This window comes from Collimonas sp. OK242 (assembly GCF_900107095.1).
Classification (GTDB): Bacteria; Pseudomonadota; Gammaproteobacteria; order Burkholderiales; family Burkholderiaceae_D; genus Collimonas.
Genome location: NZ_FNOR01000009.1, coordinates 113,117 through 170,150, shown reverse-complemented (window position 1 = coordinate 170,150; position 57,034 = coordinate 113,117). Strand labels below are relative to the sequence as shown.

Below are 57,034 nucleotides of genomic sequence, written 5' to 3'. Positions count from 1 at the left end.
ACGGCCATGTGCTGCGCGCGCTGGATCCGCTAAAAGGTTCTGCCGGCGATACCTTCATGGGCGTGCAGTATGGCTTGCATACCGGTCAGATACTGGGTTTGCCGGGCAAGATACTGGTCGCGTTCCTGGGTCTGCTGCCGCTCTTGTTCATGATTACCGGGATCGCCATCTGGCTGCAAAAGCGGAAATCGGAAACCTTGGCGCGCGCGCGTCGTTTGCACCTGGCTTCAATGGCTCAGTAGGATATCTTCCGAGGCGGCGGAACGGCTGCCCGGCACCGGCTGGTTGCTTTGTCCATGATAAGCAAATACCACCGATTCCTTGACCGCTTCGGTATTATTCCTGCCGGCTGCGTGGAACAGTCCGCTATGGAAAAAGACCACATCGCCTTGCTGCAATTCTACCGCTTTCCCTTGTGCAAACAAGGCCTGGTTTGCGGCGATTTCCGGCCGCAGGAAATCCAGCTGGTCCATCTGTTCGGGTTTGACGTCGAAGCGGTGCGAACCTGGAATGAAGCACAGGCCGCCATTATTCTGGTTCTCGCTATCGAGCGCCAGCCAGACCGAGATCAACTCGTTGCGCGGGAACGACCAGTAGCGAATATCGCGATGCCAGCCGGTGGCGGTGCCGAAATGCGGGTGCTTGGTCATCACGCAATTGTGATGCGATAAGGTCAGGCATACCGGCTCGCCCAGCAGCAGCTCCAGCATCGCCACCAGCTGCGGATTGCGAGCCCAGGCGCGATAGGCGTCGTGTCGCTGATAGGCATTGCGCAGGCGGCGTGCAGTGCGGCCGCCGACGCTATCGAGCGACTTTGGCGCGCCGGGGTAGCCGACTTCGGATTCGTATTCCAGCGGCGCCACCGCCTGCGCCAGATGGTCATTGGCGGTGGCGATCATCAGCTCGCAATCCGCGGCCGGCACCATGCGCGGCAAGATCAGATAACCGTCTGTTTGAAAGGCGGCGATTTGCGCTGCGGACAGCGCCGGAGTGGTGTTGGTCGACATGGTTATCTCGTTATATTATTTATTTTTCTGCAGCAAAGGCCCCAAATATTTGCCGGTGACGCTGGCCGCGTTTGCCGCCACCTGCTCCGGCGTCCCGGTAGCAATGATACGGCCGCCGCCGGCGCCGCCTTCGGGCCCGAGGTCAATCAGCCAGTCGGCGGTTTTGATGACATCCAGGTTATGTTCGATGATGACCACGGTATTGCCCTGGTTGCGCAGGCGGTGAATCACCTTCAGCAGCAGATCGATATCATGGAAATGCAAGCCGGTGGTCGGCTCATCCAGGATGTACAGGGTGCGGCCGGTGTCGCGTTTCGACAGTTCCAGCGACAGCTTGACCCGCTGCGCTTCGCCGCCGGACAAGGTGGTTGCGCTTTGGCCGAGCCGGATATAGCCGAGGCCCACATCCAGCAGTGTATGCAGTTTGCGCGCAATGACCGGCACCGGCTTGAAGAATTCGTAAGCTTCTTCCACCGTCATGCCCAGCACTTCGGTAATGTTCTTGCCCTTGTATTGCACTTCCAGCGTTTCGCGGTTGTAGCGCTTGCCGTGGCAGACGTCGCAAGGCACATACACGTCAGGCAGGAAATGCATTTCAACCTTGATCACGCCATCGCCCTGGCAAGCCTCGCAGCGGCCGCCCTTGACGTTGAACGAGAAGCGTCCGGCGTTGTAGCCGCGTTCCTTGGCCATCGGCACGGTGGAGAACAAATCGCGGATCGGTGTAAACAAGCCGGTATAGGTCGCCGGATTGGAGCGCGGCGTGCGTCCGATAGGCGCCTGGTCGACCGAGATCACCTTGTCGAAATGCTCCAGCCCGCCGATCGACTCATGCGCCGCCGGTTCGGCTTGCGAGCCGTACAGGTGACGCGCCGCGGCGTGATACAAGGTATCGTTGACCAGTGTCGATTTACCCGAACCGGACACGCCGGTAACGCAGGTCAGCAAGCCGACCGGCAAATTCATCGTGACGTTCTTCAGGTTGTTGCCGGTGGCGCCGGTGATGATGAACTGGCGATCAGGATCGGCCGGCACGCGCTGTTCCGGCACCGCGATCTTCAGCGTGCCGTTCAGGTATTTCGCCGTCAGCGATTTTTTGTTCTTGAGAATCTGATCCAGCGTACCTTCTGCAATCACCTCGCCGCCGTGCACGCCGGCGCCCAGTCCCATGTCGACCACATAGTCGGCGGTGCGGATCGCATCTTCATCGTGTTCCACCACCAGCACGCTATTGCCGATGTCGCGCAGATGGCGCAAGGTTTCGATCAGGCGATCGTTGTCGCGCTGATGCAAGCCGATCGACGGTTCATCCAGCACGTACATGACGCCAGTCAGGCCGGAACCGATTTGCGAAGCCAGCCGGATCCGTTGCGCTTCGCCGCCGGACAAGGTGTCGGCGCTGCGTTCCAGCGACAGGTAATCGAGGCCGACATTGTTGAGGAAGGTCAGGCGCGAAACGATTTCCTTGATGATGCGGTCAGCGATTTCTTTCTTGGCGCCTGTCAGTTTCAGCTTTTCGAAGAACGACAAAGTCTCGCGCAGCGGCGTCGCCGCGATTTCGTAAATGGCTCTTTCCTGTTTGCCGTTGCCAACCTTGACGAAACGCGCTTCGACGCGCAATCGCGCGCCGTGGCAGGACGGGCATTCTTTTTCGTTGATGAACTTGGCCAGTTCTTCTTTCACCGCCATCGAATCCGTCTCGCGATAACGGCGCTGCAGATTGTTGACCACCCCTTCAAACGTGTGTTCCTTGATCACGGTACGGCCGCGTTCATTGACATAGCTGAACGGAATGGTTTCCTTGCCGGAGCCGTACAACACAGCTTGCTGCGATTTTTCCGGCAGCTTTTCGAACGGCACATCGATGTCGAAATCGTAGTGCGCCGCGATATTGGTCAGCATCTGGAAATAAAACTGGTTGCGTCGGTCCCAACCCTTGACCGCGCCGCTGGCCAGCGACAGGTTAGGGAAGGCGACGATGCGCTTGGGATCGAAAAATTCGATATGGCCCAAGCCATCGCATTCCGGACAGGCGCCCATCGGATTATTGAAAGAGAACAGGCGCGGCTCCAGCTCCTGCAGCGAATAGCCGCAGATCGGGCAGGCAAACTTGTTGGAGTACACGTGCTCGGCGCCGCTGTCCATTTCCAGCGCAATCGCGCGACCTTCAGCCAGGCGCAGCGCGGTTTCAAAACTTTCCGCCAGCCGTTGCTTGGTGTCGGCCTTCACCTTCAAGCGATCGATCACCACATCGATAGTGTGCTTCTCGGTCTTCTTCAGCTTGGGCAAATCGTCGACTTCATAAATCTTGGCGGTGCCGGTGCCGCTCTGGATGCGGAAGCGCACAAAGCCCTGTGCCTGCATCTGTTCAAACAGATCGACATGTTCGCCCTTGCGATTCGCCACCACCGGCGCCAGGATCATCAGCTTGGTGTCTTCCGGCATCGCCAGCACCGCATCCACCATCTGCGACACCGACTGCGCCGCCAGCGGTTTCTCCGGATGATCCGGGCAATACGGCGTGCCGACGCGTGCATACAGCAGCCGCAGATAATCGTGGATCTCCGTCACTGTGCCAACGGTGGAGCGCGGATTATGCGAAGTGGCTTTCTGTTCAATCGAAATCGCCGGCGACAAACCTTCGATCAGATCGACATCCGGCTTCTCCATCAACTGCAGGAATTGCCTGGCGTAGGAGGACAGCGATTCGACGTAGCGCCGCTGGCCTTCCGCATACAGCGTGTCAAACGCCAGCGACGACTTGCCGGAGCCGGACAAGCCGGTGATCACGATCAGTTTGTTGCGCGGTAAATCCAGATTGATGTTCTTGAGGTTATGCGTACGCGCACCCCGGATGCGGATTTCTTCCCGTTTATTATCCATCTACAGCTTTCAGCGTAAGTTTAAGGCCGTGTTGGCTTGTTGGAAATGCAATTTTCACGTGTGAAGGGCTTGCGGCTGCCATCGGCGAGAATATCCAGCCGCTGCTGCAAATGCCATATCAAACGGATCAACCTAGCACTATATCAGGGTCGGGATTTTAGAGTTTGCTCCGGCGATCACGCGTGAATGGGGCGCGCTGGCGGAGTGAAGGGATGAGAGGGGAGCGAATGAATCTGGAACGCATGAATCCAAGCCTGATCCGATGGATAGATCGGATCAGGCTGGCGCAGCCATACTTCAGCAATTACCTTTTTTGGCTTGTCCTGGCGGGCAATGATAGCGGCCTCTGTCGTCGTCACGCCGGTCATCATCGCGACGCTCGTCACGATAATTTTCATGGCGGTCGCCGCCCTGGCGCCAGCCGCCGCGACGCAGTTCCCATCCGTTACTTCCTTGAAACCATTCCGGCCGGTCGTACAGATACCCGCTGCGCGCTCTTTCCCAATGTCCGCCAGCCCAAACATGGCGGCCGCCGTCCCAATTCCAGTATCCTGGCGCCCAGATGTAGCCAACCCGCGGCGGCGGCACAATTTCGTATCTTGGCGGAGGCGGCGGTGTTCCAATCGTGATGTTTACACCTATTTGCGCCATAGCCGAGGTTGGCATAAAGGCGGTGGCGCTGGCTGCTACAAGCGCTGCTGCGCAGAGTATGCGTTTCATATCTATTTCCCACAGTTATTTGGTGTTACAAACTATATCCGTTTTTATTTCGAAAACGATTAATGATGCAATAAATTACATCTAAATTGCACACGTTACAGCTGTTAAAAAATGTGAAATTTGTTGTTCGCGATACCCACAAAAAAGGCATTCATAGCAAGGCGTGCAAGCCTTGATAAGCAACATAGAAGCCAACCAGCAGGATCAGCGCGCCGGAAAAATATGGCGCTTTGCGTGCAAATTCACCGAATCCACTCCAGCGTTTGGACACGTGTTTTACGCTCAAGGCGGCTAAAGCACCGGACAGCACCATCGTCAATGCCAGGCCGATACTGAAACACAGAACCAATGTCGCCCCAAGGGCGATCTTTTTCAGTTGCAGGCACAACAGCAATACGGTGATCGAGGCAGGGCAGGGAATCAGGCCGCCGGTCAAGCCGAACATGATGATCTGCCCGGTTGTCACCTCACGATTGGCGAAGCGGTGGCGGATGTCGTTGGCGTGCGCTAACTCGTGCGGGTCTTGATAACCCGGCGCCGATACATCCAGCCTTTCATAATCCTTGATGACGTGGCGATCGTGGCCGGCGTGTTCTACGTACTCCACGTCATAGTCGTGGCCATGCTGTTCATGTCCCAGGCGCAGGCGCGCCACGAATTCGTGGGGTTCGGGAATCACTTGCTCCGATTCGACAAAGCCGTCGCGTTGTCCGAAGGTGAATGACTGCGTGCCGCCGTCAGCCCGCTCCGTCGTTATCCTCACCTGATCCGCACCCCAGGTGTGGCCATGCTTGTTGTCGCTGTACAGCCGGAAGCGCGGCGGGATGCCATCCTCGAATATTTCCAATCGCACTATGCCGTGACCGGTGTCGATCCGCTTGGTTTCATCGTGCTGATGGTTGTGATTGTGAGCGTGATCATGGCTGTGCCCGGCGAGCTGCTGGTGCCGCCAGGTCCGCCATATCATCCATGCTGCGACACCGATAATCAGTACCGCGGACGCCACTTGAAAGTACGGTTCGCTAGCCTCGGCATTCCATTGCCGGCCAAAGTATAATCCTATCAATGCGACGGCCCACACGACAGCGGTGTGGGAGATAGTCGCCGATAGTCCGAGCAGGATGGCTTGCGTCATCGTGCCGCGTATCGCGACGATGAAGGCCGCCATCATGGTCTTGGAGTGACCAGGTTCGAGGCCATGTAATGCGCCCAGCAAGATCGCGCTGGGAATGAACAGCCAGGCATTGGACGCGCCCTGCTGCAGCAGAGTTGCAAATTCAGTCATGGGACAGCCTTATATGTTTTTGTAGATTGCTTCGAGTCGGCGCAGGCATGCAAAAAACGGCAAGGGGCCGCTCACTGCGCAGTCACTGCATGCTCGCCGGACTCACTTGAAATAGCTGTTGACGACATCAATCAATTGCTCCCTGGCGTCGCCGTGCCCTTCATGGCTGTCCGGGTCTGCATCCACCAGGTGGGTGCGTATGTGATCTTCCAGAACAACCGCCAGCAAGCCGTTCATGGCGCCGCGACAGCTGGTAATTTGCTGGAGTACATCCATGCAACCCTTCTCATCTTCCAACGCGCGTTCGATGGCATCGACCTGGCCGCGAATGCGGCGCACCCGGTTCAAGAGTTTTTGCTTGTCTTTGATCGTATGTCCCATGACCGTCTCAGTAGATAATATAGGGGGGTATACTATATATGGGCAAAGAAACTGTAAACTACTTTGAGGAAAACTGACTGTTTGATGATGCTGGCGATGGCAAAAAGTCACTGAAAATAAAAAAACAGGCTGTGAAATTTCCAAGGGAAAGCGTCTGATGGCCGTTGGATGACAAACCGCGATGGAGCGCAAATAAATCAAGGCATTTCGCATCGGTCTCCGGCAAATTTTGGGTATGTCCAATATCCGTGCGGGTCACAGCCATTTCATTCCCTGATACTATGATGGGTTTCGATCTGCGCCGTCGTACAGCCTTAACGTTCCCATCCGGTTGCCCAATATGAATAATTCGTCCTCCTCTCCCGATAATGACGCAGGCAGCGGCATGAGCCGCGCCGAAGTCAAAGCCAGCGGCGCCCTGGCTTCGATCTTTGCATTGCGCATGCTCGGCCTGTTTTTGATTTTGCCGGTATTTGCGGTGCACGCTAAAACCCTGGCCGGCGGCGACAGCGCCACCCTGGTCGGACTCGCCATGGGGATTTACGGCCTGGCGCAATCGTTCGGACAAATTCCGTTCGGCGTGGCTTCCGATAAATACGGCCGCAAGAAGATCATCGTCATCGGACTGATCCTGTTTGCACTGGGCTCTTTCATTGCCGCCGCTGCCGACAATATCTACTGGGTCATCATCGGCCGCGCGATACAAGGTTCCGGCGCGATTTCGGCTGCGGTGACTGCTTTCATCGCCGATTCCACAAGGGAAGAACACCGCACCAAGGCCATGGCCATGGTTGGCGGTTCCATCGGTTTGACGTTTGCCTTGTCGCTGATCATTTCACCATTGCTGTATGAATGGGTCGGCATGGGCGGCATCTTTGCCATGACCGGTATCTTGTCGCTGGCGGCGATTGCGGTGGTGGTGTGGCTGGTGCCTTCGGCGCCGCTGATCAAGGCCAAGCGTGTGGCGTGGTCGGAAATCCTGCGTAACGGCGAACTGATGCGCTTGAACTATGGCGTGTTCGCCTTGCACATGACGCAAATGGCGATGTTCGTGGTGATGCCGGCGGCGCTGGTCAAATACGCCGGCCTGCCGCTCGAGTCGCACTGGAAAATCTATCTGCCGGTGGTGCTGGCTTCTTTTGTATTGATGCTGCCGCCGGTATTTGTCGGCGAGAAGCAAGGCAAGATGAAACAAGTGATGCTGGCCGCCGTGACTTTGTTGTTTATAGTGCAACTCGGATTGCTGTTGACATTCTCCATGGCAACTATTCATTGGCAATGGCTGGTCGTGTTGTTGCTAGGGTTCTTCATTGCTTTCAACGTGCTGGAAGCCAGCCAGCCGTCGCTGGTGTCGCGCATCGCGCCGCCGGCGGCCAAAGGCGCCGCGCTGGGCGTGTACAACACCATGCAAGCCCTGGGTTTGTTCTGCGGCGGCGCCCTAGGCGGATTGCTTAAACAGCACGTCGGCGCCCCCTCGGTTTTTATATTAGGAGGGGCAGCGGCCCTGTGCTGGCTTATAATCGCATCCAGCATGAAAAATTTGCCGCGCCGGGGCGCTTCATCGACCACGGCCGCGGCAGCGTAGTGCATGGCGCGCGGCAAGTTTCGTTAGGCAACCATTAAGCAACATCAGACAGCCAGCGCCAGGGTCCCGGGCACAACGCATCAGGCGTAATTTTCAACGCATTTTCAAGATATGAGCATTTAGGAGAGCATTACATGGCATCGGTCAATAAAGTCATTATCGTCGGCAATCTCGGCCGCGACCCGGAAACACGCTACATGCCGAACGGCGAAGCGGTCACCAACATCGCCGTTGCCACCACGGAAAGCTGGAAAGACAAGAATAGCGGCGAGAAAAAAGAATTAACCGAGTGGCACCGCATCACCTTCTATCGCAAGCTGGCGGAGATCGCCGGCCAGTACCTGAAAAAAGGTTCGCAGATCTACGTCGAAGGCCGTCTGCAAACGCGCAAATGGCAAGATAAGGATGGCGCCGAACGCTTCACCACCGAAATCATCGCGGACACCATGCAGATGCTCGGCAGCCGTCAAGGTGCGGGCGGCAGCGCGCCTATGGACGATGGCGGTGGCTACAACAGCGCGCCACCGGCTCGCCAGCAAAACACCAGCGCCCCGGCGGCCCCGGCCCGCCAGGCGCCGGCTTCACGGCCAGCGCCGAATTTCTCGGATATGGATGACGATATTCCGTTCTAGCACCCAGCTAGTTAATTCTGTAAACAAGACCCGCTAAGTCACTGATTTAGCGGGTTTTTTCATTGCCCTGTATTTCGCCTGGCACGGCGTAGCACAGGCTGCAGCCAAGTAACGCAATCAACCGTCAATCAATTCCGGACTCCATGCATGCACCGATTGCTGCTGCTCACCCAGGCCGGCAATGCCCAGGCGCATCCGGTCGCCAGGCTTGAGGTAGATCGGGCCGGGTTTCTGGGCAAGTCCCACGCCGGCCGGGGTGCCGGTGCTGATGATGTCTCCCGGGTAGAGCGTCATGAAGCGGCTGATATAGCTGACCAGATGGGCGACGCTGAACAGCATGTTGCGCGTGCTGCCGTTTTGAAAGCGGCGGCCGTTGATCTCCAGCCATAGGTCCAGGTTCTGCGGGTCGGGCACCTCGTCCGCTGTCACCAGCCAGGGTCCGATCGGACCGAAGGTGTCGCAGCCCTTGCCTTTATCCCACTGGCCGCCGCGTTCGAGCTGGTATTCACGCTCGGAGATGTCGTTGACCACGCAATACCCCGCCACATGCTTGAGCGCATCGGCTTCAGACACATAACGCGCCGTGGTACCGATGATCACGCCCAGTTCCACCTCCCAATCGCTTTTTAGCGATCCCTGCGGCAGCACCACCGGATCGTTGCAGCCGATTACGGCGCTGGTTGGCTTCATGAACAACACCGGCTCGGCCGGTGCGGTAAGACCGGATTCGGCCGCATGGTCGGCGTAGTTCAACCCGACGCAAATGAATTTGCCGATGCCGTTGTAGGGTGGGGCAATGCGGCCCGGGTTTGCAACGATCGGGAGGGGCCGGATATCCAGCGCTGCCAGGCGGGCAAGCTGGGCAGGCGACAATGTTTGCGCATTAATGTCTGATAGCTGGCCCGACAAATCGCGGAGCAGGTTGTCAGCATCGATCAGTGCCGGCTTTTCATGGCCTTTGGGGCCGTAGCGTATTAATTTCACTGGCTTTCCCTTTTTCTAAAATGTCGCGGCCGACTCAGCGCAGCGCGACACGCTGCATGGGCATGTGTCTTAAATCGACGGCATACCGCAAGGCAGGAACTGCCCGGCGCCAGCCGTGCCGGTGAAGGCCTGATTCTCACTGACCACTTTGCCGTGCGACAGCGTCAGCACCGGCCAGCCTTGCACCGTCTTGCCTTCGTACGGCGTGTAATCGACCTCGTGGTGCAGCATGGCGTTGTTGATCACCATTTGACGCTTGGCGTCCCACAATACGATGTCAGCATCCGCGCCGACCATGATCGACCCCTTGCGTGGATACAGTCCGTACATCTTGGCCGGATTGGTTGCAGTCAAGGCGACAAACTGATGCACGTCGAGCCGCCCTTCCATTACACCGCCGGAGAACAGCAGCGGCAGGCGGGTTTCCAGGCCGGGGATGCCGTTCGGAATATATTGGAATGGCTGTTCCTTGCCGCCCAGCTTCTTGCCTTCGGCGTCGTCATAACGGAACGGCGCATGATCGGACGAGAAGATGCTGAAGGCGCCGTTGGTCAAACCGTCCCATACTGCTTTTTGATTTTCATGGTCGCGTGGCGGCGGGCTGCAGACGCACTTGGCGCCGTGATAGCCTTCGCCGCCAAGATCATGTTCAGTGAGGAACAGATATTGCGGGCAGGTCTCGGCATAGATGCGCAAGCCGCGGCCATGCGCCCAGCGGATCTGTTCGATTGCTTCGCGTCCCGATACGTGCACGATCAGGATCGGCACATCGACCAGTTCCGAGAACGTGATGGCGCGGTGCGTAGCTTCCCGCTCCACCGCCATCGGCCGGGACACGGCGTGATACTTCGGCGCGCTGTGGCCGGCATCGCTCAGGCGGTCGGTCAGCCAGCCGATGCAATCGGAATTCTCAGCATGGATCATCACCAGCGCCTTATGCTCGCGTGCCACCGACAGCACTTCCAGTATTTCGCGGTCGTTGAGTTTCAGATCGTCGTACGTCATGTAGATCTTGAACGAGGTATAACCCTGCCGGATCAGGTCCGGCAGTTCTTCCTGCAATACCTTCGGAGTCGGATCGGCTACGATCAGGTGAAAGGCGTAATCGATTGCCGCCTTGCCGGCTGCGCGCCGATGATAATCCTCGACCGCGGCATACAGCGAACCGCCTTTGCTTTGCGCCGCAAACGGAATCACCGTGGTGGTTCCGCCGCAGGCAGCGGACCGGGTTCCGGTAAAGAAATCATCCGCCATGCGCATGCCGTCCGGCATTGGCTGATCCAGGTGGCAATGGGCATCCACGCCCCCCGGCAAGACCAATAATCCGGTTGCATCAATTTCTTCAGCGCCGGCCGGTAAATTCTTGCCGAGTGCCTCGATCTTGCCGTCGCGAATGCCGATATCGCATTGAAATCGGTCAGACGCGGTCGCCACATCGGCATTGCGAATGACCAGGTCGAACGCTGTTGTCATGATGGTTTTCTCCGCTAATCTAAAGTTACTTACACAACTTCTTGGAACAAACGGCCCCAGCCGGTCAGCTTGGTGGTGTCGTAACCGGCGATACGCAACGACTTCCAGACCACGGTGGAAATGGTGTCGTAGATCGGTAGGCCGGTTTCCGCTTCCAGTTCCGGCACCAGATGCGCTGCTTTCAGATTGGTGCAGAAGGTCGAAATCGCTTTCGGGTCCTTGCGGGCAACCTCACGCACCATGCTGCGAATCTGCTCTTCAGTGACTTCCGAGAAGGAAAAATTCACATGCAGGTTCAGGTGACGTTCCGCGATGCAGTTGAAACCAGAACGGCCATAATTCTCGATGATCTTTTCCATCACATTGTCGAGATAAGGCGTCACCAGGCCGAAATCCCTGGCATTGGTTTTTTCCAGGATTTCATTTAGCGCCAGCACCGAGGTAGTGGCCGGAATGCCGGTCGCTTCAGTAATGCGCTGGCATAAGCGTTCGTCGGCTTCGAAGCCGAGCCAGCCGGACGAGGTGCCGTTCCAGCCGATGACGTCGACCTTGGCGTCGGCCAGCAGCTTGGCGGCCTCGATGATCTTGCTGTCGTCGAATTGTCCCAGCGCCTGGTCGCGCAGCGATATTTCAGTCACGGTGAAACGGGAGAAATGGGCGGAAACGCCAGGCAGTCCGCTGACCATGGCGCTGGTGATCGGTTCCAGCGAAGTATTGGAAGATGGGGTCAGCATGCCCAAGAGAGTGCGCTTTGTCATTTGTGTTGCTCCGTAAATAATAAATTAAAGATAGTGATTTTGATTTGATGCTCCGCATCGGACGGAAATCAGATCGGGATTTTTTTCTCGTAATCGATGCTGGTCGAGCAGATGAACAGGCCGACGCCAGCCGCTGCAAAGAACATCAGCGCCAGGAAATAGGAGCCGGTGATCTGGACAATGGTGCCGACGATAATCGGTACGCAGATGCCGCCGATATTGCCGCCCAGGTTCATCAGGCCGCCGAGGAAGCCCACCTTGTCGCGGGTGCCGAGGATGGATGGAATGCACCAGTAGAGGCCGCACCAGCGGATGAAAAACAAGGTAACGGATAACATCACCACGACGGTTGTCGCGTCTTTGATGTAAGCCACCGAGAAGATCGAGAGCGTGGCAATCACGGCGGCAATGCCAAACAGCGTGCGCATCACTTTATTTGGTGAGCCGCCGGCCGTTTTCCATTTGTCGGCAATGTAGCCGCCAACCAGTTCGCCGACAAATCCGGAGAAGAAAATGATGAAGCTGGCGCCGCCCATTTGCTTGATATCGAAGCCATGCACTTTATTCAGATAGTTCGGCATCCAGGTCAGCAAGCCGTAGAACACCGAGTTGAAACACATCCAGCCGAAGAACATGAACAACACTGAACGGTGTTTGAAAAAATCAACGGAACGGCCGCTCAGGTTAGCCGGTTCTTTCTTGAACTCGCTGGCTTGCGCTTCTTCGATATAGCTGGCCTCGGCGTCATTGACACCGCTGTGGTCGCGCGGATTGTTGCGGATGTAATACCAGGACCACATGCCGGCCATTACTGTACCCACGCCGGCCACGGCGAATGCGATGCGCCATGAGCCCAGCGTCGTAATCAGCCCGGTGATGATGATCGCGCCCAACGCTGCACCGAGCGGTGCGCCGCCATCCAGCAGGGTGGCGCCGCGGCCGCGTTCGTTTTGCGTCATCCAGATCGCATTCAGCTTGCCGCCGGCCGGATAGATCGGCGCTTCTGCCGCACCCAGGCCGAGGCGTGTCAATAACAATGCGGTGGAATTGGTGCAGATCGCGGCAAGTGCCTGGAATGCGCCCCAGAAGATAGTGGCGATGGCGATCACGATACGCGGTTTGAAACGATCGGCCAGCATGCCGCCGGGGATTTGCATGAACGCATAAGTCCAGAAGAAGGAACTCAGGATCAAGCCTTGCATGGCCGGACCGAGATCGAACTCTTTTGCGATCAGCGGCATGGCGACTGACAGCGATGCGCGGTCGATATAGTTAATCGAAATTAGTAGCAACATGGTGAAGAAAATTCTCCATCGGACGGAAGTTTTCCCCTCTGTTGCTGCCACTGCTGTATTGGTCGTGGTGTTCATTTTGTCTCCATTCAGGGTGAACGGCTCTTTTTGGCTCGTTTGTTGGGCACGGTATTTTCCGTGCTGACGTAAGCATATAATACTTAATCTGTAATTACAAGTCATGTAAGTTATTGATTTATAGTGATATTTAAAAGTTTAATTGATATGTGTTAAGATTTTTTATCGAAATCAGTCCAGATGTGATGTAACCGCCATGTTGACCGCCCCCGAAACAACCGCAAAAGTGAAGACCAGTCCCGTCAATGGCCGGGGCGTGCGTCGTAGCGGGCTTTCAAGCGAGATTGCCGACCGGCTGCGGGAAATGATCCAGGAGGGCGAGCTCGCGCCCGCCAGCCGCATCATGGAAAAAGAGTTGTGCGAATATTTCGAGATTTCAAAAACGCCGCTGCGCGAGGCGCTGAAGGTGCTGGTGGCGGAAGGCTTGATCAAGCATCGCCAGCATCTCGGTTACCACATCTCCGAAATCGACATCGACGAAATCGGCGCGATTTTTGACGTGCTGCATGGATTGGAAGAATTGGCCGGCCGGCAGCTATGCATAGGCATCGATGAAGATGCGCTTAGCGCGATTGAACGCAAGCATCAGGCCATGCTGGTGCAGCATGCTAACGGTAAGCGCACCGCCTATTTCCGGCTGAACCAGGAAATCCATCAAATGATCGTGGACGCCGCCCGCAATCCGGTGCTGTCGTCGATCTATGCAAACCTGATGGCAAAAATCCACCGCGCACGCGGCGTCGCCAATGCAGAATCCCTGCGCTGGCAGGAATCGCTGCTTGAGCATGAACAAATCATGCAGGCGCTGAGCACCGGTTCGGCAAGCTTGCCGCAGGTATTGCGCGAACATTCCGAACATACCGCTACTGAAGTAATGAAAGCACTACACCTGCTGGCTTCCCAGACGGCGGCAAGCCGGCATGCGATCACACCGTCAAATCAATCAATATCAACGAGGAGATAAGCATGGCTAATACAAGAGAGGTAGTTATCGTCGGCGCTGCACGTACGGCGATTGGGACATATGGCGGCGCATTGAAGGATTTCGCGCCGGGCGAGCTGGGCGCGATCGCGGTCAAGGAAGCATTCGCACGGGCCGGAGTCGATCCGCTCCAGGCCGGCCAGATCATATTCGGCAACGTCATCCACACCGAGGCGCGCGACATGTACGTGTCACGCGTGGTCGGCATCAATGCCGGCATGGGTAAGGAATCCACGGCGCTGACGCTTAACCGCCTGTGCGGCTCGGGTTTGCAGGCCATCATCACTGCAGCCAACGCTATCCAGCTGGGCGAGACCGATGTCGCAGTCGGCGGCGGCGTCGAATGCATGAGCCGCTCGATGTACGCAACCCAAGCTGCACGCTGGGGTGCGCGCATGGGCGACATCAAGATGATCGACATGATGGTGGGCGCCTTGTCGGATCCTTTCGGCGGCGGCCATATGGGCATCACTGCTGAAAACGTGGCGGAGAAATACGGCATCTCGCGTGAAGAGCAGGACGCGTTCGCGCTGGAAAGCCAGAGACGTGCGACGGCAGCCATCGCTGCCGGTCACTTCAAGTCGCAGATCGTGCCGGTCGAAATCAAGACGCGTAAAGGCATCACGCTATTCGACACTGACGAATATCCAAAAGCCGACGCCACCATGGAGTCGCTGGCGAAGCTCAAGCCGGCTTTCAAAAAAGAAGGCGGTACAGTCACGGCCGGCAATGCGTCTGGCATCAACGACGGTGCGGCTGCCTGTGTCCTGATGGCCGCTGATGCTGCCGCTCAAGCCGGTTTGAAGCCGCTGGCGCGCGTGGTTTCCTACGGGGTGGCCGGGGTTGATCCATCGATCATGGGAACCGGTCCGATTCCGGCGGTCCAGCTGGCGTTGAAGCGCGCCGGTCTTAGCCTCAGCGACATGGCGGTGATCGAATCGAACGAAGCGTTCGCCGCGCAGTCGCTGGGCGTTTGCAAGGGATTGGGGCTTGATCCGGCGCTGACCAACGTCAACGGCGGCGCCATCGCGCTTGGTCATCCGCTGGGTGCAAGCGGGGCGATCATTGCGGTCAAATGTCTGTATGAGCTGATGCGCACTAACAAGCGCTACGGTTTGATCACCATGTGCATTGGCGGCGGCCAAGGCATTGCGCTGATCATCGAGCGTATCTGAAGTAGATATTCTGCGGCGGGATAATCAATCGTTTCGTGCCGCCGCCGGGCTGCAGGCAATCACCCTTTCCAGGTGCGCTGCAGTCCCGTGTCGGCATGGATCCAGCCGCCGTTTTTTCCCGGCCGATAATAGAAGCCGACCCCGCCCTGGCGGAAGCTGCGTATCAAACCTCCCAGCACGTCGGCGTCCAGCTGCGTCAGGCGGATGTCAGCCGCGCGTCCTTCCAGGTGCAATGATTTGCGCGCCGCCGGCACGCCGGTTTCGATCAGGTGCCGATTGGTGCTTGCGGTGCGGAATCCAGACAGGATTTCCAGCGGCTGGCTAATCCCATAGCGCGCGATAAAAGCCTGGGTGCCCCACAAGGTCTCGAGCAGCTTGGGATCTATCGGTGCGGTTTGCTTGCCTTGGACGTCGCGCAGCAGATGGCATAACTGCTGATAGGCGGACTCTTGAATTTCACCGTCTTTCCAATACAGCAGTTTGGCGCGTTCGCCGCTGGCCGGACGCGTCACTTCCAGCACCCGGGGTTTGAGCCAGAACTCCATGTCTACCAGTTGCGCGTCAAAGATGTCTGGCGGCGGGTCCATCGGCGCCGAGGCGCCGGACGGGCTGGCTGAGGTCTCTGTTGCGAAAGCCGTCGGCGCAGTAAATGGCAGCTGGCTGGAAAAGAGCCCGGAGGCGGTCAGGAACAAGCTCTTCTGCAGGAATTTTCGGCGCAATGACATGGCGGTCCAAATGTGATGGGATGGCCGATTTTATCGCACCATCCCCGCTTTGAGTAGCCGCCGGATTATACGCACTGCTTCGCGCAACCTGAAAATCAGTCGGGCTGCGATCAGTCGGGCTGCGCTCAGCCGCGCTTCGGAATCGTAAGACCTTTTGCTACCGCCGGACGTGCGACAAACGCTGCAAGCGCCCGTGTGACGTGCGGAAAATCCGCAATCCCCACCAGCTCGCCCGCTTCGTAGAACCCGATCAGGTTGCGTATCCACGGGAAGGTGGCGATGTCAGCGATGGTATAGGTATCTCCCATGATCCAGTTGCGCTCGGCAAGCCGTTGGTTGAGTACCGCCAGCAAGCGTTTCGATTCCGCCACGTAGCGGTCGCGCGGGCGTTTGTCTTCGTAATCCTTGCCGGCGAATTTATTGAAAAAACCAAGCTGGCCGAACATCGGTCCGATACCGCCCATCTGGAACATCAGCCATTGGATGGTCTGGTAGCGGCCGGCCAGGTCTTTCGGCATGAACTGGCCGCTCTTGTCCGCCAGGTAAATCAGGATCGCGCCGGATTCAAACAGAGGCAGCGGTTTGCCGTCCGGACCATTGGGATCGAGGATCGCCGGAATCTTGTTATTGGGATTGAGCGACAGGAACTCCGGCGAGGTCTGGTCATTGGTGTCGAAACTGACCAGATGCGGCTCATAGGGCAGGCCGGTTTCTTCCAGCATGATCGAGATTTTGACGCCATTGGGCGTAGGCAGGGAATACAGCTGGATCCGGTCGGGATGCTGGGCCGGCCATTTTTTTGTGATGCGGAAGGTGGAAAGATCGGTCATCAGAATGCCTTTTTGCTGGGATTGATCTGCTTGAAATGTGCAGGCGCCAAACGTCGAAAAACGCTTAGTCTAAAGCAAGCCGGGTAAAGATGCTTTGCGCGTAACGGCATCCGTTGCGAGAGTGCGCTGATCGTCAATAATGTATTTAATTCCATGAGACAAGACAATGCCGCCGGTTGGCCGTATTATCCCGTAGCTAGCCACAACCCTTACGGTCGTCAGGGGTGGCTGGAATTCAATGATCACTTTGGTTCGTAACAGATATTTTCAGAGCTGCAGCCGGCTCCGGCCGGTTGCGGCTTTACCTGTTTGCATGATGGATGAATATGGGATGAAGGATAAGATGAAGAATTTATCCGCTACCGCGGCGGTATTGGCCGCACTGCTGTGCGCAGCCGCGCCTGCCATGGCCTTGACCGCTACCGAATCAAAGCCGGCTGCAGCCGCGGAAGGCATCAATTGGTATGAAGGCGACGTCGATGCCGCTTTCGCCTTTGCCAAAGCGCATAACAAGCCTTTGTTCCTGTATTGGGGCGCGGCCTGGTGCCCGCCATGCAACCAAGTCAAAGCCACGATTTTTAACCGGCAAGGGTTTATCGAGCGTTCGCGTTTCTTCGTGCCGGTGCATATCGACGGCGACAGCGCCGGCGCACAAAAGCTCGGCGAACGGTTCAAGGTGCGCGGCTATCCGACCATGATCCTGTTCCAGCCCGACGGCAAGGAAATCACCCGTTTGCCAGGCGAAGTCGACGCCGACCGCTATTTGCAGACGCTGACACTCGGCATCAGCGCCAATCGTCCGGTCCGGCAAACCTTGCAGGCAGCCCTCGCCGGCGGCAAGCTGACGGCGGACGAATGGCGCTTGCTGGCTTATTATTCCTGGGACACCGACGAGCAGCAGCTGGTCGGCAGCAGGGAGTTATCGTCCACGCTGAAGCGGCTGGCGGCAAGCTGCCCGCCTGGTGATACCGCCAATCGCCTGGCCTTGAGCGCATTGGTAGCGGCAGCTGCCGCTCAGTCGGGTGAAAGCGCTAGCGTCGACAAAACGGCAGCGGCAGCGCAATTGATGAAAGCGGTGAGCGATGCCCATACAGCACGTGAGAATATGGACATATTTGCCAACTATCCGGCTGACCTGGTGCAGCTGGCCACGCTGCCGAAAACGCCGGCCAGGGCCAAGCTGATCGCCGCCTGGGACCTCGCCATGCAGCGTTTGTCCGGCGCTAAGACACTGTCCAAGACTGATCGCCTATCGGCCCTGGCGGCACAAATATCACTGGCGCGCATCGATACCCCGGACGGCGCGCTGGCGCCGGCCCTGCTCAAAGACGTGCGGCAACGCGTGGCGCTGGCCGATAGCGCAACCACGGACGTCTATGAGCGGCAATCGGTGATCAATGCCGGCGCGCATGCCTTGAGCGACGCCGGCTTGCTGGATGATTCTGATCGCTTGCTCAAGGCAGAGCTGAAGCGTTCGCATGCGCCATACTATTTCATGCTTAGCCTGGCCTCGAATGCCAAGAAACGCGGCGACAAAACCGGCGCCATCAACTGGTATGAACAGGCGTACCAGGCCGCACAGGGACCGGCGACACGCTTGCAATGGGGCGCGGCGTATTTGTCAGGTTTGCTGGAACTGGCGCCGCAGGATGAAAGCCGTATAGAAAAGGTTGCGCATAGTATGTTGCAAGAGCTGGGCAGCACCCAGAATGCATTCTACGAACGTAATCGTTCAGTGCTGGAGCGCCTGGGGAAAAAACTCAATACCTGGAATGGCGACGGCAAGCATCAGGCGGCGCTAGGGCGTTTGCGGCTGCAACTGGACGCTGTTTGCGGAAAATTGGCGGCGGCAGATGCGCAGCGCGCTACTTGCCAGGGTTTATTGAGTCCGGCCCAGGTTTAGTAAATCGGGATCATTCCGGGTAAATCGGTTACGCTAGCGGGACTGTAATTTCCGCTTGCCCTGGTGCCTGGCCCTTGTGCATACCCGTGTATTTTCCCTACTATCCGACCGGACTTGCCGACCATGATCATTGTTCACCATCTCAACAACTCCCGTTCACAGCGCGTCCTGTGGTTGCTCGAAGAGCTGGGGCTGGATTATGAACTCAAGCTGTATCAGCGCGATCCGAAAACCATGTTGGCGCCGCCGTCGCTGAAAGCGGTTCATCCCTTGGGTAAATCGCCAGTCATCACAGACGGCGAGAACACGATTGCGGAATCGGGCGCGATTATCGAGTACCTGCTGCAGCAATATGGCGGCGGCAGGCTGATTCCGGCGGCGGGCAGCAAGGATCGCCTGCGCTACACCTACTGGCTGCATTACGCCGAAGGTTCGGCCATGCCGCCGTTGCTGATGAAGCTGATCTTCGCACGCCTGGGGCGCCCGCCGATGCCGGCGCTGCTGCGGCCGCTGGCGCGTTCGATTGCGAACGGCGTGCAGCGCAATTACATCGATCCGCAACTCAAGGCGCATCTGGATTTCATGGAGGGAGAATTGGGTAAGTCGGCCTGGTTTGCCGGCGAAGAATTCAGCGCCGCCGACATCCAGATGAGCTTCCCGCTGGAAGCTGCGCAATCGCGCGGCGGCCTGGACGCCAGCCGGCCGAAGCTGTTCGCCTTTTTACAGCGTATCCATGCACGGCCGGCGTATCGGCGTGCGATCGACAAGGGCGGCCAATACGATTTGCTGAAGTAATACTGTGCTGGTCCTGGCGTTCGAATCTCGTTCCCACCCCATTCTCGCGCCAATCCCGTTAGAATTGAACTGTAAGGTCCGGATAAAACTGTCCGGACCATGACGCCAATCGGCTTGGCGTACAGATATCGCTACGGAGATTCGATGTTCCCGACTGAGCAATTCACCGATCCCCACGCCGCCGTCGCGCGCGTGCAAGAGATTTACGAGCATCACACCGCGTTATTGCGGGACGCTTTCAAGCGCTTTTCGAATGGCGAAATCATGCCGGAACGGGTGCGCGCCTGCTATCCGTTTGTACGCGTCACAACCGAATTCAACACCCGTGCCGATACCCGCCATTCCTTCGGTTTCGTGTCCGGCCCGGGCGTCTATGAAACCACCTTGACCCGGCCATCGCTCTACACAAACTACCTGGTCAGCCAGTTCAAGCTGCTGCGCGATAACCACGACGTGCCCTTGGAAATCGGCGTCAGCGACATGCCGATTCCTGTGCACTTTGCCTTCCCCGAAGGCATCCATGTCGAAGGCAATCTGGATCCCGATCATTTGCGGACTTTGCCGGATGTGTTTGACCTGCCGAACCTGGCGACCATGGACGATCGCATCGTCAACGGCACTTATGAGGAAATGCCGGGCGATCCGCATCCGCTGGCTTTGTTTACTGCGCCGCGTATCGATTATTCGCTGCACCGGCTGAAGCACTACACGGCGACTTCCCCCGATCGTTTCCAGCGCTATGTGTTGTTTACCAACTATGCGTTTTATGTCGATGAATTCATCCGCATGGGGCGCGAACTGATGCAAGCCACCGGCGATCCTGAGCAGCGCGCCTACCGCCAGCAATACACGGCGTTTGTCGAGCCGGGCGATTTGACGACCTGGAATGCCAATCTCGACGATCTGCCTTCCGACCGCGCGCTCACCGGTATCGCCCCAGCGCGCCAGCCGCAGATGCCGGCCTACCACTTGCAGCGCGCGGACGGTTCCGGCATCACGCTGATCAATATCGGCGTCGGTCCGTCGAATGCCAAAACCATTACCGACCACGTTGCGGTACTGCGCCCGCATGGCTGGATCATGCTGGGCCATTGCGCCGGCTTGTCGACCTCGCAGCGGATGGGCGATTACGTACTGGCGCATGCCTATGTGCGCGACGACCATGTGCTCGATGACGACTTGCCGCTGTGGGTGCCGGTGCCGGCGCTGGCCGAGGTGCAGCTGGCATTGCAGGATGCAGTGGCTGCCATTACCCAGCTGGAAGGCTATGAACTGAAACGCATCATGCGTACCGGTACGGTGGCCTCTATCGACGATCGCAACTGGGAGTTGCGCGATCATCGCAAGCCGCTGTTGCGCTTCAATCAAAGCCGCGCGATTGCGCTGGATATGGAAAGCGCCACGGTGGCCGCCAACGGTTTCCGTTTCCGCGTTCCTTACGGTACTTTGCTGTGCGTCTCGGACAAGCCCTTGCACGGCGAAATCAAATTGCCTGGCATGGCCAATCGTTTTTACGAGCAGCGGGTCAGCCAGCATTTGAAGATCGGCATCAAGGCCCTGGAACTGCTGCGCAATCAGGGTGTCGAGCAGCTGCACAGCCGCAAGCTGCGCAGTTTCAGCGAGCCGGCGTTCCGCTGATTTTTGCTCACATCATTTCTTTCCGGCGCTGGTTGCTGCCAGTTGAGGCTAGTGATTGCCGACAGCTTGCAGCTCCGCTGCCAGGGTGGCCACCAGTTGCGCTGCCGGCATGGGGCGCGCCATCGCGACGCCTTGGCCAGCCCACAGCGACATGAATTCCGATCGTCCCAGTTTCGCAGCGGTCTGGCGGATTTCTGCGCTCAGCGCATTTTGAATCGGATAAGCGGGCAGCGCGTTTTCGTGCGGCCGCATCTGCTCCATGTACGGATTGACGATGCCGCGTGCGTATCTGCCTGAAAAGCTGCGGGTCAGGCGCGTGCTGTCGTCGCCCGCACTAGCCAGCTGTTCGCGCCAGGCCGGCGCTATGCCCGATTCGGGGCTCGCCAGGAAGGCTGTGCCCAGTTGCGCTGCCTGCGCGCCCAGCAGCATGGCGGCGGCGATGCCGCGGCCGTCCATGATGCCGCCGGCGGCGATCAGCGGAACGTTGACTGCGGCGGCCGCTTGTGGAATCAAGGTCATCAAGCCAATGCAGGATTGTTCGATATCGCCGATAAATGTCGCCCGATGGCCGCCGGCTTCGCCGCCTTGGAGGCAGATGAAATCGGCGCCAGCTTGTTCCCAGGCGCGCGCTTCGGCAACGTTGGTTGCGGTGCCGATGACCTTGCAGCCCTTGCGCTGGAATTGCGCCACCGTTGCGGCATCGAGTATGCCGAAGGTGAAACTGACAACCGGAGGCGCTGCTTCCAGCAAGGCAGCCAGCTGGTCCTGGAAGTTTTCGCTGAATTTCTGCGGATTGGTCGCCGCGCCGAGACCGAGCGCGGTCCGGAACGGTAACAGCAGAGCTTGCGCGGCATCGAGTTCGGCTGCGCTTGGCTGGATCGGCTGCAGGATAAATAAATTGACGTTGAACGGTTGTGAAGTCAGGCTGCGGATTTTTTTCACGGCTTCGATGATTGCCGCCGGCGGCAGCAGGGCGGCGGCAAACGACCCCAGGCCTCCGGCGTTGCTGACAGCAGTCACCAGTTCAATCGGCGAGCCGCCGTTCATCGGGCCTTGCACGATCGGATAGCGGATGCCGAGCGCTGCCGTGAATGCTGTTGCGCCTGTATCGATGTCGGACATGCTGATACTCCTGATGAGTGGGTGAGGGTGACTGGCCGCATTGCTTACGTTACCTGCATGCTACCTTGACATGATCATTCTGAAAAATGAATAATAAAAATGTTATCCATCTTAAATTGAGATGAGTTATGGATTTATTATCTCTGGAAATTTTCCGTACCGTGGTCCGCGAGGGTGGCATTACCCGCGCGGCGGAGCAATTGCATCGGGTGCAATCGAATGTGACGACGCGCATCCGCCAGCTGGAAGCCTCGCTTGGCGTGCCGCTGTTTTCGCGTGGCCACAAGCGCATGGTGCTGACGCCCGCCGGCGAAACCCTGCTCGGCTACGCCGAACGTCTATTGAATCTGGCCGGCGAAGCACGCGAAGCGGTGCAACCCGCAGTCCCCCAGGGCCGCTTGCGCATCGGTTCGATGGAAAGCACGGCCGCCAGTCGCTTGCCGTTACCGCTGGCCCGTTTCCACCAGGAGTGGCCGGCAGTGCAGCTGGAACTGAGCACCGGCCCCACCCAGCAACTCATCGACCGGGTCCGCGCATTTACCCTGGATGCCGCTCTGGTCGCCGGCCCGCTGGAAGATCCGCTGTTTGACGTGCTGCCTCTCTATGCTGAAGAGCTGGTAGTGTTAGCCGCGCGCAGCCACCCGCCGATAAACGGTCCCGACGATTTGCAGAGCCGCACCCTGGTCGCCTTCGAGCACGGCTGCGCCTACCGGCGCCACGCCGAAAACTGGCTGGCGTCCGGCAGCGTCCCCGGCCGTCGCCCGGACCGGATCCTGGAACTCGGCTCATACCACGCCATGCTAGCCTGCGTCGCCGCCGGCGCCGGCATAGCCCTCGCCCCCAGATCGGTACTGGATTTACACAACTGCACCGAAAGCCTGGCCATCTACCCCCTCGGCCGCGCAGGAAAAGTCACCACCTTCCTGATCCGCCGCCAAGACTACAGCTCCCCAGCCTTCGACGCCCTAAGCCAGATCCTGCAAGCAGAAGCTTTGAAATCCAAACAATTGGGGTCAGAGTCGAATTATTCGTTAAAATAACAGATCCATTCATCGCTCCCTTTTTTTACCATGGCCCGCCTGCCCCGACTCGTCATTCCCAACCAGCCACATCACCTGATCCAGCGTGGCGTCGATCGCCAGGCAATCTTCCGCGAGACGGAAGACTACGTGAATTTTCTTGGCCGCCTGCGTGATGCCTCCAAGCAATTCAAGGTCGCCATCCATGCTTATGTACTGATGAGCAATCACATACATCTGCTCGCCACGCCTTCCGATACAGAAGGTTTGGCGAAAATGATGCAGTGGGTAGGGCGTTTCTATGTGCCCTATTTCAATCAGAAATACGAGCGGGTCGGGACTTTGTGGCAAGGACGCTACAGGGCGACGGTGATAGATTCAGAGCGGTATTTCATGTTGTGTAGTTGCTACATTGACCAGAATCCGGTGCGCGCCGGCATTGTGGCAACGCCTGGCGAGTACCCGTGGTCGAGCTATTTGCACCATGTCGGGGTCAAGGCCGATCCTTTGGTCGTGGATCACGCACTCTATTGGGCGTTGGGCAATACACCGTTCGACCGTGAAGCAGCTTATAGGCAAATGGCAGAGCAAGCACTTACATCCGACCAGGCGCGCCAGTTGGCGGATGCTACCAACAAGGGTTGGGCGCTGGGCTCGGAAAAATTCAAATCAAATCTCGAGAAGCAGGGCAATCTCAGAGTGCGACCGGCCAGGCGCGGGCGGCCGTTCAAGGCGCAGTCCGACGTAGCGGATCAGCCGCCAGGGCACAAATAAAAAAATACAAAGCAGGGCATGGAAAGCATCAAATGCACCAAATTGACTCTGTCCCCATTTGATTTTGGTGCAAAAATAAGACTGATTAATTTTACTCTGACCCTAATTGTTGTGATTGAAGTCTGGGACGGTCTGCACTATTCTTAATATCCTTACTCTCTAAAAGTGGTGGAGCAACGTTATGCAAGCGCAAGGTTTATACGATCCGGCTAATGAGCACGATGCCTGTGGCGTCGGTTTTATCGCCCATATCAAAGGCAAGAAGAGCCACTCGATCATTGAGCAGGGTTTGCTGATCCTGAAGAATCTGGATCATCGGGGCGCGGTCGGCGCGGATAAACTGATGGGCGATGGCGCCGGGATCCTGATCCAGGTGCCGGACCAGTTCTATCGCGAAGAAATGGCGAAGCTGGGCGTGAGCTTGCCGCCGCCGGGCGAATTTGGCGTCGGCATGGTGTTCCTGCCGAAAGAGAACGCGTCCCGCATCGCTTGCGAACAGGAAATCGAACGTGCGGTGCTGGCCGAAGGCCAGGTCGTGCTGGGCTGGCGCGATGTGCCGGTGGATATCGAGATGCCGATGTCGCCAACTGTGCGCGATAAGGAACCGGTGATCCGCCAGATCTTTATCGGCCGCGGCCCGGACATCATGGTGACCGATGCGCTCGAGCGTAAGTTATATGTGATTCGCAAATCCTCCGGCCACGCGATCCAGGCGCTGAACCTGTTGCACGGCAAGGAGTTCTTCGTGCCGTCGATGTCGGCGCGTACCGTGGTCTACAAGGGCTTGCTGCTGGCGGACCAGGTCGGCGTGTATTACAAGGACCTGCAAGATCCGCGCTGCCTGTCGGCGCTGGCGCTGGTGCATCAACGCTTCTCCACCAACACCTTCCCTGAATGGCCGCTGGCCCACCCGTATCGCCTGCTGGCGCATAACGGCGAGATCAACACTGTCAAAGGCAACTTCAACTGGATGCGCGCGCGCGAAGGCGTGATGAAGTCGCATGTGCTGGGCGACGACCTGAAAAAACTGTTCCCGCTGATCTATGAAGGTCAGTCCGACACCGCCAGTTTCGACAACGCGCTGGAACTGTTGCTGATGGCCGGTTATCCGATTGCGCAAGCGATGATGATGATGATTCCGGAAGCGTGGGAAAACCACACGACCATGGATGACAACCGCCGCGCCTTCTACGAATACCACGCCGCGATGATGGAGCCGTGGGACGGCCCGGCCGCGATGGCGTTTACCGACGGCCGTCATATCGGCGGCACGCTGGACCGCAACGGCCTGCGTCCGGCGCGTTATATCGTCACCGACGACGACCTCGTGGTGATGGCTTCCGAATCCGGCGTATTGCCGATCCCGGAATCCAAGATCATCCAGAAATGGCGTCTGCAACCGGGCAAGATGTTCCTGATCGACCTCGACGCCGGCCGCATCATCGACGACAAGGAATTGAAAGACACCTTCGCCAACGCCAAGCCATACAAGCAATGGATTGAATCGGTGCGGGTCAAGCTGGATGAGCTGAAGGCGGAACCTTTCGAATCGGGCTCGACCATCCCGCTGCTGGATCGCCAGCAATTGTTCGGCTACACCCAGGAAGACATCAAGTTCCTGATGTCGCCGATGGCGGCCGCTGGCGAAGAAGCGATCGGTTCCATGGGTAACGACTCGCCGCTGGCGGTCATGTCCAACAAGGACAAGACGCTGTATAACTACTTCAAGCAACTGTTCGCGCAAGTCACCAACCCGCCTATCGATCCGATTCGCGAAGCGATGGTGATGTCGCTGGTGTCCTTCATCGGACCGAAGCCGAACGTGCTGGACACCAACAACATCAATCCGCCGATGCGTCTGGAGGTCGCGCAGCCGATCCTGAACTACGACGACATCGCCAAGTTGCGCAACATCAGCGCGCATACCGGCGGCAAGTTCAAGTCGCATGAATTGAATATCTGCTATCCGGTCGCCTGGGGCAAGGAAGGCATCGAAGCGCGCCTGGCGTCGTTGTGCGCCAAGGCGGTCGATGCGGTCAAATCCGGCCACAACATCCTGATCGTATCGGACCGCAAGGTCGATGCCGAGCAAGTGGCGATCCCGGCATTGCTGGCCACGTCCGCGATTCACCAGCATCTGGTGAGCAAAGGCCTGCGCACTTCAACCGGCCTGGTAGTCGAAACCGGTTCGGCACGCGAGACGCATCACTTTGCGCTGCTGGCCGGTTACGGCGCCGAAGCCATCCATCCTTACCTGGCGATGGATACCTTGACCGAACTGGCGCATGGCTTGCCCGGCGCGTTGTCGCCGGAAAAAGCGATCTACAACTTCCAGAAGGCGATCGGCAAGGGCTTGTTGAAAGTCATGTCGAAGATGGGTATTTCGACCTACATGTCGTATTGCGGCGCGCAGATTTTCGAAGCGATCGGCCTCAACAAGGCCATGACCCAGAAGTACTTCAAGGGCACCGCATCGAATGTCGAAGGGATCGGCGTATTTGAAGTGGCGGAAGAGGCTTTGCGCCTGCATCGCGCTGCGTTCAGCGACGATCCGGTGCTGGCCAACGCGCTCGACGCCGGCGGCGAATATGCTTTCCGTATCCGCGGCGAAGGGCACATGTGGACGCCGGATGCGATCGCCAAGCTGCAGCACTCGACCCGCGCCAACAATTTCAACAGCTATAAAGAGTACGCACAGCTGATCAACGATCAGTCCAAGCGTCACATGACCTTGCGCGGTTTGTTTGAATTCAAGATCGATCCAAGCAAGGCGATTCCGCTGGATGAAGTCGAGCCGGCCAAGGAAATCGTCAAGCGTTTCGCCACCGGTGCGATGTCGCTCGGCTCGATTTCGACTGAGGCACATGCCACCTTGGCAGTGGCGATGAACCGCATCGGCGGCAAGTCCAACACCGGCGAAGGCGGCGAGGACGAGAACCGCTATCGCCAGGAATTGAAGGGCATCCCGATCAAGCAAGGCGAAACCCTGGCGTCGGTAATCGGTAAGGACCGCATCGAAGTCGATATCCCGTTGCAAGCCGGCGATTCGCTGCGCTCGCGCATCAAGCAGGTGGCGTCCGGACGTTTCGGCGTGACTGCGGAATACCTGATTTCCGCCGACCAGATCCAGATCAAGATGGCGCAGGGCGCCAAGCCGGGCGAGGGCGGCCAGCTGCCAGGCCACAAGGTGTCCGAGTACATCGCCAAGCTGCGTTTCTCGGTGCCTGGCGTCGGCCTGATTTCGCCGCCGCCGCATCATGATATTTATTCGATCGAAGATTTGGCGCAGCTGATTCACGATCTGAAAAACGTCAATCCGCGTGCCTCGATTTCGGTCAAGCTGGTGTCCGAAGTCGGTGTCGGCACGGTGGCTGCCGGCGTGGCAAAAGCCAAGTCGGATCACGTGGTGATCGCAGGCCATGACGGTGGTACCGGCGCTTCGCCGCTGTCGTCGATCAAGCATGCCGGCTCACCTTGGGAGCTGGGCCTGGCGGAAACCCAGCAAACGCTGGTGCTGAATGGTTTGCGTAACCGTATCCGGGTTCAGGCCGATGGCCAGATGAAGACCGGCCGCGACGTTGTGATCGGCGCTTTGCTGGGGGCCGATGAGTTCGGTTTTGCTACCGCACCGCTGGTGGTTGAAGGCTGCATCATGATGCGCAAATGCCATCTGAACACTTGCCCGGTCGGCGTTGCGACGCAAGATCCTGTGCTGCGCGCCAAGTTCTCCGGCAAGCCGGAGCATGTGGTCAACTTCTTCTTCTTCATTGCCGAAGAAGTGCGCCAGATCATGGCCTCGCTGGGTATACGCAGTTTCAATGAACTGATCGGCCGCGCTGATTTGCTGGACAAGTCGCGGGCGATTACACACTGGAAAGCACAAGGCCTGGATTTCAGCCGTATTTTCTATCAGCCTGCATTGCCTGAAGGCGGCGTGTATTACCACACCGAAGAGCAGGATCACGGCCTGGACAAGGCGCTCGATCACAAGCTGATCGCGCAAGCCAAGGCCGCGCTGGACAAGGGCGAGCGCGTCTCGTTCATCTCGCCGATCAAGAATCTGAACCGTACCGTCGGCGCCATGCTGTCAGGCGAAGTCGCCAAGAAATACGGTCATGAGGGCCTGCCCGACGACACCATCCATATTCAGTTGCAAGGCACTGCAGGCCAGTCGGCAGGTGCATTCCTGGCGCATGGCGTGACACTGGATCTGGTTGGCGAGGGTAATGACTACGTCGGCAAGGGATTGTCCGGAGGGCGCATTATCGTGCGTCCGAACACCGAGTTCCGTGGTCGTGCGGTCGATAACATCATCGCCGGCAACACGGTGCTGTACGGCGCGATTGCCGGCGAGGCTTTCCTCAACGGCGTCGCCGGCGAGCGCTTCGCGGTGCGTAACTCAGGTGCGATTGCGGTGGTTGAAGGCAGCGGCGATCATGGTTGCGAATACATGACCGGCGGCACAGTGGTGGTGCTGGGCGAAACCGGCCGTAACTTTGGCGCCGGCATGTCTGGCGGCCTGGCTTATGTCTACGATCCGGACGGCACGTTTGGCGCGCAATGCAATATGGCGATGGTGACGCTGGAACCGGTATTGAGCCAGGGCGAGCAAGAAGCCACGATCGATAAGGCGATCTGGCACAGCACTGTGCGCGGCGGCGAAGTACAGGCTGACGAGGCGATCTTGAAAGGTTTGATCGAACGTCACTTCAAGTACACAGGCAGCACGCGCGCCCGCAACTTGCTGGACAACTGGGTTGCCTCGCGCAGCAAATTCGTCAAAGTGTTCCCGACTGAATACAAGCGGGCGCTGAGCGAATTGGATGCGGCCCGCCACGCCGCGCCAGTCAAGGAAAAAGTCGCCGCGTAAGCTCAGCGTCAGCAGACACAAGCGCCTAAACCAAGTAACGATAAGGACGCGCCGGACCTCGGTTCTACCCGATCACGGTGCGTCCTGCAGAGAAAATGTGAGTGAAAAATGGGAAAAGTAACGGGTTTTATGGAGTTTCAGCGGGTCGGCGAAACGTATGAAGCGCCGCAGGCACGCAAGAAGCATTACAAGGAATTCATCCTGAGTCTGAGCGATAGCGAAGCCAAGACCCAGGGCGCGCGTTGCATGGACTGCGGTATACCATTCTGTAACAACGGTTGCCCGGTGAATAACATCATTCCTGACTGGAACGACCTGGTGTATCGCGGCGCTTATCACGAGGCGCTGGAGACTTTGCACTCGACCAACAATTTCCCGGAGTTTACCGGCCGCATCTGCCCTGCGCCATGCGAAAGTGCCTGCACCCTGGGCATCAACAGCGACCCGGTCGGCATCAAGTCGATCGAGCATTTCATCGTCGACAAGGGCTGGGAAAACGGCTGGATTGTGCCGCAGCCGCCGTTGCTTAAAACCGGTAAAAAAGTTGCGGTGGTAGGCTCCGGGCCTGCCGGTATGGCCGCAGCGCAGCAGTTGGCGCGTATCGGCCATGACGTCACCGTGTTTGAAAAGAGCGATCGGATCGGCGGTTTGCTGCGTTACGGTATTCCCGATTTCAAGATGGAAAAATCGCACATCGATCGCCGTGTCGAGCAGATGGAAGCAGAAGGCGTGACTTTCCGCACCGGCGTTCTGGTCGGCAAGGATTTTCCGTCGAATGTGAACAACTGGGCCAAGAAAACCATTGCTCCGGATGAGCTGAAGGCGGAATTCGACGCCGTAGTCATCGCCGGCGGCGCTGAGCAGCCGCGCGATCTGCCGGTGCCGGGGCGCGAGCTGAAGGGTGTGCATTTCGCCATGGACTTCCTGCCGCAGCAAAACAAGATCAACGCCGGCGACAAGGTCAAGGACCAGATACTGGCTGGCGGCAAGCATGTGGTGGTGATCGGCGGCGGCGATACCGGTTCCGATTGCGTCGGCACTTCCAATCGCCAGGGCGCGGTATCGATCCAGCAGTTTGAGCTGATGCCGCAACCGCCGGAGCTGGAAAACAAGCCGCTGGTATGGCCGTACTGGCCGACCAAGTTGCGCACCTCGTCTTCGCATGAAGAAGGTTGCGACCGCGACTGGGCAGTGGCGACCAAGCGCCTGGAGGGCAAGAACGGCAAGGTCGAGAAATTGATAGCAGCCCGCGTCGAGTGGAAAGACGGCAAGATGCAGGAAGTGCCCAATTCGGAATTCGAAATGAAGGCTGACCTGGTATTCCTGGCCATGGGCTTCGTCTCGCCGGTGGCGCAGGTGCTGGAGGCGTTTGGCGTCGACAAGGATGCGCGCGGCAATGCCAAGGCGAGCACCGACGGCGACGGCTGCTACCAGACTTCGGTCGATAAGGTGTTTGCGGCCGGCGACATGCGTCGCGGCCAGTCGCTGGTGGTGTGGGCCATCCGCGAAGGCCGTCAATGCGCACGTGCTGTCGATGAGTTCCTGATGGGGGCGTCGGTTTTGCCGCGGTAATAAACCACCTGTGATACCAACCGCGTTTCAACCGCGGTTTTGCAGCATTCAGGGAAAGAGCATGTCGGTGGCAACGCGGGCGTGCTCTTTTTTCTGCTGCGGGCGTTTTGCCCATGCATTCAGGCAATAGTCAAATTGTTGTAACAGGGCTACATATCAGTCTGTCTACTATTGGTGCGCTCTGAACGATTGTCGCATTTGCACTACAATACCCCCTTTGATTTATTCGGTGAGCAGTGTGGCAAATATCGTCGAGATTCGTGATCTGCAATTTGGCTATGGTGAGAGGTCGATTTTATCGGGTCTCAACATGGACTTTGCACGTGGCAAGGTAATCGCCGTCATGGGCGGCTCCGGCTCCGGCAAGACCACCATATTGCGGCTGATTGGCGGCCAGTTGCGGCCGCAGGTAGGCAGCGTCAAGGTCGACGGCGAAACAGTGCATACACTGTCGACTTCAGCCTTGTATGCGCTGAGGCGCAAGATGGGCATGCTGTTTCAGAGCGGCGCTTTGTTTACCGACCTGACCGCATTTGAAAACGTGGCCTTCCCGTTGCGCGAACATACCGATCTGCCGCCAGATTTGTTAAACAAGCTGGTGCTGCTGAAATTGAACGCGGTGGGCCTGCGCAATGCGGCGCAATTGAAACCATCCGAGATTTCCGGCGGCATGGCAAGGCGGGTAGCGTTGGCGCGCGCGATAGCGCTGGATCCGTCGCTGATCATGTATGACGAACCGTTCGCCGGCCTGGATCCGATTTCCATGGGCGTGACGGCCAACTTGATCCGTAAGCTCAATGATGCGCTTGGTTCGACCAGTATCCTGGTGTCGCATGACGTCCACGAATCGTTTAGCATTGCCGACTATGTGTATTTCCTGTCGCAAGGGCAAATCGTGGCGCAAGGCACACCGGCCGAAATGCAGGCGTCGGCTCATCCCTACGTGAAGCAATTCGTCAACGCTGAACCGGACGGTCCGGTGCCGTTCCACTATCCCGGCAAATCGTTGTCCGAGGATCTGGGATTGAAGGGACGCGCTTAATGCTTGATGCTGTAACTAAACTTGTAAGCAATTCTCTTGCCGCAACCGGGCGCACCTTGCGCGAGTCGGTCACCGGCCTGGGTGCGGCGGCGCGGATGTTTTTTGCGATCTTGCGCGCCTCGGCCGGCCTCTGGCGGCGCCCTCGGCTGATTACCGACCAGATCCACTTCATCGGCAATTACTCGCTGGTCATTATTGGCGTATCGGGATTGTTCGTCGGTTTCGTGTTGGGCCTGCAGGGGTATTACACGCTCAATAAATACGGTTCCGAGCAGGCGCTGGGTTTGCTGGTGGCGCTGTCGCTGGTACGTGAACTGGGGCCGGTGGTGACGGCGCTGCTGTTCGCCGGCCGTGCCGGTACTTCCCTGACTGCGGAAATCGGTTTGATGAAAGCGGGCGAACAATTATCGGCGATGGAAATGATGGCGGTCGACCCTCTGCAAAGGGTGGTGGCGCCGCGTTTCTGGGCTGGCGTGGTGGCAATGCCGATGCTGGCGGCCTTGTTCAGCGCGCTGGGTGTATTCGGCGGCTACCTGGTCGGGGTCAAGCTGATCGGCGTCGATGAAGGCGCGTTCTGGTCGCAGATGCAGGGCGGGGTAGATATTTGGCAAGATATTGCTAACGGCGTCGTGAAAAGTATTGTGTTTGGCGTCGCGGCGACTTTTGTCGCAGTATGGCAAGGATATGAAGCAAAGCCGACACCGGAAGGTGTTTCCAGGGCAACCACGCGCACCGTGGTGATTTCCTCGCTGGCGGTATTGGCGCTGGACTTCCTGCTGACAGCTTTGATGTTTAATTGATTATTGCGCTCAAGGCGATCTGCCGCAGCGCGTTTTCGCGGAGCGCTTTACTTCTCGTTACTATTTTCTTGGGGGATTATTCGCCTCAAGTGGTATTTTTAAGGTGATGAATCATGCAACAAAAAACCGTAGACGTATGGGTAGGCTTATTTGTGTTGGTCGGGATACTGGCTCTGGGTTTTCTGGCGTTGAAAGCCGGTAACCTGAGCAGCTCTACGTTCAACAAGACCTATCCGGTAGTGACTAAATTCGACAACATCGGCGGTCTGAAAGTGCGCGCTTCGGTCAGAAGCGCCGGTGTGGTGGTCGGGCGGGTCGCAGCGATTAATTTCGACGACAAGAATTTCCAGGCGGTGGTGACCTTGAATCTGGACCAGCGTTACCAGTTTCCGGAAGACAGTTCGGCAAAAATTCTCACCGCGGGCTTGCTGGGCGAGCAATATATCGGTATCGAGCCGGGCGGCGCCGCCAAGAATCTGGCAGCTGGCGACCGTATTAAATTAACACAATCTGCGATTGTGCTGGAGAACCTGATCAGCCAGTTCTTGTATAGCAAAGCTGCGGATGTAAAGGATACAGAACAATGAAAATCATGAATCGTCTGGGCTCGCTGGCCCTGGTTGCCGCGCTGGCCGGCTGTGCCACCGCCAGCAATCCGCAAGACCCGCTGGAGGGCTTCAATCGTGCCATGTTCAGCTTCAACGATACGCTTGACAAGGTTGCCCTGAAACCAGTTGCTACCGCCTACCGCTCCTGGCTGCCGAGCTTTGTGCAGACCGGCGTCAACAATTTCTTCGGTAACCTGGGCGATGTCTGGAGTTCGGTTAACGGTTTCTTGCAGGGGAATGTTGCAGACGGGACGTCTGACGTGATGCGGGTTGCGGTTAACTCGACGCTCGGTCTGGGCGGCTTGCTGGATATCGGTTCGGAAGCCGGTTTGCAGAAACACAACAAGGATTTCGGCCAGACCCTGGGCAAGTGGGGCGTCGGCTCCGGTCCTTATCTGGTGCTGCCGTTGTTCGGGCCGTCGAATATTCGTGATGCCGCAGCATTGCCGGTGGATTTTTACGGCGACATATGGTCATATAAATACCCGGTGCGTTGGCGCAACACTGGTTCCGTGGTGCGTTTGATCGACAAGCGCGCAAATCTGCTGGACGCCGGCGATCTGATGGAAGAGGCGGCCCTGGACAAGTATGAGTTCATGCGTGACGCGTATACCCAGCGCCGTCAAAGCCAGATTCGCGGCAACGCTGACGACAACGACACAGGGAACAAGACGGATAAGGCAGATAAACCGGCCAAGACCAAGCCGGCTGACGAATGACGATTGAGGAATGATAATCGGCGCCGGCTGGAACCGATGCTTGAAATTGCCGTCTTAGGATCGACATATAGCGCGTCTGAGGCGTCCTCTCATCTTCTAGCAACTACTACTAAGATTGTTAAAATACATATGAAAATTTTTAAAAAATACCTGGCGCTGTCGCTGACTGTCGGCAGCCTGTTATTCACCGCAGCGGCACAGGCGCAGGAAGCGCCTGACGCGCTGGTCAAGCGTATCAGCCAGGACGTGCTGGATACTGCCAAGAGCGACAAGAGCATCCAGGGCGGCAATCAGCAGCGCATCCTGGCGCTGGTTGAAGAAAAGATCATCCCGTACGTCGACTTTGAGCGCATGACTTCCCTGGCAGCTGGCCGTTATTGGCGCGATGCAACTGATGATCAGAAGAAACAACTGATTACCCAGTTCCGCAGCTTGCTGATCTATACCTATTCCGGCGCCTTGTCGCAGGTACGCGACCAGAAGATCGATTTCAAGCCGATGCGCGGCGATCCGGCCGATGCCGACGTCGAAGTGCGTTCACAAGTGATCCAGCCGCGCGGCGAGCCGATCCAGCTGAATTACCGTATGGAAAAATCTGGTACAAGCTGGAAAATATATGATGTCAACGTGCTGGGGGCTTGGCTCGTTGAGTCATACAAGGGCACGTTTGCTTCGGAAATCGGCAGAACCGGCATTGATGGCCTGATCAAGGTGCTGGCGGATAAGAACAAGCAGCGCGCCGCCCGCGGCCTCAAATAATCTGTTGATTGACTATCATGTTCAGACCTTCTCACTCGCTAACTGTCGGTAACGCCAAAGGCACTCTGGAAGAGGGCTTGCGCGCGATCGCCGGGGGCGAGACCGAGATTGACCTGAGCGAAGTGGTGGCGGTCGATTCGGCCGCTGTTGCTACCTTGCTGGCATGGCAATGTGCCGCCCTGAATCAAGGGCTTACCCTGCATTTTTCCAGTTTGCCCGCCAATCTGGAAAGTCTGATCGACTTGTATGGCGTGACAGAATTGTTGTCGCCTGCGACGGTGATTGTTGCCGCTAGTACACTGCATCATTGAGCTTTACCTTTCCTTCCCTTCTTAGCATGCCGGGTTTGTCGTTGTCGCCCGGCTCTCGCAGCAAAAATCCAATATAATCAAGGGTTACGCCACTCATCTGGGTCCAGGACGGCTCCAGAGACGGAATCGGCAGCAGAAGCGTCAACATTGTTGCGGCGTCCCCAATTGAAGAATATTTAGCAAGGCACTATGGCGGCCATTCAAATCACCAATGTCAAGAAACGTTACCAGTCTTTGCAGGCATTGGGCGGCGTTTCCCTGACCATCGAAGAAGGCGAGTTCTTCGGTTTGCTAGGCCCTAACGGCGCCGGTAAAACCACCTTGATTTCCATCATTGCCGGCCTCAATCGGCCGGATTCCGGCAACGTCGCGATTCTCGGCCACGATGTCGTCAGCGACTATCGCGCCGCGCGCCGCAATCTTGGCGTGGTGCCGCAAGAGCTGGTGTTCGATCCATTTTTCACGGTGCGCGAAACCTTGCGCATGCAGTCAGGCTATTACGGCCTGAAGAATAACGACAAATGGATAGACGAGGTGATGGAAAACCTCGACCTGAGCAACAAGGCCGATACCAATATGCGCGCGCTGTCGGGTGGCATGAAGCGGCGCGTACTGGTGGCGCAAGCGCTGGTGCACAAGCCGCCGGTGATTGTGCTGGATGAGCCGACCGCCGGGGTTGACGTTGAACTGCGCCAGACTTTATGGCGCTTCATTTCGCGTCTGAACCGCGAAGGCCACACCGTGGTCCTGACCACGCATTATCTGGAAGAAGCGCAGGAACAGTGCAACCGCATCGCCATGCTCAAGCTGGGGCAGGTGGTGGCGCTCGATACCACGTCGGCGCTGATCAAACGGATTGCCGGTTCGCAGCTGCTGGTCCAGCTGTCCAGCGGCAGCCTGCCGCCGGCCTTGCAACATCTGGTGTTGCATGCAGACGCCGGCAAGTTCGCCTTGCGGGTCAATCAATATGCCGATGTCGAGCCGATCCTCGCTTCCTTGCGCCAGGCCGGTGCTGTGATTGAAGACATGCAGCTGCAACAGGCTGACCTGGAGGACGTGTTCCTGCAGATCATGGATAGCAAGGTCAGCGCCAACGGTTTCAACGTCTACGCCGACGAATACAACGCGGGTGGTGGCAAATGATGGTCGGTTTTCAAACGGTGTTTTACAAGGAAGTGCTGCGCTTCTGGAAAGTCGCGACGCAAACCGTCGGCGCGCCTATCCTGACAGCCTTGCTGTACCTGCTGATTTTCGGCCACACGCTGAAAGATCACGTCGAAGTTTATCCGGGCGTGCAGTACACGGCGTTCCTGATTCCCGGCCTGGTCATGATGAGCGTGTTGCAAAATGCCTTCGCCAATACCTCATCATCGTTGACACAGTCGAAAATGACCGGCAATCTGGTGTTTGTCCTGTTGCCGCCTTTGTCGCACTGGGAATTGTATGGCGGCTATGTGCTGGCCGCCGTGGTGCGCGGGGTCGCGGTTGGTCTCGGCGTATTCGCGATCACGGCCTGGTTTGGCAATCTGTCCTTTGTGGCGCCATGGTGGATTGTGATTTTTGCCTTCCTCGGCGCAGCGCTGCTTGGTACCATGGGCATGATCGCCGGCATCTGGGCGGACAAGTTCGACCAGCTGGCGGTGTTCCAGAACTTCCTGATCATGCCGCTGACCTTTCTCGCCGGCGTGTTTTATTCGATTAAGTCGTTGCCGCCATTTTGGCAAGCCGTGTCGCATTTGAATCCGTTTTTTTATATGATCGATGGTTTCCGCTACGGCTTTTTCGGCCAGTCGGATATCAATCCGCTGATCAGCCTGGCGGTCATTTGCATCTCGCTGGCGCTGCTGTCGACGTTGGCGGTGCAGATGCTGAAACGCGGCTACAAGCTGCGTCACTAAGCAGGTCAATACGTTTGCGTTCATTCAGTTCATTCACATTTGTTCAGTTAGCCGGTAAAAAATATCATGTTCCCTACACCCGATCTCGTTAAAAGTTACATCGCCGCCGGCCTTGAATGTTCGCATCTGGAAGTCGAGGGCGACGGCCAGCATTTCAAGGCGGTGATCGTGTCGGCGGCGTTTGCCGGCAAGCGCCCGATACAACGCCATCAGATCGTCTACGCAGCGTTGGGCGACCGCATGCGCGCAGAGATTCATGCGCTGTCGATGAAGACGTTGACACCCGAAGAATTTGCCAATTGAATTTGCCAATTAATAATTAATTGCGGCGCAACTCGTCAGAGTCGCCGCAGCCCGATGAACATCTCTGGTCCGGATGGCCAGGCATAATGTGTAGCAAAGTGAGAAGTAATAATGGATAAATTATTGATACAAGGCGGTAACCGTCTTTCCGGCGAAATCACCATTTCCGGCGCAAAGAATGCGGCGCTGCCTATCCTGTGCGCGGGTTTGCTGAGCTCGGATCAGCTGCATCTGAGCAATGTGCCGAACCTGCACGATGTGTCGACCATATTGAAGCTGCTGCGCCAGATGGGATTGAAGGCGACCCAGGACGGCCATTTCGTGACCTTGCAAGGCGACGCCATCACCAATCTGGAAGCGCCTTACGAAATGGTGAAAACCATGCGCGCATCGATCCTGGTGCTGGGTCCGCTGCTGGCACGCTTTGGCGAAGCGCGGGTGTCGCTGCCGGGCGGCTGCGGCATCGGTTCGCGCCCGGTCGACCAGCATATCAAAGGCTTGCAGGCGATGGGCGCCGAGATTTCGATCGAAGCCGGCTACATCCATGCCAAGGCCAAGAAACTGAAGGGTACCCGCGTCGTTACCGACATGATCACCGTCACCGGTACGGAAAACCTGTTGATGGCTGCGACCCTGGCTGACGGTGAGACGGTGCTGGAAAATGCGGCGCGCGAACCTGAAGTCACCGATCTGGCTAACCTGCTGGTGGCGATGGGCGCGAAGATCGACGGCATCGGCACCGATCGCCTGACGATTCAAGGCGTGGACAGATTGCACGGCGCTGAGCATGCAGTGATTGCCGATCGCATCGAGACCGGTACCTTCCTGTGCGCGGTAGCTGCAACCGGCGGCGACGTCATGTTGAAGAACACCCGTAGCCACATCCTCGATGCGGTGCTCGACAAATTGCGCGAAGCGGGCGTGATCCTGACTTCCGGTGATGACTGGATTCGCGTGCAGATGGCGGCGCGGCCCAAGGCGGTCAGTTTCCGTACTACCGAATATCCGGGCTTCCCGACCGATATGCAAGCGCAGTTCATGGCCATGAACAGCATTGCCGAAGGCACCAGCCATGTCACCGAAACCATCTTTGAAAATCGCTTCATGCACGTGCAGGAAATGAATCGCCTCGGCGCTGCCATCGATGTCCAGGGCAATACCGCCATTATCAAAGGCGTCGACAAGCTGGTCGGCGCGCCGGTCATGGCGACCGATTTGCGCGCCTCGGCTTCGCTGGTGATCGCCGGCCTGATGGCGCAGGGCGAAACCTTGATCGAGCGCGTTTATCATCTGGACCGCGGTTACGATCAGATGGAACGCAAGCTGTCGGCGGTCGGCGCGCATATCGAAAGAATCAAATGAGCCAGAAATTAACCCTGGCCCTGTCCAAGGGCCGCATCTTTGAAGAGACCTTGCCGCTGTTGAAGGCGGCCGGCATCGAGGTCACCGAAGATCCGGAAACCTCGCGCAAGCTGATCTTGCCGACTAACGATCCGCAAGTGAACGTGATCATCGTGCGCGCTTCCGACGTACCGACCTATGTGCAATACGGCGCCGCCGATTTCGGCGTGGCCGGCAAGGATGTGCTGCTGGAGCATGGCGGCGAGGGCCTGTATCAGCCGATCGACCTGGAAATCGCAAAATGCCGGATGTCGGTGGCGGTCTCGGCCGGCTTCGACTACGCCAGCGCGATCCGCCAGGGCGCACGGTTGCGGGTCGCCACCAAATACCTGCTGACCGCGCGCGAACACTTCGCGGCCAAAGGCATGCACGTCGACCTGATCAAATTGTACGGTTCGATGGAACTGGCGCCGCTGGTCGGGCTGGCCGATGCGATTGTCGACCTGGTCAGCACCGGCGGCACGCTGCGCGCCAATAACCTGGTCGAAGTCGAACACATCATGGATATCTCGTCGCGGCTGGTGGTCAACCAGGCAGCCTTGAAATTGAAGCGCGAACGGCTGCAGCCGATCCTGGACGCATTCGAACAAGCCTCGACCAAATAAAACCCGGCTGTAAAGCAAGGCTGCGGCTTGGCGCCGCAACCGGCAAACCGGAAACAACGGAAGCAACATGAGCATAGCAATCAGAAAACTCGATGCGGCGCAGCCGGATTTCCAGGCGCAGCTGACTGCCGTGCTGGCCTTTGAAGCCGGCGAAGATGAAGCCATCGATCAGGCCGCGGCGCGTATCCTGGCCGATGTCAAAGCGCGCGGCGACGCCGCCGTGCTGGAATACACCAATCGCTTCGATCGCCTCAGCGCCGGCAGCGTGACGGCGCTGGAAATCGGCCGGCAGGAATTGCAGGATGCGTTGGCGCAGTTGTCGCCAGAGCGCCGCAGCGCCTTGCAAACCGCGGCCGGCCGTGTGCGTGCCTACCATGAGCGCCAGAAAATCGAATGCGGTTCGAATGGCTTCAGCTACACCGAAGCCGACGGCACCGTGCTGGGACAGAAAGTCACAGCGCTGGACCGCGTCGGTATCTACGTCCCCGGCGGCAAGGCGGCTTATCCTTCTTCGGTGCTGATGAATGCGATTCCAGCCAAGGTCGCCGGCGTGCAGGAAATCATCATGGTGGTGCCGACCCCGGACGGCATCAAGAATCCGCTGGTGCTGGCGGCGGCAGCCATCGCCGGCGTCGATCGCGTATTCACCGTCGGCGGTGCGCAAGCCGTGGGGGCGTTAGCCTACGGTACCGCCAGCATTCCGCAAGTCGACAAGATCGTGGGCCCCGGCAACGCCTATGTGGCGGCCGCCAAGCGCCGCGTGTTCGGTACGGTCGGGATCGACATGATCGCAGGGCCGTCGGAAATCCTGGTGATCTGCGACGGCACTACCGATCCCGACTGGATCGCCATGGATCTGTTTTCGCAAGCCGAACATGACGAATTGGCGCAGTCGATCTTGTTGTGCCCCGACGCCGGCTATATCGCCGCAGTGGAAGCCAGCATCAAGCGGCAATTGCCCTTGATGCCGCGGCGCGAAGTGATCCGCACCTCGCTGACCGATCGCGGCGCGCTGATCAAGGTGCGCGACATGGAACAAGCCTGCGAAATCGCCAACCATATCGCTGCCGAACATCTGGAAATCTCTACCGAGAACCCGCAACGCTGGGCCGACAAAATCCGTCATGCCGGCGCCATGTTCCTCGGCCGTTTTTCATCGGAAGCGCTGGGCGATTACTGTGCCGGACCGAATCACGTATTGCCGACTTCGCGCACGGCGCGTTTCTCGTCGCCGCTCGGCGTCTACGATTTCCAGAAGCGTTCCAGCATGATCAACATCAGCGAGGCCGGCGCCCAGACACTGGGCGAAGTCGCGGCGGAACTGGCGTACGGCGAAGGGTTGCAGGCGCATGCGGGTTCGGCCGAATATCGTTTGCATCGTTTGCAAAATCGCCTGAAAGATGGTCCTCCATGACAGCGGCTGCGGCGGCGTGGCAGCGATGAGCGACGACTGGATCGACCGCATCTACGGCGAAGACGCGCTGCAAGGTTTGCAGCGCATCCCGGACGGTTCGGTCGATCTGCTGCTGGCCGATCCGCCCTACGGCCTGGGCAAGGATTACGGCAACGATTCCGATAAGCTCGATACAGCAGCCTATTTGCTCTGGACCGAAGAGTGGATAGACGCCGCGTTGCCAAAACTGAAACCGAACGGCAGCCTTTACATTTTCCTGACCTGGCGTTTCTCGCCCGAGATTTTCGTCATGCTGAAGCAGCGCATGATCATGAATAACGAAATCATCTGGGATCGGCGGGTACCGTCGATGGGCGGCGGCACCCGGCGTTTTTCCTCGGTGCACGACACCATAGGATTCTTTGCCCGCGCCAAAGACTATTACTTCGACCTGGATGCTATCCGGATTCCCTACGACGCTGAAACCAAGAAAGCCCGTTCACGTTCGATTTTTGTCGGCGCCAAATGGCTGGAGCTGGGTTACAACCCGAAGGACGTCTGGAGCGTCTCGCGCCTGCACCGCGAACATCGCGAGCGGGCCGACCATCCGACCCAAAAGCCGCTGGAAATCGTGGAACGGATGATCAAGGCTTCCTGCCCGCCGGGCGGGATTGTGCTGGATCCCTTCATGGGCAGCGGCACCACTGCGGTGGCGGCGCGCCGTTGCGGCCGCCGGTTTGTCGGTTTTGAGCTGAATCCGGAGTATTGCGCGCTGATTGAACGGCGCCTGGCTCAGCTGGATAGTCAAAAAACCGACGAACGGCCGCTGGCCGAGCGTTTGGCTTGAATAGCAACACTGATAGGGATTATCAAAGCCCCGATTAGCGGGAAAACATGAAAATGTCGGTAAAATGGCGATGCGGCTCAAAAGGCCGCACCGATCAAGCTTCACTAGTGACTAGCGGAGAAGCGACAACAATCTAAATCAGATCGTCGAATAATTTAGTACACTTACCTCCACGGCGCCTGTGCGCCACCACATAGTAAATTGGTTTCAAGCTCAACATGTCTACGCCTCGAACTGCATCGATCACGCGCAATACCAATGAGACGCAAATCCGCGTCTCCATCAATCTGGACGGCACCGGCCAGCAAAAGCTGAATACCGGCGTACCGTTCCTGGATCATATGCTGGATCAGATTGCGCGGCATGGCTTGATCGACCTGGATATCGAAGCCAATGGCGACCTGCATATCGACGCCCACCACACGGTGGAAGATGTCGGCATTACTTTGGGGCAAGCATTTGCCAAGGCGATGGGCGACAAGAAGGGTATCCGCCGCTATGGCCACGCGTATGTGCCGCTGGATGAAGCGTTGTCGCGCGTGGTGATCGATTTCTCCGGCCGGCCCGGACTCGAGTTCCACGTACCGTTCAAGCGCGCCATGATAGGCGGCTTCGACGTCGATCTTACCCACGAATTTTTCCAGGGTTTTGTCAACCATGCACTGGTGTCTTTGCATATCGACAACCTGCGCGGCGAAAACGCCCATCATCAATGCGAAACCGTTTTCAAGGCGTTCGGCCGCGCGTTGCGCATGGCTGCAGAGCTGGATCCGCGTTCCGCCGGCACCATTCCTTCGACTAAGGGCAGCCTTTAAATTTAAACAGTGTTGCAGCGTTGATCAAACACCAATTAATCCATATTTGATCCTTATTTGGTGATTATGTGCCGCTTTAGTCCCTTGCCGCCATCTGTGGCTTGCAGGTTTTCACGGGCGATGCGGTTGGCGCAAAGGCTTACGCACAAATTTAACTACCTGGAATTTTTTCCCGGACTTGAATCTTTATCATGAACAAAATCGTTGTGGTTGACTATGGCATGGGCAACTTGCGCTCGGTGGCGCAAGCCTTGCGTCAGGTAGCGCCAGAAGCTGAAGTCCATATTTCCGGTACGGTTGCCGATATCCAGGCCGCCGATCGCCTGGTCTTGCCTGGCCAAGGCGCAATGCCGGACTGCATGCGCAGCTTGCGCGAATCCGGGCTGCAGGAGGCCTTGCTGGAGGCGGCGCGCAACAAGCCGCTGCTGGGCGTTTGCGTCGGCGAGCAAATGTTGTTCGAGCTGAGCGAGGAAGGCAATACTCCGGGCCTCGGTTTGTTGCCCGGCAAAGTAGTGCGCTTCCGCCTGGACGGCCAGTTGCAAGACGACGGCTCGCGTTTCAAGGTGCCGCAAATGGGCTGGAATCGTGTCCGCCAGGCGCAGCCTCATGCGCTGTGGAACGGCATTGCCGACCAGGACTATTTTTATTTCGTGCATAGTTACTATGCGGTGCCGGCCGATGCTGCGCATACCTTCGGCGAAACGGAATACGGGGCGGCGTTTAGCTGCGCGGTCGGCCGTGATAATATTTTTGCGACGCAGTTCCATCCGGAAAAAAGCGCCAGTGCAGGGTTGCAGTTGTACAAAAATTTTGTGCAATGGAAACCTTGAGCTTTTTCCAGCATTCAAACCGATACTTTTCAGATCCTTATTTAGATCTTTAACTGACCTCACCTCATACACATTGTAGCCATGCTGCTGATACCTGCCATCGACCTCAAAGACGGTCACTGCGTACGCCTGAAACAAGGCGATATGGACCAAGCCACAGTATTTTCCGACGATCCGGGCGAAATGGCCCGCCATTGGTTGATGCAGGGCGCACGTCGCCTGCATCTGGTCGACCTGAATGGCGCGTTTGCCGGCAAGCCCAAGAATGAACCGGCGGTCAAAGCCATCATCAAGGCCGTGCGCGAATTCGCCGTGCTCAACGGCATCGAAGAAATCCCGGTGCAGCTGGGTGGCGGCATCCGCGACCTCGATACCATCGAACGCTATCTCGACGACGGCCTGAGCTACATCATCATCGGCACCGCAGCGGTCAAGAATCCGGGTTTCCTGCACGATGCCTGCAGCGCGTTCCCGGGGCAGATCATCGTCGGCCTGGACGCCAGGGACGGCAAGGTAGCCACCGATGGCTGGAGCAAGCTGTCCGGCCATGAAGTGATCGACCTGGCCAAGAAGTTCGAAGATTACGGTTGTGCATCGATCGTGTATACCGATATCGGCCGCGACGGCATGATGGGCGGCGTCAACATCGAAGCCACCGTCAAGCTGGCGCAAAGCATGACGATCCCGGTGATAGCTTCCGGCGGCGTCCACAACGTCCACGATGTGGAAGCATTGTGCGCGGTGCAGGATGAAGGCATCGAGGCGGTGATTTGCGGCCGTTCGATTTATGAAGGCACACTCGATTTGCGTTCGGCGCAAGAGCGGGCCGACGAGTTGAGCGATGACATGTTCAGAGACGAAGATTTATCGGAGCAGCCCGACGCTGACCAGCCATGACGCTTGCCAAACGCATCATTCCCTGTCTCGATGTGACCAATGGCCGCGTGGTCAAGGGCGTCAATTTCCTTGAGTTGCGCGATGCCGGCGATCCGGTCGAAATCGCCCGCCGTTACGATGAGCAGGGCGCCGACGAACTTACCTTCCTCGACATCACGGCCTCGTCCGATAATCGCGACCTGATCTTGCCAATTATCGAAGCGGTTGCTTCGCAGGTGTTCATTCCCCTGACGGTGGGGGGCGGTGTGCGCGCCGTGGAAGACGTGCGTCGTTTGCTGAATGCCGGCGCCGACAAGGTCGGCATCAATACGTCCGCAGTCACCAATCCGCAGCTGGTGGCGGATGCCGCGGCCAAATACGGCTCGCAATGCATCGTGGTCGCCATCGACGCCAAGCAGGTCGCACCGGGCAAATGGGAAGTGTTCACCCATGGCGGGCGCAAAGCCACCGGCCTCGATGCAATCGAGTGGGCGCAGAAGATGGAGCAACTGGGCGCGGGTGAAATTTTACTGACCAGCATGGACCGCGACGGCACCAAGGTCGGTTTCGATCTGGCCCTGACCAGCAGCGTCTCCAATGCCGTGACGATTCCGGTGATCGCCTCCGGCGGCGTCGGCGGCTTGCAGGACCTGGCCGACGGCATCAAGATCGGCCGCGCCGATGCAGTGCTGGCAGCGAGCATTTTCCACTATGGTCAACACACTGTGCAGGAAGCCAAGCAGTTCATGGCGGCACAGCAGATTCCGATGAGGCTAGCATGAGCGGCGTGAGTTGGTTAAACAAGGTGAGATGGGATGAACACGGCCTGGTGCCGGTGATCGCCCAGGAACTCGGATCGAACGATGTGCTGATGTTTGCCTGGATGAATCGCGACGCTCTGGCAAAGACGGTGGCGCTGGGCGAGGCGGTTTACTGGAGCCGCTCGCGCAAGAAACTGTGGCACAAGGGTGAAGAATCCGGCCATGTGCAGAAAGTGCATGAAATCCGCCTCGATTGCGATGAAGACGTGGTGTTGCTGAAAGTGACCCAGGCCGGCGACATTGCCTGCCATACCGGCCGCCATTCCTGCTTCTTCCAGAAGCTTGAGAGCAGCAGCAATACCTGGGAAGCGGTCGAGCCGGTGTTGAAAGAACCGGACGATATTTACAAGTAACTTTCGTTTTTAGATTTTATTTTTTGATTTTATTTTTATAGATAAGCGGATCTGAAGCAATCATGAGTGAAACTCTACAGCGCCTGGCCGCGGTCATCGAATCGCGCAAACCGGCAAACGGCGGCGATCCTGAAACCTCGTACGTCGCGCGTCTGTTCGCCAAGGGTGACGATGCGATTCTGAAAAAAATCGGCGAGGAAGCTACCGAAACAGTGATGGCGGCCAAGGATGCGCGGGTAGACGGCGATGTTTCCCATGTGCTGTATGAATGCGCCGATTTGTGGTTTCACTCGATGATCATGCTGGCCCAGTTCAATCTGACGCCACAGGACGTGCTGCAGGAACTGGCGCGGCGCGAAGGCTTGTCCGGCATCGAAGAGAAAGCCAGCCGCAAGCTGACGGCGCGCGAACAGCAAGAAACCGATCAGCGCAAGATCTGAGTCGTTTGAGGATCGCTTAAGAGTCTTTCAAGAATTGTTCCAGAATCGTTTAAAACCCGGAGATAATTTGGAAAATTGTATTTTTTGCAAAATTGCAGCCAAGCAGATTCCCTCGAAAGCGATCTATGAAGACGATGACCTGATCGCCTTTCATGACATTCATCCGGCCGCGCCTATCCATTTCCTGATCGTGCCCAAGCAGCATATTCCGACTCTCGCCGATTGTACTGAGGCGCACGCCGCTTTGTTGGGTAAAATGACCTTATTGGCGCCGCGCCTGGCGCAAGAGCAGGGCTGCGGTTACCAGCAGGACGGGCAAGGCGAGGCCAGCGGTGGCTACAAGACGATATTCAACGTCGGGCCAGACGGCGGCCAAGAGGTGTACCATTTGCATATGCACGTCATTGGCGGACCAAGGCCGTGGCGTGGCCAGCGCTGAGCTGACCGAATCCGGGTTCAGCGGCAGCGGATGTGGCAGATGCGCGGCAGTTGCGCTGCAGATGGTTGGTAAGGGTTTAACGGTGTGTTGACTTAGCAGGATCGGGCGTTTGTCCGACAAGGAGAAAGAAATGGGTTCGTTCAGTATTTGGCACTGGTTGATCGTGCTGGTTATCGTCATGTTGGTGTTTGGCACCAAAAAAATCGGCAATATGGGTTCCGACCTGGGCAAGGCCGTCAAAGGTTTCAAGGATGGCGTCAAGGGCGAGGAAGAAAAGCAAGCCGCCGACAAAACGACGATTGACGTTGCAACTAAAGAAAAGGACAAGTCCGGCAATTGATTCATTGCGGCCGGCACCTGTCTCAAGCCGGCCCGAGTGATGTTTGCCGCTCCTTCCCATGATCGATATTGGTCTTACTAAACTTGCTCTGATTGGCGTCGTTGCACTGGTTGTCGTCGGGCCGGAAAAATTGCCGACGGTAGCTCGCATGGCGGGCTCTCTGTTCGGCCGTGCGCAACGTTATATCAATGAAGTCAAATCGGAAGTCAGCCGCGAGATCGAGCTGGAAGAATTGCGCAAGATGCAGCAAGACGTGCAGGAAGCGGCCAGCGATATCGAGCAAAGCATCGCCCGTAGCGTCTCAGATACCAGGCAGTCGCTGCATGACGTCTGGGACGATGGCAGTGCCAGTAGCGCGGACAGTTTCAACGTCGAGCAGCTGGCCATCAAGGCCAGGAGTTTTCGCAAGAAAAAGCTGGCGCGTACCAGCGCCATTCCCGCCTGGTACAAACAACAAAGCGGCCAGAAGGCGCGTGTCTTGTCCGGCGCCGCACGTGTTGCGAAATATCGCCCGGCCAGCCAAAACAAGGCTTCCGGTTCATTTTTTTCATGATTTCATGCTTCGTCCGGCAACCTTCGCCCTGCAACATTTCGTACTGCCGGCCGCAGCTTGAAATCCGCAAATTCGCTTGTTTGCAATACACCGTGCTCCCATGACTGAAGAACAGAAAACCAGCGGTTTCGAGAAAACCAGCGGTTTCGAAAAAACCAGCGGTTTCGAAAAAACCAGCGGCGTCGAAGAGACGTTCATTTCGCACCTGGTGGAATTGCGCAATCGCATCATGAAGGCATCGATTGCGGTGATCGTGGTGTTCCTGTGCCTGATGCCTTGGGCCGCGCATATCTACGATTTGCTGGCGGCGCCGATGCTGGCGGCTTTGCCGGTGGGCAGCAAGATGATTGCTACCGGCGTCATCACGCCGTTCCTGATTCCGGTCAAGGTAACCTTGCTGCTGGCTTTTGTGATTGCCTTGCCGTGGGTGCTGTACCAGCTGTGGGCGTTTATCGCGCCAGGCTTGTACACGCATGAAAAGAAGCTGATCGCGCCGCTGGTGATTTCGTCGTCGGTATTGTTCATCACCGGTGTCGCGTTTTGTTATTACCTGGTATTCGGAGTGATCTTCCACTTCATCAACAATTTCGCGCCGAAATCGGTCTCGGTGGCGCCGGATATCGATAGTTACTTCGACTTTGTGATGACCATGTTTCTCGCCTTCGGCATGACTTTTGAAGTCCCTATCGTGGTCATCGTACTGGTGCGCATGGGCCTGGTTTCGGTGGAAAAGCTGAAATCGATCCGCCCTTACGTGATTGTGGGCGCCTTCGTGGTGGCGGCAATCGTTACGCCACCGGACATCATGAGCCAAATGCTGCTGGCTGTGCCTTTATGCCTGTTGTTCGAGATCGGCTTGCTGGTGGCGCCGCTGTTCGTCAAGGCGACGCAGGCGCCGGCTGAGTCGGAAGAGACTATCTGAATTCACGGAGCGGCCGTTAGGGCCTATTCGGCGACCGGGGTTTTGATCTGCCGCAACCAGCCGACCAGCGGGTAGGCGTCTTTAAAGCCCGCCACCAGCTCTTTCTCCAGCGCATCCGACAGCATCTTCTTCAGCGCCTGCTCCTTCCAGACGATGAAATTCTTCAGCTTGATATATTCGATGTGCGGCGAGTCCGCATCAAAGCCTTTGGGCGGACGCGTCAGTTGCCCCTCGGTCTGCAAATCGCCGTAAGTCTCCTTCAATTTCTTGTTTTTCAGCAGTTTGCCAAAGCCGCTTGCATCGGCGATCACTTGCCGGCGAATCGCCCGCAAGCGGTCTGGCGGCGGCATGTATTCGCCGCCGGCGATGAGCAGGGTGCCGCCGGCGTCGATATGGAAGTAATAAGCAGGACCGCCGCCCTGGCTCGGTTTCTTCAGGCCGCTGGCGGTGATGGATGCCGAGAAGTAGGTTTTGTACGGACTCTTGTCGTGCGAGAAGCGCATGTCGCGGTTAATCCGGAAGAGCGCCTTCTTTGGATTGCAACCGGCGATCGCCGGATCGAATTTGCTGATCTGGGCGATCAGGCGCACCACCAGTTCCAGAAATTCCGCGCGCAAGATATCGTAGCGCGGCTTGTTCATGACGAACCAGGCCCGGTTGTTATTCTCCGACAGTTCGGCAAGGTATTGCGTCAGATCACGTACGTGCATTACGGGTTTCCTTTGTGCGATTGTGCGAATGTGGGACATTGAGCGCGGACAGCGTCGCGCATTTATTCTGCAGCCCGTTTCATCGGCGGCCGCTTGCCGATAACGGCTTCCACCGTGGTTTCCCGGGCCTTGCGCAATACCGTCAATTTGGCTTTGCTGCCGGGCTGCAGCTGGGCTATCAGATTGGTCATGTCATTGCTGTCGGCGATCGACTTGCCGTCGATCGCTACCAGGATATCGCCCGGTTTCAAGCCGGCCTTGTCGCCCGGACCGTTCTTGATCACGCCGGCGATGATGGCGCCGGTGCTTCTGTTCAAGCCGAAGCTTTCCGCCAGTTCCGGTGTGATGTCCTGAGGTTCGACGCCAATAAAGCCGCGTACCATATGGCCGGTATTGATGATCGATTCCATGACGGATTTTGCCGTAGTCATCGGCACCGCAAAACCGATCCCGAGCGAACCGCCGGTGCGTGAATAGATGGCGGTATTGATGCCGATCAGGTTGCCGTTGGTGTCGATCAAGGCGCCGCCGGAATTGCCCGGATTGATCGCGGCGTCGGTCTGGATGAAATTTTCAAACTGATTGATGCCGAGATGGCTTCTGCCCAGCGCCGAAATAATCCCCATGGTGACCGTCTGGCCGACGCCGAACGGATTGCCGATGGCCAGCACGACGTCGCCGACGCTGGCCTGGTCGACCCGGCCCAGCGTGACCGCAGGCAGGTTCGGCAAATCGATCTTGATCACGGCCAGGTCGGTTTCCGGATCGGTGCCGACGACTTTGGCGGTGGCGGTGCGGCCATCGGCCAGCGCCACTTCGATTTCATCGGCGGCTTCGACGACATGGTTATTGGTCAGGATATAACCCTGCGAACTGACGATGACGCCTGAGCCGAGACTGGACTGCTTCTCCTCCGCATCGTCGCCGCGATCGCCGAAGAACTTCCTGAGCAGCGGATCTTCCATTACTTCAGGGCTGACCGGCTTGGCGTCCTTGCTGGTGAAAACATTGACCACTGACGGCATGGCCCGTTGCGCGGCCTGGCGATAAGAGCCCGGCGCCGGCGTTCCCGGCGCGGCTTCTTGCAATGGCACCTTGGAGGTGGCGATGTGCAAGGGCGAGCTGGTCAGAGAGCCGTTTATCCATTGCGGCTTCAAGGTCGCTACAATGAACCAGATCGCTAAACCGACGGTGATGGTTTGCGCAAATAACAGCCAGAAACGTCGCATAGTGAAGTCTTAAGTTAAATAAAAAATCGGAAGTAAAAAATCGGAAATCAAAAGCCGGAAATCGGGGGTAAGGAATCGTGAGGCAAAAACCATGAATCAGAAATCGGTAAATCGCGATGAACTCGCAAAATATCTTGCCGAAGCATTAAATATTACACAGTTCCGTGATTATTGCCCAAATGGCTTGCAGGTGGAAGGACGGGCTGAAATTAGGCGTCTGGTGAGCGGCGTCAGCGCCAGCTATGCTTTGCTGGAAGCCGCCGTCGCCAATGGCGCAGATGCGATCCTGGTGCATCACGGCTATTTCTGGCGCGGCGAGGATGCGCGCGTTATCGGGCCCAAGCACAAACGTCTGAAATTGCTGCTGGCGCATGACATCAATTTGTTCGCCTATCATTTGCCGCTCGACGCCCATCCGGATTTTGGCAACAATGTGCAATTGGCGCAGCAATTGGATCTGCTGCCGAACGGCCGCTTCGGCGACGATATGCTGGGCTGGCTGGGAAGCGTGAGCGATCCGCAGGTCCGTACCGTGGGCGATCTGGCAAACCTGATTGAAAGCCGGCTGCATCGCCCGCCGGTCCTGATCGGCGACCCGTCGCAGCGGTTGGGGCAGATTGCCTGGTGCACCGGCGCCGCGCAGAATTTACTGGGCGATGCGATTGCCGCCGGCGCCGGGGTCTACATCAGCGGCGAGATTTCCGAGCCGACCGTGCATCTGGCGCGTGAAACCGGCGTGGCTTACCTGGCGGCCGGCCATCACGCTACCGAACGCTACGGAGTGCAAGCCCTGGGGCGCCATCTGGCAGAACGTTTCGGCTTGCAGCATCAATTCATTGATATCGACAACCCGGTGTAAATGCATGGGTTGGGCATTGGCTAGATAGGTAAATCAGATCATGGGTAAAACAGTCGAAGCAGTGCGTATCGACAAATGGCTGTGGGCGGCGCGGTTTTTCAAGACCCGCACGCTGGCGAGCGATGCCGTCGATAACGGCAAGGTCAGGCTGAACGATGAGCGGACCAAGCCCGCCCACAACCTCAAGATCGGCGATATCCTGGCAATTGACAATGGCGCCAGCGTTTGGGAGGTGACGATATTGCTCCTGAGCGATACCCGCAGCTCGGCGGCGATTGCGCAGACGCTTTATCGGGAAACCGAACAAAGCGTGGTGAAGCGCGCGACGCTGGCGGAAGACAGGAGGTTTTTCCGAGAGCCGACCATGCAGATCAAAGGGCGGCCGACCAAGCGTGACCGCCGTCTGCTGGACAAGACGCAATCGTAGGAGCCGTTTACTTTCAAGTCCGGCAGGTTTCTGGGAAATCACTGTTTGGTGGTAATTTGACATCGCATCCCCGCAATTTTCGGGCTAGCTTGGAGCTGCCCGGAACGTTTGCAGCTGCCAACTCTCCCCGTCGTGCTGCCTAAACAGGCGTCCGACGTATTTCGAGGGGATTCTCGGTAGAACTGCCCCTCTAAGTCGCTGTTTGACATTTCGATTCTGGTGCATAATAGTACGAGCGTTCGCATTCTTGCTGAAAACCGTTTTCAAGCAAGCCGACGCCGATTGTATTAAGACTCGTTAGCCAGAGTTATTGGCCAGACTTAACCAGACAGAGGTAGGACTATCGTGGCACATACTGACATGCCGCCGAAATTCATGCGCAAAGGCGAAATGACGCGCGCAGCGATTCTCGACGTCGCCATCACGCTGGCGAGCCGCGACGGCCTTGAGGGTCTGACGATCGGCTTGCTGGCCGAAAAAATGAACATGAGCAAGTCCGGCGTGTTCGCCCATTTCGGCTCGCGCGAAGATCTGCAGATCGAAGTGGTGAAACTTTACCATCGCCAGTTCGAGCAGGAAGTATTCTATCCAAGCATCAAGGAAGCACGCGGCCTGCCGCGCCTGGAAGGCATGTTTGCACGCTGGATCAGGCAGGTGACGATTGAAATTGCCTCCGGTTGCATCTATATCAGCGGCGCGGTCGAGTACGACGACCGTCCCGGTGAAATCCGCGAACAATTGGTCACCATGGTGCGTACCTGGCAGCAAGCCTTGCATCGTTGCACATTGCAGGCAATCGAAGCCGGCCACCTGCGTGCCGATACCGACGCCGACCAGTTGGTCTACGAGATGTACGGCCTGATCCTGGGCTTGCATCACGATGCGCGTTTCCTGAAAAAAGCCGGCAGCGTGGAACGTGCTCAAAAGGGCTTTGATCGCCTGATCGACAGTTACCGCGATCCGAAATCACTCCCGGCTTCGGCTGCCAGGAAATCCTCACAAACGAATCAAAAAATCGCTGCCAAAACGACAGCTGCACACTAGATAAATCCAATCATCAGGAGAGCACCATGGGTCAATACGTCGCGCCACTGCGGGATATGCAATTCGTCATGCACGAGTTGCTGCATGTAGAAGATGAACTGAAACAATTGCCAAAGCATGCTGATATCGATGCCGATATCATCAATCAAGTGCTGGAAGAAGGCGGCAAGTTCACTTCCGAAGTCCTGTTCCCGCTGAACCACTCCGGCGATCGCGAAGGCTGTCATCACGACAAGGCCACGCATGCCGTGACCACGCCCAAGGGCTTCAAGGAAGCTTACAAGCAATACGTGGAAGCCGGCTGGCCTTCATTGTCATGCGATCCGGAATTCGGCGGCCAAGGCTTGCCGCTGGTGATGAACAATTCATTCTATGAAATGATGAATTCGTCGAACCAGGCCTGGACCATGTACCCGGGCTTGTCGCACGGCGCCTACGAATGCCTGCACGCGCACGGTACGCCAGAACAGCAAGCGCTGTACCTGCCTAAACTGGTGTCCGGCGAATGGACCGGCACCATGTGCCTGACCGAAGCTCATTGCGGCACCGATCTCGGCATGCTGCGCTCGAAGGCCGAGCCGCAAGACGACGGCTCCTACAAGATCACCGGCAGCAAGATCTTCATCTCGGCCGGCGAACACGACATGTCCGCCAACATCTTGCATCTGGTGCTGGCACGTTTGCCAGGCGCGCCTGAAGGCTCGAAAGGCATTTCCCTGTTCCTGGTGCCGAAATTCCTGCCGAATGCAGATGGCTCGCTGGGTGCGCGCAATCCGATCACCTGCGGCGCGATCGAAGAAAAAATGGGCATCCACGGCAATTCGACCTGCCAGATGAATCTGGACGGCGCCACCGGCTGGATCATCGGCGGCGCGCATAAAGGCCTGAACGCGATGTTCGTGTTCATGAACGCAGCCCGTCTCGGCGTCGGCATGCAGGGTCTCGGCTTGACAGAAATCGCTTATCAAAACGCACTGGTTTATGCCAAAGACCGTATCCAGATGCGCAGCCTGTCGGGCATCAAGGCGCCGGACAAGCCAGCTGACCCTATCATCGTTCATCCTGATGTGCGCCGCATGCTGTTGACCGCAAAAGCGTATGCTGAAGGCGCGCGCGCGTTCTGTTCGTATGTCGCGCTGCAGCTGGACAAGGAACTGAATCACCCGGACGAAGCAGTGCGCAAGGATGCGGCCGATGAAGTAGCCCTGTTGACGCCGGTGGTCAAGGCTTTCATCACCGACAACGCCTGGACGGCCACGTCAGAGTGCATGCAGGTCTACGGCGGCCATGGTTTCATCGCCGAATGGGGCATGGAGCAATATGTGCGCGATGCCCGTATCAACATGATTTACGAAGGCACCAACACCATCCAGTCGCTGGATTTGCTGGGCCGTAAGGTGCTGATGGATAACGGCGCCAAGCTGAAGAAATTCGGCGCCAAGGTACAGGCTTTCATCGAAGAGAACGGCGCCGACGAAGCCATGTCGGAATTCATCACACCGCTGGCGGACCTGGGCGACAAGGTCAGCAAGCTGACCATGGAAATCGGCATGAAGGCTTTCCAGAATCCTGACGAAGCCGGCGCCGCGGCGGTTCCTTACCTGCGCGTAGTCGGCCATCTGGTCTACGCCTACTTCTTTGCGCAAATGGCAAAGATCGCACTCGCCAAGCAAGACTCGGGCGACAAGTTCTACGTTTCCAAGCTGGCCACTGCACGCTTCTATTTTGCCCGCCTGCTGCCGGAAACCGCAATGCTGATTCGTCAGGCGCGTTCCGGTTCGGCCAGCTTGATGGCATTGGATGCGGATTTGTTCTAATTTAGCCGTAGGGCGGACATGCGTTGCAACTGAGTTGAAGCTAAACATGCCCACCCTCCCAACAGACTGACCAAGGAGATACAAGTGTCCAATTTCATCGTTAAAAAAGTCGCCGTACTCGGCGCCGGCGTGATGGGTGCGCAAATCGCCGCCCACTGCCTGAACGCCAAAGTGCCGGTAGTCCTGTTCGATTTGCCAGCCAAGGAAGGTCCGAAGAACGGCATCGTTCTGCGCGCTATCGAAAACCTGAAGAAACTCAGCCCGGCGCCGCTTGGCAACAAGGATGATGCAACGCTGATCGAAGTCGCCAACTACGAAGACAACCTGGACGTACTCGCCGGTTGCGATCTGATCATCGAAGCGATCGCCGAGCGCATGGACTGGAAGCATGACCTGTACAAGAAAGTCGCGCCGCATATTGCGCCTAACGCGATTTTCGCTTCCAATACTTCCGGCCTGTCGATCACCGCTTTGTCGGAAGGTTTCGACGCTGAATTGAAAGCCCGCTTCTGCGGCGTGCACTTCTTCAACCCGCCGCGCTACATGCACCTGGTGGAACTGATCCCGACCGCGAGCACCAAGCCGGAGATCCTCGATCAGCTGGAAGGCTTCCTGGCGACAACGCTGGGCAAGGGCGTGGTCCGCGCTAAAGACACGCCTAACTTCATCGCTAACCGCGTGGGTGTGTTCGGTATCTTGTCGACAGCTCATCAGGCTGAAAAATTCGGCCTGTCGGTCGATGTCGTCGATGATCTGACCGGCGCCAAGCTGGGCCGCGCCAAGTCGGGCACCTTCCGTACCGCCGACGTGGTTGGCCTGGACACCATGGGCCATGTCATCAAGACCATGCAGGACACCCTGAAGGACGATCCTTTCTACGGCGTGTACGCTACGCCGCCGCTGCTGGCCAAGCTGGTCGAGCAGGGCGCGTTGGGTCAAAAAACCGGCGCCGGTTTCTACAAGAAGGTTGGCAAGGACATCCTGCGTATCGACGCCGCCAAGGGCGAATACGTTACCGGCGGCGGCAAGGCCGACGAACTGGTGGCGCGTATCCTGAAGGACAAGGATCCGGTCAAACGCATGAAGACACTGCGTGAATCGACCAATCCGCAAGCGCAATTCCTGTGGGCCATTTTCCGTGACGGTTTCCATTACATCGCCGTCCATATGGAAGCTATCGCCGACAATGCGCGCGACATCGATTTCGCCATGCGCTGGGGTTTCGGCTGGAGCGTCGGTCCGTTCGAGATCTGGCAAGCCGCCGACTGGAAGCAGATCGCCGGCTGGGTCAAGGAAGATATCGATGCCGGCAAGGCGCTGTGCAATGCACCGCTGCCAGCCTGGGTCTTCGACGGCCGCACCGGCGTGCACGCTGCTGACGGTTCCTACTCGCCAGCGAAGAAGGCGAATTTCGCCCGGTCCACTTTGCCGGTCTACGAGCGCCAGGTGTTCCGCGCACCGTTGCTGGGTGAAGGCGTGGCCGACGGCAAGACTGCCGGCACCACTGTATTCGAGGACGACGCGGTACGCGCATGGCATCAGAACGACGACGTACTGGTCCTGTCGTTCAAGACCAAGATGCACGTTATCGGACCTGGCGTCATCGCCGGTTTGAACAAGGCGGTGGCCGAAGCCGAAAAGAATTACAAGGGTCTGGTGCTGTGGCACGCGGATGCAGCTGAAGGCGGCGCATTCTCTGCCGGCGCCGACCTGCAATCGATGCTGCCGTTGTTCATGTCGGGCGGCGCCAAGGCGATCGAACCGATGGTGGCTGAATTGCAGCAAGCATTCATGGGACTCAAGTATGCGAGCGTGCCGGTGGTTGCGGCAGTGGCCGGTCTGGCGCTGGGCGGCGGCTGCGAGTTGGCGCTGCACACAGCCAAGCGCGTCGCATCAATCGAATCGTATATCGGCCTGGTTGAAGTTGGCGTTGGCTTGATCCCTGCCGGCGGCGGTTTGAAGGAAGCGGCAGTACGTGCCGCCAACGACGCCAAGGGCAACGATATCCTGCAATTCCTGAAGACTTCCTTCATGAACGCTGCGACTGCCAATGTGTCGAAATCGGCCCTGCAAGCGCAGAGCATGGGCTATCTGAAAGCCACCGATGTGATCGTATTCAATCCGTACGAGCTGCTGCACGTGGCGAAGGTCGAAGCGCGCGCCATGTTCGACGCCGGCTATCGTCCGCCGCTGAAGGCGCAGATCCCGGTCGTAGGCCGCGACGGCATTGCCACCATCCTGGCGCAGCTGGTCAACATGCGCGACGGCGGCTTCATCTCGGCACATGACTACAAACTGGGCCACATGATTGCCAACATCGTTTGCGGCGGCGAAGTCAACGAAGGCAGCATCGTGAATGAACAATGGTTGCTGGACCTGGAGCGCAAAGCGTTCGTCGAACTGCTGAACAACCCTAAGACGCAAGAGCGGATCATGGGCATGATGCAGACCGGTAAGCCTGTTCGGAACTAACGAGGAAGATCAAAATGAGCAAACAACTTCAAGAAGCGTATATCGTCTCGGCGACCCGTACCCCGATCGGCAAGGCGCCGCGCGGCATGTTCAAGAACACCCGTCCGGACGACCTGCTGGTGCGCGTCATGCAATCCGCCATGGCGCAAGTGCCGGGCCTCGACCCTAAACTGGTCCAGGACGCCATCATCGGCTGTTCTTTCCCTGAAGGCGCGCAAGGCCTGAACATGGCGCGTAACGCCGTGTTGCTGGCCGGCCTGCCGAATACCATAGGCGGCGTCACCGTCAACCGCTACTGCGCATCCGGCATCACCGCGATCGCCATGGCTGCCGACCGCATCCGCGTCGGCGAGGCGGACGTCATGATCGCCGGCGGCGCCGAATCGATGTCGATGGTGCCGATGATGGGTTTCCATCCTTCGGTCAACATGAACGCGTTCAAGGATGAAAACGTCGGCATGGCCTACGGCATGGGTCTGACGGCAGAAAAAGTCGCCCAGCAATGGAAAGTCTCGCGCGAAGCGCAAGACGCCTTCTCGGTGGAGTCGCACCGCCGCGCCATCGCCGGCCAACAGGCTGGCGAATTCAATGACGAAACCACCTCGGTCGAAATCATCGAGCGTATCGCCAACCTGGCCACCGGCCAGATCGACCTGAAGACCCGCACCGTCGACCGCGACGAAGGCGCGCGCGCCGAGTCGAGCATGGAAACGCTGGGCAAGCTGAAAGCAGTGTTCGCTGCCAAAGGCACCGTCACCGCAGGCAACAGCTCGCAAATGTCGGACGGCGCCGGCGCCCTGATCCTGGTCAGCGAAAAAATCCTCAAGGAATTCAACCTGACCCCGCTGGCACGCTTCGTCTCGTTCGCAGTACGCGGCGTACCGCCGGAAATCATGGGCATCGGCCCGAAGGAAGCGA

Annotated in this window: 56 protein-coding genes (2 of these 56 cut by a window edge); 41 read left to right on the top strand and 15 right to left on the bottom strand. The window is 57.8% G+C overall.

Annotated elements, in window-relative coordinates; genetic code table 11:
* Positions 1-242 carry the 3' portion of a PepSY-associated TM helix domain-containing protein gene (locus BLV81_RS11970; protein ID WP_143036324.1) on the top strand. It extends 934 nt beyond the left edge of the window, so 242 of the gene's 1,176 nt are visible here — the last part of the coding sequence; its start codon lies off the left edge, out of view; it ends in the stop codon at positions 240-242.
* Here the strand turns inward: BLV81_RS11970 and BLV81_RS11965 are convergent.
* The 6 genes from BLV81_RS11965 to BLV81_RS11945 form a co-directional block, all read right to left on the bottom strand.
* Positions 228-1,007 carry a phytanoyl-CoA dioxygenase family protein gene (locus tag BLV81_RS11965; protein ID WP_092356197.1) on the bottom strand — a complete coding sequence of 260 codons (780 nt, stop codon included), beginning with the start codon at positions 1,005-1,007 and terminating at the stop codon, positions 228-230. The two genes, BLV81_RS11970 and BLV81_RS11965, sit on opposite strands and share 15 nt — an antisense overlap.
* 15 nt (positions 1,008-1,022) lie before the next feature.
* The gene (gene uvrA / locus BLV81_RS11960) at positions 1,023-3,890 is read right to left on the bottom strand and encodes an excinuclease ABC subunit UvrA (protein WP_092356194.1); all 2,868 of its coding nucleotides are present in this window, start codon (positions 3,888-3,890) and stop codon (positions 1,023-1,025) included.
* Positions 3,891-4,066: 176 nt separating this feature from the next.
* Entirely contained in the window at positions 4,067-4,288 is a 222-nt protein-coding gene (locus BLV81_RS23935; RefSeq protein WP_176992821.1) for a hypothetical protein, read from the bottom strand.
* Positions 4,188-4,541, bottom strand: a complete 354-nt coding sequence (locus BLV81_RS11955) for a YXWGXW repeat-containing protein (RefSeq protein ID WP_369823869.1) — start codon at positions 4,539-4,541, stop codon at positions 4,188-4,190. The genes BLV81_RS23935 and BLV81_RS11955 overlap by 101 nt, the downstream gene beginning before the upstream one ends.
* A gap of 220 nt (positions 4,542-4,761) precedes the next feature.
* Positions 4,762-5,895 carry a nickel/cobalt efflux protein RcnA gene (locus BLV81_RS11950; RefSeq protein WP_092356188.1) on the bottom strand — a complete coding sequence of 378 codons (1,134 nt, stop codon included), beginning with the start codon at positions 5,893-5,895 and terminating at the stop codon, positions 4,762-4,764.
* Between the two features lie 102 nt (positions 5,896-5,997).
* On the bottom strand, positions 5,998-6,276 hold the full coding sequence (locus BLV81_RS11945; protein ID WP_092356185.1) for a metal/formaldehyde-sensitive transcriptional repressor: 279 nt from the start codon (positions 6,274-6,276) through the stop codon (positions 5,998-6,000).
* Between the two features lie 340 nt (positions 6,277-6,616).
* On the opposite strand from BLV81_RS11945, the gene BLV81_RS11940 reads away from it, so the two are divergent.
* Positions 6,617-7,861 (top strand): MFS transporter, encoded by a 1,245-nt coding sequence (locus BLV81_RS11940; RefSeq protein ID WP_369823864.1) that lies wholly within the window; start codon positions 6,617-6,619, stop codon positions 7,859-7,861.
* A 134-nt stretch (positions 7,862-7,995) separates the two neighbouring features.
* Complete coding sequence (gene ssb, locus BLV81_RS11935) at positions 7,996-8,493, top strand: single-stranded DNA-binding protein (protein WP_092356178.1); 498 nt, start codon at positions 7,996-7,998, stop codon at positions 8,491-8,493.
* A 117-nt stretch (positions 8,494-8,610) separates the two neighbouring features.
* Here ssb and BLV81_RS11930 read toward each other — a convergent pair whose 3' ends face one another.
* From BLV81_RS11930 to BLV81_RS11915, 4 genes are all read right to left on the bottom strand, one after another.
* Positions 8,611-9,477: a fumarylacetoacetate hydrolase family protein gene (locus tag BLV81_RS11930; protein ID WP_092356175.1), complete on the bottom strand. Its 867-nt coding sequence runs from the start codon at positions 9,475-9,477 to the stop codon at positions 8,611-8,613.
* Between the two features lie 69 nt (positions 9,478-9,546).
* Entirely contained in the window at positions 9,547-10,950 is a 1,404-nt protein-coding gene (hydA, locus tag BLV81_RS11925; RefSeq protein ID WP_092356172.1) for a dihydropyrimidinase, read from the bottom strand.
* A gap of 29 nt (positions 10,951-10,979) precedes the next feature.
* Positions 10,980-11,708 (bottom strand): maleate cis-trans isomerase family protein, encoded by a 729-nt coding sequence (locus BLV81_RS11920; protein ID WP_092356169.1) that lies wholly within the window; start codon positions 11,706-11,708, stop codon positions 10,980-10,982.
* 68 nt (positions 11,709-11,776) lie between these two features.
* Entirely contained in the window at positions 11,777-13,078 is a 1,302-nt protein-coding gene (locus BLV81_RS11915; protein WP_092356166.1) for an MFS transporter, read from the bottom strand.
* 196 nt (positions 13,079-13,274) lie between these two features.
* Here BLV81_RS11915 and BLV81_RS11910 point away from each other — a divergent pair, with 196 nt between their 5' ends.
* Positions 13,275-14,042: a GntR family transcriptional regulator gene (locus BLV81_RS11910; RefSeq protein ID WP_092356163.1), complete on the top strand. Its 768-nt coding sequence runs from the start codon at positions 13,275-13,277 to the stop codon at positions 14,040-14,042.
* 2 nt (positions 14,043-14,044) lie between these two features.
* Entirely contained in the window at positions 14,045-15,235 is a 1,191-nt protein-coding gene (locus tag BLV81_RS11905; RefSeq protein WP_092356160.1) for an acetyl-CoA C-acyltransferase family protein, read from the top strand.
* A gap of 59 nt (positions 15,236-15,294) precedes the next feature.
* Here BLV81_RS11905 and BLV81_RS11900 read toward each other — a convergent pair whose 3' ends face one another.
* The gene (locus BLV81_RS11900) at positions 15,295-15,960 is read right to left on the bottom strand and encodes a YcbK family protein (RefSeq protein WP_092356157.1); all 666 of its coding nucleotides are present in this window, start codon (positions 15,958-15,960) and stop codon (positions 15,295-15,297) included.
* A 125-nt stretch (positions 15,961-16,085) separates the two neighbouring features.
* Positions 16,086-16,790, bottom strand: a complete 705-nt coding sequence (locus tag BLV81_RS11895) for a glutathione S-transferase N-terminal domain-containing protein (protein WP_092356155.1) — start codon at positions 16,788-16,790, stop codon at positions 16,086-16,088.
* A 331-nt stretch (positions 16,791-17,121) separates the two neighbouring features.
* On the opposite strand from BLV81_RS11895, the gene BLV81_RS11890 reads away from it, so the two are divergent.
* The 3 genes from BLV81_RS11890 (at position 17,122) to BLV81_RS11880 (ending at position 21,126) form a co-directional block, all read left to right on the top strand.
* Entirely contained in the window at positions 17,122-18,693 is a 1,572-nt protein-coding gene (locus BLV81_RS11890; protein ID WP_176992824.1) for a thioredoxin family protein, read from the top strand.
* A gap of 123 nt (positions 18,694-18,816) precedes the next feature.
* Positions 18,817-19,488 carry a glutathione S-transferase gene (locus BLV81_RS11885; protein ID WP_092356152.1) on the top strand — a complete coding sequence of 224 codons (672 nt, stop codon included), beginning with the start codon at positions 18,817-18,819 and terminating at the stop codon, positions 19,486-19,488.
* Positions 19,489-19,632: 144 nt separating this feature from the next.
* A complete protein-coding gene (locus BLV81_RS11880) occupies positions 19,633-21,126 on the top strand; it encodes an AMP nucleosidase (protein ID WP_092356149.1) in 1,494 nt (497 codons plus the stop codon).
* Positions 21,127-21,174: 48 nt separating this feature from the next.
* Here BLV81_RS11880 and BLV81_RS11875 read toward each other — a convergent pair whose 3' ends face one another.
* Complete coding sequence (locus BLV81_RS11875; protein ID WP_092356146.1) at positions 21,175-22,248, bottom strand: NAD(P)H-dependent flavin oxidoreductase; 1,074 nt, start codon at positions 22,246-22,248, stop codon at positions 21,175-21,177.
* A gap of 128 nt (positions 22,249-22,376) precedes the next feature.
* Between BLV81_RS11875 and BLV81_RS11870 the strand changes: the two genes are divergently transcribed.
* The 27 genes from BLV81_RS11870 to tatC all read left to right on the top strand — a co-directional run bounded on the left by BLV81_RS11870 (position 22,377) and on the right by tatC (position 47,558).
* Positions 22,377-23,288, top strand: coding sequence for a LysR family transcriptional regulator (locus tag BLV81_RS11870; protein WP_092356143.1), 912 nt, complete (start codon positions 22,377-22,379; stop codon positions 23,286-23,288).
* A 30-nt stretch (positions 23,289-23,318) separates the two neighbouring features.
* Complete coding sequence (locus tag BLV81_RS11865; protein ID WP_092356140.1) at positions 23,319-24,041, top strand: transposase; 723 nt, start codon at positions 23,319-23,321, stop codon at positions 24,039-24,041.
* 181 nt (positions 24,042-24,222) lie between these two features.
* Positions 24,223-28,911, top strand: coding sequence for a glutamate synthase-related protein (locus tag BLV81_RS11860; RefSeq protein WP_092356137.1), 4,689 nt, complete (start codon positions 24,223-24,225; stop codon positions 28,909-28,911).
* A gap of 108 nt (positions 28,912-29,019) precedes the next feature.
* Positions 29,020-30,483: a glutamate synthase subunit beta gene (locus BLV81_RS11855; protein WP_092356134.1), complete on the top strand. Its 1,464-nt coding sequence runs from the start codon at positions 29,020-29,022 to the stop codon at positions 30,481-30,483.
* 238 nt (positions 30,484-30,721) lie between these two features.
* A complete protein-coding gene (locus BLV81_RS11850) occupies positions 30,722-31,525 on the top strand; it encodes an ABC transporter ATP-binding protein (protein ID WP_092356372.1) in 804 nt (267 codons plus the stop codon).
* Complete coding sequence (gene mlaE, locus BLV81_RS11845) at positions 31,525-32,325, top strand: lipid asymmetry maintenance ABC transporter permease subunit MlaE (RefSeq protein WP_092356131.1); 801 nt, start codon at positions 31,525-31,527, stop codon at positions 32,323-32,325. Before BLV81_RS11850 ends, mlaE begins: the two co-directional genes overlap by 1 nt.
* Before the next feature lie 113 nt (positions 32,326-32,438).
* Entirely contained in the window at positions 32,439-32,912 is a 474-nt protein-coding gene (gene mlaD, locus BLV81_RS11840; RefSeq protein ID WP_092356128.1) for an outer membrane lipid asymmetry maintenance protein MlaD, read from the top strand.
* Positions 32,909-33,652, top strand: coding sequence for an MlaA family lipoprotein (locus BLV81_RS11835; RefSeq protein ID WP_092356125.1), 744 nt, complete (start codon positions 32,909-32,911; stop codon positions 33,650-33,652). The genes mlaD and BLV81_RS11835 overlap by 4 nt, the downstream gene beginning before the upstream one ends.
* A gap of 129 nt (positions 33,653-33,781) precedes the next feature.
* The gene (locus tag BLV81_RS11830) at positions 33,782-34,411 is read left to right on the top strand and encodes an MlaC/ttg2D family ABC transporter substrate-binding protein (RefSeq protein ID WP_092356122.1); all 630 of its coding nucleotides are present in this window, start codon (positions 33,782-33,784) and stop codon (positions 34,409-34,411) included.
* Between the two features lie 17 nt (positions 34,412-34,428).
* Positions 34,429-34,722, top strand: coding sequence for an STAS domain-containing protein (locus BLV81_RS11825; RefSeq protein ID WP_092356119.1), 294 nt, complete (start codon positions 34,429-34,431; stop codon positions 34,720-34,722).
* Positions 34,723-34,911: 189 nt separating this feature from the next.
* Positions 34,912-35,865 carry an ABC transporter ATP-binding protein gene (locus tag BLV81_RS11820; protein WP_092356116.1) on the top strand — a complete coding sequence of 318 codons (954 nt, stop codon included), beginning with the start codon at positions 34,912-34,914 and terminating at the stop codon, positions 35,863-35,865.
* The gene (locus BLV81_RS11815; RefSeq protein ID WP_092356113.1) at positions 35,865-36,620 is read left to right on the top strand and encodes an ABC transporter permease; all 756 of its coding nucleotides are present in this window, start codon (positions 35,865-35,867) and stop codon (positions 36,618-36,620) included. Before BLV81_RS11820 ends, BLV81_RS11815 begins: the two co-directional genes overlap by 1 nt.
* 66 nt (positions 36,621-36,686) lie before the next feature.
* Entirely contained in the window at positions 36,687-36,923 is a 237-nt protein-coding gene (locus BLV81_RS11810) for a BolA family protein (protein WP_092356110.1), read from the top strand.
* Between the two features lie 111 nt (positions 36,924-37,034).
* Positions 37,035-38,285, top strand: a complete 1,251-nt coding sequence (gene murA, locus BLV81_RS11805; RefSeq protein WP_092356108.1) for a UDP-N-acetylglucosamine 1-carboxyvinyltransferase — start codon at positions 37,035-37,037, stop codon at positions 38,283-38,285.
* On the top strand, positions 38,282-38,929 hold the full coding sequence (gene hisG / locus BLV81_RS11800; protein ID WP_092356106.1) for an ATP phosphoribosyltransferase: 648 nt from the start codon (positions 38,282-38,284) through the stop codon (positions 38,927-38,929). Before murA ends, hisG begins: the two co-directional genes overlap by 4 nt.
* 67 nt (positions 38,930-38,996) lie before the next feature.
* The gene (gene hisD, locus BLV81_RS11795) at positions 38,997-40,343 is read left to right on the top strand and encodes a histidinol dehydrogenase (protein WP_092356104.1); all 1,347 of its coding nucleotides are present in this window, start codon (positions 38,997-38,999) and stop codon (positions 40,341-40,343) included.
* Between the two features lie 25 nt (positions 40,344-40,368).
* The gene (locus BLV81_RS11790) at positions 40,369-41,169 is read left to right on the top strand and encodes a DNA-methyltransferase (protein WP_092356369.1); all 801 of its coding nucleotides are present in this window, start codon (positions 40,369-40,371) and stop codon (positions 41,167-41,169) included.
* Between the two features lie 218 nt (positions 41,170-41,387).
* Positions 41,388-41,984: an imidazoleglycerol-phosphate dehydratase HisB gene (hisB, locus tag BLV81_RS11785; RefSeq protein WP_092356102.1), complete on the top strand. Its 597-nt coding sequence runs from the start codon at positions 41,388-41,390 to the stop codon at positions 41,982-41,984.
* Positions 41,985-42,175: 191 nt separating this feature from the next.
* Positions 42,176-42,814: an imidazole glycerol phosphate synthase subunit HisH gene (gene hisH / locus BLV81_RS11780; protein WP_092356099.1), complete on the top strand. Its 639-nt coding sequence runs from the start codon at positions 42,176-42,178 to the stop codon at positions 42,812-42,814.
* Positions 42,815-42,895: 81 nt separating this feature from the next.
* Positions 42,896-43,711, top strand: a complete 816-nt coding sequence (gene hisA / locus BLV81_RS11775; protein ID WP_092356096.1) for a 1-(5-phosphoribosyl)-5-[(5-phosphoribosylamino)methylideneamino]imidazole-4-carboxamide isomerase — start codon at positions 42,896-42,898, stop codon at positions 43,709-43,711.
* Positions 43,708-44,472, top strand: a complete 765-nt coding sequence (hisF, locus tag BLV81_RS11770) for an imidazole glycerol phosphate synthase subunit HisF (RefSeq protein ID WP_092356093.1) — start codon at positions 43,708-43,710, stop codon at positions 44,470-44,472. Before hisA ends, hisF begins: the two co-directional genes overlap by 4 nt.
* Positions 44,469-44,864 (top strand): phosphoribosyl-AMP cyclohydrolase, encoded by a 396-nt coding sequence (gene hisI / locus BLV81_RS11765; RefSeq protein ID WP_092356090.1) that lies wholly within the window; start codon positions 44,469-44,471, stop codon positions 44,862-44,864. The genes hisF and hisI overlap by 4 nt, the downstream gene beginning before the upstream one ends.
* A gap of 62 nt (positions 44,865-44,926) precedes the next feature.
* Positions 44,927-45,304: a phosphoribosyl-ATP diphosphatase gene (locus BLV81_RS11760; RefSeq protein WP_092356088.1), complete on the top strand. Its 378-nt coding sequence runs from the start codon at positions 44,927-44,929 to the stop codon at positions 45,302-45,304.
* A gap of 67 nt (positions 45,305-45,371) precedes the next feature.
* Positions 45,372-45,743: a histidine triad nucleotide-binding protein gene (locus BLV81_RS11755; RefSeq protein WP_092356085.1), complete on the top strand. Its 372-nt coding sequence runs from the start codon at positions 45,372-45,374 to the stop codon at positions 45,741-45,743.
* A gap of 130 nt (positions 45,744-45,873) precedes the next feature.
* Positions 45,874-46,083 (top strand): Sec-independent protein translocase subunit TatA, encoded by a 210-nt coding sequence (gene tatA / locus BLV81_RS11750; RefSeq protein WP_092356082.1) that lies wholly within the window; start codon positions 45,874-45,876, stop codon positions 46,081-46,083.
* Positions 46,084-46,141: 58 nt separating this feature from the next.
* Positions 46,142-46,636, top strand: coding sequence for a Sec-independent protein translocase protein TatB (tatB, locus tag BLV81_RS11745; protein ID WP_092356079.1), 495 nt, complete (start codon positions 46,142-46,144; stop codon positions 46,634-46,636).
* Positions 46,637-46,736: 100 nt separating this feature from the next.
* Positions 46,737-47,558, top strand: coding sequence for a twin-arginine translocase subunit TatC (tatC, locus tag BLV81_RS11740; RefSeq protein ID WP_255365148.1), 822 nt, complete (start codon positions 46,737-46,739; stop codon positions 47,556-47,558).
* Between the two features lie 23 nt (positions 47,559-47,581).
* Here the strand turns inward: tatC and BLV81_RS11735 are convergent, their stop codons facing one another.
* Together BLV81_RS11735 and BLV81_RS11730 are read right to left on the bottom strand one after the other, a co-directional pair.
* Positions 47,582-48,268, bottom strand: coding sequence for a DUF2461 domain-containing protein (locus tag BLV81_RS11735; protein WP_092356076.1), 687 nt, complete (start codon positions 48,266-48,268; stop codon positions 47,582-47,584).
* A gap of 62 nt (positions 48,269-48,330) precedes the next feature.
* A complete protein-coding gene (locus BLV81_RS11730; protein WP_092356073.1) occupies positions 48,331-49,497 on the bottom strand; it encodes a Do family serine endopeptidase in 1,167 nt (388 codons plus the stop codon).
* 91 nt (positions 49,498-49,588) lie between these two features.
* On the opposite strand from BLV81_RS11730, the gene BLV81_RS11725 reads away from it, so the two are divergent.
* The 6 genes from BLV81_RS11725 to BLV81_RS11700 form a co-directional block, all read left to right on the top strand.
* Complete coding sequence (locus tag BLV81_RS11725; RefSeq protein ID WP_092356070.1) at positions 49,589-50,356, top strand: Nif3-like dinuclear metal center hexameric protein; 768 nt, start codon at positions 49,589-49,591, stop codon at positions 50,354-50,356.
* 40 nt (positions 50,357-50,396) lie between these two features.
* Positions 50,397-50,783, top strand: a complete 387-nt coding sequence (locus BLV81_RS11720) for an RNA-binding S4 domain-containing protein (protein ID WP_092356066.1) — start codon at positions 50,397-50,399, stop codon at positions 50,781-50,783.
* 375 nt (positions 50,784-51,158) lie between these two features.
* Positions 51,159-51,827, top strand: a complete 669-nt coding sequence (locus BLV81_RS11715; RefSeq protein WP_092356363.1) for a TetR/AcrR family transcriptional regulator — start codon at positions 51,159-51,161, stop codon at positions 51,825-51,827.
* A gap of 26 nt (positions 51,828-51,853) precedes the next feature.
* The gene (locus BLV81_RS11710) at positions 51,854-53,644 is read left to right on the top strand and encodes an acyl-CoA dehydrogenase C-terminal domain-containing protein (RefSeq protein ID WP_092356063.1); all 1,791 of its coding nucleotides are present in this window, start codon (positions 51,854-51,856) and stop codon (positions 53,642-53,644) included.
* 84 nt (positions 53,645-53,728) lie between these two features.
* Positions 53,729-56,116 (top strand): 3-hydroxyacyl-CoA dehydrogenase/enoyl-CoA hydratase family protein, encoded by a 2,388-nt coding sequence (locus BLV81_RS11705; RefSeq protein WP_092356060.1) that lies wholly within the window; start codon positions 53,729-53,731, stop codon positions 56,114-56,116.
* 14 nt (positions 56,117-56,130) lie between these two features.
* Positions 56,131-57,034, top strand: the 5' portion of a protein-coding gene (locus tag BLV81_RS11700) for an acetyl-CoA C-acyltransferase (protein ID WP_092356057.1). It continues 293 nt past the right edge of the window; the window shows 904 of its 1,197 coding nt (coding positions 1-904); its start codon is at positions 56,131-56,133; its stop codon lies beyond the right edge, outside the window.

Coding starts and splice junctions, on each gene's coding strand:
- BLV81_RS11915 (WP_092356166.1), bottom strand. CDS start 13,078: ATGAACACCACGACCAATACAGCAGTGGCAGCAACAGAGGGGAAAACT.
- mlaE (WP_092356131.1), top strand. CDS start 31,525: ATGCTTGATGCTGTAACTAAACTTGTAAGCAATTCTCTTGCCGCAACC.
- tatA (WP_092356082.1), top strand. CDS start 45,874: ATGGGTTCGTTCAGTATTTGGCACTGGTTGATCGTGCTGGTTATCGTC.
- BLV81_RS11865 (WP_092356140.1), top strand. CDS start 23,319: ATGGCCCGCCTGCCCCGACTCGTCATTCCCAACCAGCCACATCACCTG.
- BLV81_RS11870 (WP_092356143.1), top strand. CDS start 22,377: ATGGATTTATTATCTCTGGAAATTTTCCGTACCGTGGTCCGCGAGGGT.
- tatB (WP_092356079.1), top strand. CDS start 46,142: ATGATCGATATTGGTCTTACTAAACTTGCTCTGATTGGCGTCGTTGCA.
- mlaD (WP_092356128.1), top strand. CDS start 32,439: ATGCAACAAAAAACCGTAGACGTATGGGTAGGCTTATTTGTGTTGGTC.
- tatC (WP_255365148.1), top strand. CDS start 46,737: ATGACTGAAGAACAGAAAACCAGCGGTTTCGAGAAAACCAGCGGTTTC.
- BLV81_RS11820 (WP_092356116.1), top strand. CDS start 34,912: ATGGCGGCCATTCAAATCACCAATGTCAAGAAACGTTACCAGTCTTTG.
- BLV81_RS11830 (WP_092356122.1), top strand. CDS start 33,782: ATGAAAATTTTTAAAAAATACCTGGCGCTGTCGCTGACTGTCGGCAGC.
- BLV81_RS11900 (WP_092356157.1), bottom strand. CDS start 15,960: ATGTCATTGCGCCGAAAATTCCTGCAGAAGAGCTTGTTCCTGACCGCC.
- BLV81_RS11790 (WP_092356369.1), top strand. CDS start 40,369: ATGAGCGACGACTGGATCGACCGCATCTACGGCGAAGACGCGCTGCAA.
- BLV81_RS11725 (WP_092356070.1), top strand. CDS start 49,589: ATGAATCAGAAATCGGTAAATCGCGATGAACTCGCAAAATATCTTGCC.
- BLV81_RS11710 (WP_092356063.1), top strand. CDS start 51,854: ATGGGTCAATACGTCGCGCCACTGCGGGATATGCAATTCGTCATGCAC.
- BLV81_RS11720 (WP_092356066.1), top strand. CDS start 50,397: ATGGGTAAAACAGTCGAAGCAGTGCGTATCGACAAATGGCTGTGGGCG.
- BLV81_RS11715 (WP_092356363.1), top strand. CDS start 51,159: ATGCGCAAAGGCGAAATGACGCGCGCAGCGATTCTCGACGTCGCCATC.
- BLV81_RS11890 (WP_176992824.1), top strand. CDS start 17,122: ATGAAGGATAAGATGAAGAATTTATCCGCTACCGCGGCGGTATTGGCC.
- hisH (WP_092356099.1), top strand. CDS start 42,176: ATGAACAAAATCGTTGTGGTTGACTATGGCATGGGCAACTTGCGCTCG.
- BLV81_RS11860 (WP_092356137.1), top strand. CDS start 24,223: ATGCAAGCGCAAGGTTTATACGATCCGGCTAATGAGCACGATGCCTGT.
- BLV81_RS11955 (WP_369823869.1), bottom strand. CDS start 4,541: ATGGCGCAAATAGGTGTAAACATCACGATTGGAACACCGCCGCCTCCG.
- hisD (WP_092356104.1), top strand. CDS start 38,997: ATGAGCATAGCAATCAGAAAACTCGATGCGGCGCAGCCGGATTTCCAG.
- BLV81_RS11945 (WP_092356185.1), bottom strand. CDS start 6,276: ATGGGACATACGATCAAAGACAAGCAAAAACTCTTGAACCGGGTGCGC.
- BLV81_RS23935 (WP_176992821.1), bottom strand. CDS start 4,288: ATGAAAATTATCGTGACGAGCGTCGCGATGATGACCGGCGTGACGACG.
- BLV81_RS11835 (WP_092356125.1), top strand. CDS start 32,909: ATGAAAATCATGAATCGTCTGGGCTCGCTGGCCCTGGTTGCCGCGCTG.
- uvrA (WP_092356194.1), bottom strand. CDS start 3,890: ATGGATAATAAACGGGAAGAAATCCGCATCCGGGGTGCGCGTACGCAT.
- ssb (WP_092356178.1), top strand. CDS start 7,996: ATGGCATCGGTCAATAAAGTCATTATCGTCGGCAATCTCGGCCGCGAC.
- BLV81_RS11965 (WP_092356197.1), bottom strand. CDS start 1,007: ATGTCGACCAACACCACTCCGGCGCTGTCCGCAGCGCAAATCGCCGCC.
- BLV81_RS11815 (WP_092356113.1), top strand. CDS start 35,865: ATGGTCGGTTTTCAAACGGTGTTTTACAAGGAAGTGCTGCGCTTCTGG.
- BLV81_RS11950 (WP_092356188.1), bottom strand. CDS start 5,895: ATGACTGAATTTGCAACTCTGCTGCAGCAGGGCGCGTCCAATGCCTGG.
- BLV81_RS11760 (WP_092356088.1), top strand. CDS start 44,927: ATGAGTGAAACTCTACAGCGCCTGGCCGCGGTCATCGAATCGCGCAAA.
- BLV81_RS11880 (WP_092356149.1), top strand. CDS start 19,633: ATGTTCCCGACTGAGCAATTCACCGATCCCCACGCCGCCGTCGCGCGC.
- hisB (WP_092356102.1), top strand. CDS start 41,388: ATGTCTACGCCTCGAACTGCATCGATCACGCGCAATACCAATGAGACG.
- BLV81_RS11810 (WP_092356110.1), top strand. CDS start 36,687: ATGTTCCCTACACCCGATCTCGTTAAAAGTTACATCGCCGCCGGCCTT.
- BLV81_RS11885 (WP_092356152.1), top strand. CDS start 18,817: ATGATCATTGTTCACCATCTCAACAACTCCCGTTCACAGCGCGTCCTG.
- hisF (WP_092356093.1), top strand. CDS start 43,708: ATGACGCTTGCCAAACGCATCATTCCCTGTCTCGATGTGACCAATGGC.
- BLV81_RS11875 (WP_092356146.1), bottom strand. CDS start 22,248: ATGTCCGACATCGATACAGGCGCAACAGCATTCACGGCAGCGCTCGGC.
- murA (WP_092356108.1), top strand. CDS start 37,035: ATGGATAAATTATTGATACAAGGCGGTAACCGTCTTTCCGGCGAAATC.
- hisI (WP_092356090.1), top strand. CDS start 44,469: ATGAGCGGCGTGAGTTGGTTAAACAAGGTGAGATGGGATGAACACGGC.
- BLV81_RS11910 (WP_092356163.1), top strand. CDS start 13,275: ATGTTGACCGCCCCCGAAACAACCGCAAAAGTGAAGACCAGTCCCGTC.
- BLV81_RS11730 (WP_092356073.1), bottom strand. CDS start 49,497: ATGCGACGTTTCTGGCTGTTATTTGCGCAAACCATCACCGTCGGTTTA.
- BLV81_RS11905 (WP_092356160.1), top strand. CDS start 14,045: ATGGCTAATACAAGAGAGGTAGTTATCGTCGGCGCTGCACGTACGGCG.
- hydA (WP_092356172.1), bottom strand. CDS start 10,950: ATGACAACAGCGTTCGACCTGGTCATTCGCAATGCCGATGTGGCGACC.
- BLV81_RS11825 (WP_092356119.1), top strand. CDS start 34,429: ATGTTCAGACCTTCTCACTCGCTAACTGTCGGTAACGCCAAAGGCACT.
- hisG (WP_092356106.1), top strand. CDS start 38,282: ATGAGCCAGAAATTAACCCTGGCCCTGTCCAAGGGCCGCATCTTTGAA.
- BLV81_RS11735 (WP_092356076.1), bottom strand. CDS start 48,268: ATGCACGTACGTGATCTGACGCAATACCTTGCCGAACTGTCGGAGAAT.
- hisA (WP_092356096.1), top strand. CDS start 42,896: ATGCTGCTGATACCTGCCATCGACCTCAAAGACGGTCACTGCGTACGC.
- BLV81_RS11855 (WP_092356134.1), top strand. CDS start 29,020: ATGGGAAAAGTAACGGGTTTTATGGAGTTTCAGCGGGTCGGCGAAACG.
- BLV81_RS11920 (WP_092356169.1), bottom strand. CDS start 11,708: ATGACAAAGCGCACTCTCTTGGGCATGCTGACCCCATCTTCCAATACT.
- BLV81_RS11940 (WP_369823864.1), top strand. CDS start 6,617: ATGAATAATTCGTCCTCCTCTCCCGATAATGACGCAGGCAGCGGCATG.
- BLV81_RS11895 (WP_092356155.1), bottom strand. CDS start 16,790: ATGACCGATCTTTCCACCTTCCGCATCACAAAAAAATGGCCGGCCCAG.